The organism is Mucilaginibacter sp., from assembly GCF_025362475.1.
Classification (GTDB): Bacteria; Bacteroidota; Bacteroidia; order Sphingobacteriales; family Sphingobacteriaceae; genus Mucilaginibacter.
The window spans coordinates 1-56,902 of sequence record NZ_JANYGH010000019.1; the positions used below are offsets into that span (position 1 = coordinate 1).

Genomic DNA, 56,902 nt, shown 5'->3' on the forward strand with positions numbered 1-56,902 from the left:
AAGTACTTTTGCTCATGTTGGTTATTAAAGTGTGGTAACTCTAATATCAACACAAAAGGGGTGGCTTTTAGCTACCCCTTACTTTTTTTCAAAAAATTCGTTTACCGGACAACAGTGCACTGCGTTCAGGATGACAAAAAGTTTTTTTAGCAAATGCAGGTGGAATGACAAGCGATAGCGTTTGTTTTATCTCAACTCTAATGCCTTGATTCTAACTTTTCTTCTCCCTGAACCGCTTATAAATCTTCACCGCTATCATCAATATTACTGCGAAAGCCACCAGCCCCACAACGCCAAATATCCAGCTGATTCCGTTTTTGAGAACTGCAAGGAAGACTATCGCGAAGAGAAATATAGTAGCCAGTTCATTCCAAAGGCGTAACTGGGTTGATGTCCATTTAAATACGCCCTTGCGCATTTGCTTCATTTTGTTTTCGCAAATGTGATGGTATACGGCTAAGCCAACTACAAAAACCAATTTAATTTGAAGCCACGCCATGAGTAGCCAACCTTGTTTAAGGTACACCATGGTTAAACCCGCAATAATGGTGATTAACATGGATGGCGTAGCGATGATATACCATAGCTTTCGCTCCATGATCTCGAACTGGGCAGATAGGATACTGCGGTCGGGTTCGGGCTTGTCTTGCGCTTCGGTATGATAAATAAAAAGGCGCACCATGTAAAACAGCCCCGCCATCCAGCAGACTACAAAAATGATATGAATGGCGAGAACGTATTGGTACATGAAGCAGAGCCCCCTAACCCCCTAAAGGGGGAACTTTTTGATTTGCATTATTTATTTTACCCCAACGATAACTCCCCCTTTAGGGGGTCGGGGGGCTTAATTCCTGTATTCCTTTATAATTTCTACCGCGTACTTTACATTATCAAAAGGGATATCGGGCATAATGCCATGACCCAGGTTGAAGATGAAGCCGGGCTCGTCTTTCATACGATCAAACAGGCGGTAGATGCGGTCTTTAATTACTTTTTTATCGGCGTATAATATATGCGGATCAAGGTTGCCCTGTACAGCTATGCCGGCAGGTAAACGCTTTTTAATATCCAGCAGATCAACATTCCAATCAATCGAGATCACATCGGGTTTGGCTTCGGCCATAAGCGGCGCAAAAACCGAGCTGCCTTTGCAGAAGGAGATCACCGGGATATCTTTCCTGTTCAGCTTGCTGATGATCTGTTGAATGTAATAATGACTAAATTCTTTATAATCATCCCATGCCAGGGCCTGTGCCCAGCTATCGAAGATCTGTACGGCATTTACACCGGCTTCAATTTGCAGGTTAAGATAATCTGCCGTAACGGTGGCAATTTTTGATAACAGCTGATGGGCCATTGCAGGCTCATTATGCAGCATCAGTTTGGTGAGTTTAAAATCTTTTGATGATCCGCCTTCAACCAAATAACTCATCACGGTAAATGGCGCGCCTGCAAAACCTATAAGCGGGATGCTGCCATTTAAACGCTGCTGAATTACTTTAATGGCATCGGCCACATATTGCAGCTTGTCGCCCACATCGGTTTGCAGGTTATCGATGTCTTTTTGAGTACGTACCGGGTTGGCAAACTTAGGGCCAACACCCTGGTTAAAGCTCAGATCGCCACCCATGGCTTCGCCTGTAACCAATATATCCGAAAACAGGATAGCGCCATCAATACCCAATAAATTAACCGGCAGCATAGTAACATCAGCAGCAAGCTCTGGTGTTTTGCACATTTCCAAAAAGGAATACTTGTTTTTGATATCCCAATATTCTTTCATGAAACGGCCAGCCTGGCGCATCATCCATACTGGCGGGCGTTCTGTTTTCTCGGAAAAAGCTGCCTTTATTAATAACGAATCTCTCATATTTTTTAAAAGAGAGTCAAGAATTAAGAATCAAGAGTTAAGACTTTTTGTAAGGAGCGATCATGGCCTGAGCCTATCCGCTATACATTTTCCAGTCTTGATTCTTGACTCTTGATTCTTAACCCTTATTTTTTGTTTTAATTTCCTTGTGAAGCTTGCTGATCACATCCTTCATTTTGGCTGTAATTTTATCATCATGCTGCTCGGCCAGTAGCAGGTAGGCATTGGCTTTTTCATAGTCGCCATGCCTTATACTAATATTGGCTACGGTAACCAATGCCGCCACATGATCATTTAATGACTGTAGCGGATATTGTGCCGCTGTTTCATAATGCTTTTCGGCGGCTTCAAAATCCTGTTTATTAATGCAGATGCCACCGTAGATATACTCATAATAACCGCGACGTTTTTTACTAAGCCACCGCGGGTTACTCATCTCCTTTAACAAGGCCTCGGCCCTGTCAAAATCCTTATGGTGAAAAAACTTAGCCGCAACCACCAGGGTGCCTTGCCTAAAGTAATCCCAGATTAATAAAATAATCATCAATACCGCTACCGCGGCCAACTCATAAATACCAAGGTACAGCAGTAAACCCAACGATAACAGGAAAATAAAGGCGATGAATATACGTGTCCTGTTACTGAACATTAATGCTGATTATCTGTAAATTTATAGCCCACACCGCGGATAGAGTGAAAATAAACCGGGTTTTTAGGATCTGGTTCAAAATACTTGCGGAACGTAAGGATAAAGTTATCAATGGTACGTGTTGACGGATAAACATCATAGTTCCAAACAGTTTCCAATATCTGCTCACGAGATACCGCGTCATTCCTGCGCTCAATTAAAAGCTTAAGCAGCATGGTTTCTTTTTTGGTAAGCGGGGTGATTGATTCATCTTCATTAACCAGTTCAAACGAGTTAAAGTGAATGGTTTTTTCACCTATCTTATAGCTGTTAAACTCTTTAAGGTCATCACCTTTCAGGCTGCGTTTTACCAGGTTGTTTACCCTTAGTATCAATTCTTCCAGGTTAAACGGTTTGGTTAAATAATCGTCGGCACCTTTTTTAAGACCGGCAATTTTATCCTCGTTGGTATTTTTAGCAGTTAAAAACATGATAGGCACTTCGGTATTTTCCAGCCTGATAGTTTCAGCCACAACAAAGCCGTCAATCTCGGGCATCATCACATCCAATATCACCAGGTTAAAGCGCTCTTCTTTAAATAACTGTAAAGCTTTTTTACCGTTTTTAGCTGTAGAAACTTTATAACCTTCCAGCTCCAGGTTAAGTTTGATGGCTTCTAACAAATGCTCTTCGTCTTCGGCTAATAAAATTCTCTTCTTGTTTTGCATATACTATAATTTAGGTTAATCCAAAAACAACTTCAAAAACGCTGCCTGCCGGGCGGTTGTCTTTCACTCTGATGCTGGCATGGTGCTTATCAAGCACTTCTTTTACTATATAAAGGCCCAAGCCGGTACCCTTGGTATTGCGGGTATCTTCACTTCCTACACGGTAAAACTTGTCGAAAATACGGGGTTTTTCATCATCTGCTATTCCAATTCCATGATCGGCAACTTCAAGATAAATTTTATCGTCTTTGGAGAAGAGTTTAACTGCAACGGCCGAGCATGGGCTTGAGTATTTAACCGCATTTTCGATTAAATTGGTCACTACCGATGTAAGCGCGAACTTATCGCCGGTGATCTCAATCTTAGGTTCAATTTCGGCATCGATGATCTGCTGGTTGCAATCGCACTTGGTTACCTGCAGGCGGTTTACAATGCTATCTACCAATACCGATAGGTTAAAACTGGCTTTTGGAAAACTATATGAGCGGTTATCAATTTTTGATGCCAGCAGCATATTCTCAACCATATCGTCCAAACGCTCTACGTCATTCAGCGATTTACCAATAAAATCGAGTATTTGCTCCTTGGAGAGATTGCGTTTCTGAATGGTTTGCAGTAATATTTTGATAGATGCCAGCGGCGATTTCAACTCATGCGTTACCGATAACAAAAAGTTCTTTTTTTGCTCGGATAGCTTTTGCTGGCGGTTAAATGATTTGTGCAGGTTATAGGCCCCAATTACAAATACGGTTATAAACATGCAACCTTCGCCCAGTATCATACCGGTACGCTTTGGCTGCAGGGAAACCAGCATATACCCCCACCAAATCAGCTCGGCAACGGCATATATGATAAGCGCATAAAAAATTACAAATGTCCTTTTCATTACTTTGTTTTATTAGTTTTCAGTTTGCAGTGGGCAGTTGGTAGTATTCAGTTGGCAGTTTGAAGTTCTGTTTTTTTTGCGAACTGCGAGCTGCAAACTGAGAACTGCCAACTGAAAACTGCCCACCGGCTTACTTCCCGTTAAATACCAAATCAAGACTATCAAAAATAGCTCTTTTTGTTTTCTCTAAATCAATTTTAGTATGTGCCGATGATATAAAACCAACCTCATAACCCGATGGACCGAGGTAAATACCGCGGTTAATTAATTCACGATGAAACTTTTTAAATTTCTCCATACTGGAGGCATCAATATCTTCGGCTTTACGAATATACTCTTTATCTGTAAAAGCAAACCAGAATATCGAACCGATGCCAAATACCTTGAATTTATAATTGCGGGCGGTAGCAAAACGCTGTATAGCCTCGGTAAATTCTTCGGTTTTGTTGTTAAGGTCGCGGTAAAAACCCATACGTAATAGCTCACTCAACTGCGCAATACCCGCCGCCATAGCCACCGGGTTGCCCGATAGTGTACCAGCCTGGTAAACTGAACCTTCTGGCGATACATTACTCATGATAGCTGCCGATGCGCCATAAGCGCCTACAGGCAAGCCACCACCTATAATTTTACCATAGGTGATAATATCCGGCTTGATCTGGTAATAGCCAGCCGCGCCTTCAAAGCCAACACGGAAACCCGATATCACTTCATCAAATATCAACACGGTGCCGTTTTGGGTACATAGCTCGCGTAAAAATTGCAGGTATTCTTTTTCCTGTAACAGCAAGCCGTTATTAGCCGGTACGGGTTCAATAATTACAGCGGCTATCTGGTCTTTAAAGTCCTCGAAAGCTTTTGTTAGTGCAGCTTTATCATTTAATGCCACTACGATGGTTTCATCGGCAAAGGCTTTTGGTACGCCCGCAGAGGAGGTTTCGCCAAAGGTTACCAGGCCCGAGCCTGCTTTAACCAGCAGCGCATCTACGTGCCCGTGATAGCAGCCTTCAAACTTTAATATCTTATCGCGTTTGGTGTAACCCCTGGCCAACCTGATGGCCGACATTACGGCTTCGGTACCCGAGCTTACAAAACGGATCTTTTCAATAAATTTATTGTTCTTCAGTATCAGCTCGGCCAGTTCATTCTCCAGGGCCGTTGGCGCACCGAAGGACATGCCATGCTGCATCACCTCAATTACCTTTTCCCGTACCTTAGTGTTGTTATGACCAAGGATGAGCGGTCCCCATGAACAGCAAAAATCAATAAACTCGTTACCGTCTGCATCCCAGATATGGCTGCCATCGCCCTTTTGTATAAACAGGGGTGTACCATATACTGATTTAAAAGCCCTTACCGGTGAGTTAACCCCACCAGGGAAATAGGTTTTGGCTTTCGCATACAATTCGGCAGATTTTTCCCTGCTGATATCGGGTTTACCGGTACTGTTTACAGGCTCATTAGTATCACCCGAAAACATCTTTTTTATTGAATCTAACATCTTTTTAAACTCTAAATTCTAATTTCTAAACTCTAATTTTTTAAAATCCTAAAGTTTAAAATTTCCGTCATTGCGAGGTACGAAGCAATCCCCGATTTGCAAATCCGCTCTGCATAGTTTGGGATTGCTTCGTGCCTCGCAATGACGGGTTTATTTAATTTTTTATTTTAACCTTTCACCTTTGGCTTTTTCCCTTTGGCCTTTCACCTTTTGCCTTTCACCTTCAACCTCAATTAAATCCATTTATTCTCCAAAACTTCCTTGGCATGATAAGTCAAAATAGCTGTAGCGCCTGCTCTGCGGATGCTGGTAAGCACCTCGGTTATGGCACGCTGCTCATTAAGCCAGCCGCGTTGTATGGCAGCTTTAATCATGGCATATTCGCCGCTTACGTTATAGGCAGCTACCGGCAATTCGGTATTATCTTTTATTAGTTTTATTACATCCAGGTAGGGCAGTGCCGGTTTTACCATTAAAAAGTCGGCGCCTTCCAGCTCGTCTAAATTGGCTTCTATCAATGCTTCACGCTGGTTGGCAGGATTCATCTGGTAGGTTTTTTTATCGCCAAATTTAGGTGCCGAATTTAATGCATCCCTGAAAGGGCCATAAAACGCGCTTGCATACTTGGCGGAGTAAGACATGATAGAAACGTTTGTAAAGCCGTTTTCGTCCAACACATTGCGAATATATCCTACCCGACCGTCCATCATATCTGATGGGGCAATAATATCCGCGCCGCATTGGGCATGAGCAAGGGCCATTTTACCCAATACTTCCAGCGTTTCGTCATTCTGGATCTCGCCATTTTTAACAATACCATCGTGACCGTCGCTGCTGTAGGGGTCCATCGCTACATCGGTAATTACACAAGCCTCCGGAAAGTTCTTCTTTACCTCGCGGATAGCCCGCAGGTACAAACTTTCTTCGCGGTGACTTTCGGTAGCCATGGTATCTTTTAAAGATTCATCGATATTAGGGAAAAGATCAAACGAATTTAAACCCAGTTTAAGGCAGCTTTCAATCTCGCGCAGCAAATTATCAATAGAATAACGATATATACCCGGCATGGAAGCAACTTCTGTTTTCTGGAATGTACCATCAACAATAAACAGCGGGAAAATCATGTTAGCCGCGCTAACATGCGTTTCCTGCACCATTTGGCGTATTACTTCACTTTTACGGTTTCTACGTGGTCTTTGTAACATTTTTTGGTTCATTAGTTCATTGGTTCATTAGTTTATTGGTCTTTTCAGGCTGATCCTGCATAAACCACTGAACTAAAGAGCCAACGAGCATTATATGATTTTTTGTTCCTTAATTCACGGATCCTAACACATTGGCAAAGCTTCTAAAAGCGATAACAATGAACCAGTGGACCAATGAACGTCTTATAATCCAAACACTGCTTCTGCCAGTCCAACTTCATCGGGTGAGTAGGGCAGCGTGTATTTTACACCCATTTCATCAAACTTTTTGCCGGTTGATTTACCTATCGCCACCACTTTTTGGTATGGATCAAGCAGGTTACCGGCAAAATAAGCCTCTACGTTTGATGGACTGGTAAACACCATTACATCGGCGCCGCTGGCTTCCACATCTTCTTCAAGCACGGTTTCGTAAACCGGCAGATCAATAATCTTTGTATCGGCAGATAAACCCTGCTGGATACTCCTCATCGGGCTTTCGGCGCCGGGGAAAAGTACAATAGAACCATTGGCCAGTTTGGCAAATTCTTCGGCTACGTCGGCAGTATCGGTACCCTCGCCCACATAGTTGGTAAAGTAACCTTTACGGCGCAGCATCTCTTCAGATCCGCTGCCCATAACGCCAAACTTTACCTTTTTAGGAAATTGCGGGTTCAGCTGGAAGAAATACTCCACCGCGTTTTTACTGGAGAAAAACACCCAGTCGATATTTTTTAATATATAGGAGTCGAGTTTGGTCATCACCGGTACGGTGCGGATCAGGGAACGGGCTTCTATCTGAATGCCCCGGTTTTCCATCGACTTTTTAAAATAGCTTTGATCAGATAGTTCTCTCGATATAAAAACTTTAAGCGGAAACTTCCTGTCTTTAGCAAACTTGGCTACTATCTTTTGAGCCAAACCTTCTGTAGTTGCGGCTTCTACAAACAAACGATCGGGAAATTCATCGCCCTCGTTGGCTTTAGATGTAAATACCTGGAACATGCCCTCATCCCTGCGGCAATAAACGCCCAGAGGCAGGTGGCAGCCACCGCCAAATAATTTAAGCACAGTACGTTCAACGGCTAACTCCTCGGCAACATCCGGGTGGTGCAGGGCTTGCAGGGCCTCAAAAAGTTCATGATCTGTTTCGCGGATCTGGATAGCCAAAGCGCCCTGCGCAGGTGCAGGGATCAACTCGGCGGGGGTAAGCTCTTCTACATGAAACTCGCTCAGGTCGATACCTAAACGACTAACACCGGCTTTGGCCAGCATAATGGCATCATATTTTTCATCGCGCAGTTTGCCAATACGGGTAGGCACATTGCCACGCAGCTCCTCTATCTCCAGGTCGGGACGGTAAGCCAGCAGCTGGGCCTTACGCCTGTTGGATGATGTACCCACGGTAGCACCGTATTTAACGGATAGCTTTTGGTGCACATCAACACAATCTTTCAATATCAACAACAGTTCAGAGGGGTCTTCCCGTTCTGAAACTGCTGCGATTATGAGTCCCGGAGGGTTTTCAGTTGGCAGGTCTTTATGCGAGTGAACCGCAAGATCAATAGTGCCAGCCAGTAATTCTTCTTCTAATTCTTTAGTGAAAAAACCCTTGCCTTCCAGCTTATCAAAGCTGAGGTTGAGGATGCGGTCGCCCTGGGTTTTAATGATTTTTAGTTCGGCTGTTATGTTTAAAGCAGCAAGGCTGTCTTTAACAAAATTAGCCTGCCATAGCGCTAAATCGCTACCTCTTGTTCCAATTATCAGTTTTCTGTCCAAAAGAATGTTTGTTTGCAGGTGCAAATTTAATTTTTTATAAGGATGATATAAACATCAATTACACTTATTAGTGGGAATTATAACAATATGACCTTTTTATGTGGTTTTTTGTTAAAGGTTAAAGGGGAAAGGTTAATGGGGGAAGGGAGAAGGGAAATAAAAAAGGGGCTGTCCTGCTGAGCCTGTCGAAGCATGTGGGCAAAGGCCTCTGCGCGCGCCCTTCGACAAGCTCAGGGTGACAAGCCTTTTTAGAATCCATTACATCACGCCCCTCTTACCCCACCAACGGCCTCGTCACTTTTTGCAGGCCGAATATAAATTCTATTTGTTTTTCCAGATGACCGGTTAGTGTTTCCCATTCGCTAAACCGCTCGGGGCCTAATAAAATCTGGTTGGTTTCGGTATTCCAGTAGCCAGCGCTTTGGGGCAGCTGTGCCGATTCGGCAACCTGTATGCTGATCACCTGTTTACTTAACTTATCAAAAAAAGAGATCGTTTGCCGTAACGCCATGGAGTTTTGTGAAGTATGAGCGAAGATAGGGTTTTAGATAGTCTGGTTACTCCCTAAAATCACTAATCCATAAACCAGTTGCATATATTTTAGTAACCATAATTCTAAAAGTAACGTATAATCATCCGAAAAACAAAAAAACCCGAAATATGCTGATGCTTTGCATTCGGCATATTTTACTTCTACTTGAAATTTATAGATGACAAATAAAAACTCCCTGATCCGCATTATAGCCGGTGCACTGGTTTTATCATCCTTCGCGATGTGTACCAAAAGCATTAATAAAATTGATCAACCGCTTAGCCCGGCTCAGGGTGCCGAAGCCTCCAATTTACAAACCCAGGCCCCTGCCATCGCTACATATACTGTTCAGCCTTCTGAATGGATGGTTGATGGCACCAAGATAGCCGCAGGAACCATAGTGTATATCCCCGCAGGGAAAAGGGGTGCCCTGCTGCTTAAAAATTTTAAAGGAACGGCGGCAGCCCCCATTATCGTTGTTAACAAAGGCGGTAAAGTAACTTTTTCTACAGCTATTACTGCTTCGTACGGGTTTAAAACACAAAATTGCCAGTATTTTAAGATCCTCGGAAATGGGGTTTCAACTATTAAGTATGGCTTTGATGTAAACGGCGGCAATATCGGGATGACGATGGACGACCTGAGCACAGATTTTGAGATCGCCAATGTGGAAGTTCGTAATAGTGGATTCGCGGGTATTATGGCCAAAACCGACCCATCGTGCGACCCGGCAACATGGCGCGGTCATTTCACCATGAAAAATGTAATCATCCGCGATAACTACGTACACAAAACAGGTGGCGAAGGCTTGTATATAGGCAATTCCTTTTATGCCGATGGGGTATCGATTTCCTGCGGCAAGGTTTTACCTCATGATGTGGTGAATGCTAAGATCTACAGAAACCTTACCGACTCTACCGGCAGCGAAGGCATTCAGGTTGGCAGCGCGACTTCCGGCTGCGAAATTTATGGTAACTTAGTTAAAACTCCGGGAATAAGTCCTTTTTCGGCCTACCAGGATAACGGCATCCAGATAGGGGAAGGTACCGGCGGCAAATGCTATAATAACCAGATCAGGAATGCGCCCGGTAACGGCATTATCGTTCTCGGCCTTGGCGATAACCTGGTATTTAATAACTATATCATCAATTCAAAAAGCTACGGCATTTTTGCCGATTCAAGGTACACACCCGGGCCACATTTTCAGTTTATTAATAATACCATCGTTGCTTCCGTTTTGGGCGGTATCAAATTAAATTCCGAAACCATCCCAATGAATACCGTTATCAACAACGTTATTATACAGGCAAACACCAGCCTCGCCATCATCAGAAAAAGCACCAGTGTTAAGCTTACAGCCTCCAATAATTATGTAAATGCAAATGTAAGCACCTGTAAATTTGTGAATTACAATGCCGGCGATTTTCATTTGCTATCCTCATCCCCGCTTATCAACAAGGGCGCAAACGTTTTATCATACGGAGTAAGTTTTGATTATTATGGCATCAAACGCCCTAATGGAACTGCTTTTGATATTGGGGCTACGGAGTATTGATATGCAAGGTATATGACACAATTGGCAAAAATATAAAGTCATGCCGGATACTTGTTTCAGCATCCCATAGCACAGCTTACCGTTGTGACTTAGCACTTATGAGTTGTCTCACTCCTTCACCACAACCCCACCCTTCATCACCAGCTTCACCACCTTCAAAACCTTTATATCCTCAACAGGATTACCAACAACAGCAACCAGATCCGCAAGGTAACCAATCTTAATATTTCCAACATCGGTCAACCCAAACACGGCAGCGTTGACCGATGTTGCAGAACGCAGCACATCCAATGGTTTCATGCCATATTCGGCCATTAATATCATTTCCTGTGCGTTATCGCCGTGGCTGAACACACCAACATCGCCACCCATACAAATGGTAACACCGGCCTTTAGCGCTTCGGTAAAAATGTAGTGTTTTTGTTTAACAGCGGAAGGATCAGGGTCGATACCTTTCTTCCAGCCATGGTAACCCAATATTGATTCGGTTGCATTTATGGTTGGACAAAGCGCTATGCATTTTTCCTTCATCAGCTTAAATAGTTCCGGGGTGCCGCCATCGCCGTGTTCAATGGTGGTTACACCTGCAGCTATAGCCCGGCGCATGCCTTCTGTAGTTGATGAATGTACCGCGACTATACGACCGCTGCTTTTGGCTACTTCCACGGCTACTTTCAGTTCATCTTCGGTAAAAGTTGGGGCGGCAGTATCGTTCATTCCCCAATGGTAATCAACGTATATTTTTACCACATCGGCACCATGACCAATTTGCGATCGTACAACTTTGGTAATGCCATCTACCCCATCCGCTTCTTGCGCCCCTTTTATGAGCTCAGCTTCGGCAACTTCGCTTTTAGGACCATAACTACCTGTTGCCACAATAGCCCGGGTAGCCACCAGCATCCGCGGACCAGGGATTATACCTTTATTTATCGCTGACTTTAATCCCACATCATCATAAGCAGCTCCTTCGGTACCCAGATCACGCACCGTGGTAAAGCCGGCCATTAAAGTTGTGCGGGCGTGGTTAACGGCCCTTGCAGTACGCTCGGCCCGGCTTTCGTTAAGCACCTGGTCGTTCCATGGGGTTTCATTATAGGGGTGTAAAAAAAGATGCGAATGACCTTCTATCAACCCCGGCATCAGGGTGGCGCCTGCCAGGTTGATCACCCTGGTATTTGATGGTGCTTTGATAGCAGCGGGCTCACCTACTGCTTCAATATGGTCATCTTTTACCAATACCCACCAACCGGCGTGTATCTGTACACCGTCAAAAACACGGTCGGGTTTAAGGAGGATGTAAGTTTCATTTTTATTAGTTTGTGCGAATAAGGGTAGGTATAGTATGATGAGTACTATTATGTATAGATCGTTTTTAAAAAAGTATATATATTGTAGTTAGAAAGGTATGAATTATAAAAAAGATATAGTAAAACCATGAATGAATTAAAAATTCAAAAACATACTTTTTTAATTACTAAACAATCCTAATAAGTAATTAAAAAGGTATGTTTTAAATATATAAACCTACTCTATTAAAGTTTTATCATTGAACATAGAAAGGTAGTTTTTACTCATTTCATCGCTCTTAATCAATAAGCTATCAGTAGCTAAATTACTGCGGACTGTAACTATATCATTGTAATAAAAGTAACCTATATAAATCGAACAAAAAGCCGCAACCGAATTGCAAATTATTGTTACGGCATTAATACCATTTACATGAAAAGAAAGCCATGCGGAGTAGCCAATTACGCTAACAAAGAGCATAAAAATCACAATTGGTATTAGCAAAAACATGATAGCACCAAATATGCTTTTTTTAGAGATGCTTAGTAATTCAATAAACAATGAAAACGGCAGCATATTGATACTATGAGCATTAAAGGTAAGAGCCTCCAAATCACGGACAGTCGGTTTTATCTTAAATAAAACAAATCCAACCTGCTTTAAAATAACAATTAGATCGCGCCTCCGTGTTGCAATCAAACACCATTCAAGTAAAAAATATGAAATTAACACCGGTGCTACTGTCGTGATCGCTGCTTGGCCATGAATTGAAAAGCCCATTATTGATATATCTTTTATGGACGATGAAAAAAAGCAAAAACCTATCAACAATAATAAAAACAATGATATTTGATTACTACGCTTATTAAGTTCTTTTAAATTATCGTATCCCCTTTTATAGTATTCATTTAGTTTTGCCTCGTCGTTTTCCAAAATCAACGATTGTATATCAATCAATGTCATCATAATAGGGCATTTAAATGTTATTGCTTTAACGGCGGCACGGGAAAGCTAATATTAGCGTCTTTGGTCACTTTGATAAACGGCGTTGCACCTACCCAATTAAACGTTATAAGATCGCCGAAACAATGCTTTTGAGCGGCTACACCTGGCTTTAATTGTACTTCACTGTTCCACTCGGCAGACATAGGCCAATAGTTAATAAACAGATTGGCTAAGTCTGCAAACCTGCCATTTATAACCCCCGATTTAATACGCTCATCTTTATCTATTGCAAATTTTAAAACCATCTTAGGCGGCTTTATTTTACCTATGTAAACTCCTTTTTTAGTTAGTATTTCAGTAAAATATCCTTTGCTATCGGGGGCATCTCCCAATGAATAATCCATATTCATTTGCAAATAGGTTGATAGGTTGTCAGCGTAGTACATTTTAAAACCAACTAAACGGCTTAAAAATCGATTATTTGACTGTCTTGCGATGTCATCTTGATGTGCTTTTTCCGCCGGTGTGCCATACATTTTTTCATCTTGCTTAGCAAAATTTTCATTTTGGGCACTGACGGCAATACTCCAAATTGTGATTAATAAAGTATAAAATATTTTCATAGTTGTAAATGATTCAGGTTAAGCAATAAGGCCGCCATTACAGCGGCCTTATAAATCCTTATGCGGCCCCGGCAGCGGCTAACTCATAGAGCGCCCCACCGGCACATAAATAAATGTTCTCGACGTTAAATGCGTTCCCCTTGACATTCGCAATATAGGAACCCAGGGCATATTTTAACCATCAATACCCAAATATATGAAACTTATTTAAAAACCTCTTAAAGGGCTTTTAACATCTATTTAAAGAACTATATAACCAGCTATCACAGCCAGTTGTAATGAGGTAATTTTTTTTGCAAGTATTTGCTATCTGCCTGATCTGTTTTTAACTTTTCGATGGCATCGCGCTCCCGCATAATTATTTGGGCCGTTGTTGTTTCGCCTAAATAAAACTCCCTGCTTAATGTTTCAATTGCTATATCATATCTCAACCCTTTTAACTTATAATGGTAGTACAAACGGCAAGCTATCGCGTAATCACGCTGCTGTGTAAACACGCCTTTAACATGCTTATTTGTCGTACGCTCTAAAGGGTCGGTAAGTATAGAAGCAACTAACTGCTCACCTAAAGCCATTTATACAAAATATATTGATTGTGATTAGATCGGGAATAGGCGGCTATACGTTACGTACGACCACTAAAAACACATACAGTTTAAAAATACTACCTCGCTTTTTCGGCCTCAAAGGCACGGATAAAATCCAAACTAATAACAAAAGTGCCGTAACTATCCTTTATAGCTGCTGGATACCTGCCAGTGTATCCTACGTCTTTAAAGGCGTGACTATCGGGCTCGTTTAACACAGATGAATGAGCACTATCGAAAGTATTCATAGCGTTGCACACTAATTGTAAATCGGTGGCTAATTGCGCGCTTAAATCTGTTTTAGTGTAATAGGTAAATAGGGCTTCAATTTGAGCGTCCGAATCGGTAACTTTTGAAATAACATCGGCGGTTAAGCCTAAAAGGTTTTTTCTTATTCCTTTAATATTCCCGTTGATGACATTATCTACTTGGTTTAGTGCCGTTTTTATGCCGGTTACGTTTGGTTTGGTGTCCATCAATTCAATGAACTTTGCCCGGTTTAAAGTAATTCCCGCTACCACTAAGGGGCCGGCAGCATCTACAATTTTGTTTATAGCAAAATCTTGAATCCATTCGCCAGTGTTGCGGCCGCTTATAGTCCAGGAAACAAGATTAAATATTTCGTCGAGGGTTACGGTTATACCAATCGCTTTAAATGCATCGTAAATAGATTGATACAGCGGGACTACCTTATTTAATAAATTTTTCTCGATGGTAATGCGCTGCGTGTCTGTAAAAATTAATACTGGTGTCATGTTGTTTATTTATTTAGGGATTATTTTAAAAGTTCGTTAATACGTATAATCAAATTGGTAATTGAAGTAACATCTTTAGGGGCAGCTATGGATAGCAAACCGGCAACCAGGTCTATCAATATTTTATTTAAGGTTTCAGACCCTTTACTCAACAAAATCCCGGTGTTATCTATCTTGTATTCGGTGCTTCCAACTTTTACGCGGTACAAAGCAATTTTATCACAAGCAATTACTATGTAATCATCATCATCAAGCTTACCGACTAAAATTGCCGAACTAACCTCGGGTAATATATCAAGGCTCTGACTATCGCTTACAATAGCGCGTAATCTTACGCCTGCCACAGGGATTTCATCTATTAATATGTCGCAAGTAAAATTATCACTGTCAACATCTGTTACGATGGCATCGTACAAAGTTGCGGGGCCGCCTCTGTGTGCCTCTGCTAAAAAACTCATTCTTAATTTTGCTATATCTTCCATTTGAGTAATTATTTATTGATTGTTTAAATTGTTGGGACATCTAACCTGTAAGTTATTGATACCATTCGTTTGCCTCCCTTTATACCAAATTGCACTTCGGTACCGGCGATAAAGTAAGTTCCCGAACGTGCGCCAGCATATTTATTATCTTTTAAAATCGCTTTCCACCCCGGTTTACAAAAGGGCTGTAAAAAGCTTGTCAACGTTCCCTCGTACCCGTCATATTTTAACTTTTTTAGGTAGGCGGCGGCGGTAAAGTTTAAGTATTCCTGATCGCGGGTATATGGGATAATTTTGTCCATAACCGCACCGCCAACATCGCCAGCTTCGTATAAAGTATGCTTTCCATCTTTTCCACGGGTTTTTAAACGAACACGTATTAAATTATCTTTCCCCAGTCGTCTTTTTAAATTAGGCTGATTTGTTGGGCAATTGTACCCGATGTTATAAATAACTTCGGCAAGGCCGGTAAGGCTTTTATTGGGGCGGGTATCAACCATATTTCTACCCTCTTCAAGCCCAGCATAAAGCACATTGTCATCAAAATAAATTGTAAGCAACTGCTTTTCCTTTAGGTACTCTAGCACTTTTAAACCATTCCAATTAGGTATGTTAAAGCTGTCAAAACTCACCGAAGGTATTTCAGGGCTTAAAACAATATCAGTTCCTTGTATTAGCCTGGACAAAATATCTTTAAGAGTGGTTTTCTTCCAATTAGCTAAAATATTTTGATTGCGTAGTTGCCAGGCATAACCCTCAATTTCAACTTCAAGGGGTACGGTTTGGTTTACCCTTCTAACAAACCCCCTAAATTCATTCCGTAAGTCACCGTTGTACCCTAAATCTATTGATACCTTGTCGCCCTCGTTAAATAGGTCTGCCGTTTCAACTGAACTTTTAGGCTGCTTGTTATCCAACTTAAACCCTGTTAATGCAGTTGTGACAGCAATTGCCTCGCTTATGTTATTTTGGACCTCATCGGTGTAAGTTGTTTTAGTTGGTATACTGGCTAAGGCAGGTATCTTAAGCTTTGCAGTGTCTACAATTACATGTATATTCTTTTTTATAACTAACTCGTTTACCCCTTTAAAATGGTAGTTACCTATCGTAATCACGCTGTTTAATACAAATGCCATATTTTCGAGTGGTTAATTTTGGTAAAGACTAAAAATATTGTCACTTTTCATTTGCATAGCAAAATCACGCACGCCGATTACTTTAGGCTTTTCGGGTATGCTTAATTTGTAAATGAGTACATGGTCGTTAGCGTGCAGAAAGATGTCTGATATCGCCGATTTTAAGCGTACTGTTTGATTGAACGCAAACACATCGTTCAGCGCCTTTAATTTTTCGTCGGGGAACTGGTCATACTGGCCAATTACAAATCCCTTGATGTTAATTACCCAATCCTTATTACCAATAATCTCTTTTACCGAGCCGTTTAACTCTGTCATTTCAGTTTCCACTACGGTTTTCTCCCGGTCAAAGCCAATCACAGCAAATGGGAAGTTATAGTCCACGCCATTTACTTCAATGGTTATCGGGCAAAACACTTCCCGGCCTATCATGTCCGATTGCCCATAAAGCGGCGTGCCGTATAGGTTAGTAGTTTTTTTAGTAATAGGCTGTGGCCTGCCGCCCTCTACCTCAATAGGCGCAGGCGGGAAACCCGGCACGTACGCGGGCTTGTAGCCGTGTATTTGCTGAAACAAATCGGCTATATTAAAAACTGTGTTTAAAGTTGGTTGGCTCATTAGTTTGGATTTACTGCCGCGTTGCCGCTGTTAATTACCTGGTTAAACATTTCAATAAAAATTGCCCGTATATCGGCCGCTCCCTCGGTAACACTGGCGGCATGTAGCGTAATTTCGTCAATACCCATTTTTGCGATATTGATAGTAAGGTTTCGCACACCGCCACCGGAAATACCTTTAGATGAGTCGGCCACACCGGCAGGCGTACCACCTCCCGGTGTGTTTTTAAAGTCCAGCTTGCCGTCCATCCAACTTGGTCTTTTGGGCTTGCCGTCTTCGTCTAACCCCGCCATATCATTGGCGCGGTTCCAAACGTGCATTTTTCTTATGCCATCAAGCCTTTTACCTGCCTCGGTGTCGTCGCCCCATGATGACCACGCTTTCCGGTATTCCCCTTTGTTTTTTAAATCATTATAGCGCTTAAAGCGCTCATAAACATCAGTTATGCCCAACATGGCAGTTTGTGTCCAATAAACAACATCTTCAAAGGTGCGGCGCAATACATTAAATACACCGCTTACGGTTTCCATTGTGTTGGCGGTATTGCTGGCGTAATCTTTATTATATTTATTTAACCCTGCATAGGCATATCCAACAACCCCGATAACTGCCAGCGGCCAGTATGCTGCTGTCTCTAACACACCTGTCCAAATAGCTGCGCGTTCCGTCCATCCGGTGTATAATATCCATGCACCAGTCATAGCGCCAATACCAGCCGCTATACTATACATCAAACTGTCATTCCCAATAATTCCATTTAAAAATGTAGCTATGCCGCCCAGTGCTGGCAATAGGCGCGTACCAATCGTTCCGGCAAGTGTATCTAATGCCCCGGTAAAAGCCATCCATTTACCTGTCGGCGTTTGGCCCATCCGTTCCATACCTTTGTAAAATCTTCCCATCGGCCCGGTTGCATATTCTAATGCACCAGCTACGTCCCTAAAAGATATTTTACCCTTTTCAACATCTTTACTTAGTTGGGCAATACTTTTGCCCGTTTTTTCGCTCAATGCCTGTAGCGGGTTAAAACCTGCATCGGTAAATTGTAACACCTCCTGTCCGCGCAACTTACCGGCTGCGGCTGTTTGAGCATATGCCAGGCTTAAACTTTTCATGTGTTCCACCTTTCCCATTGATATATCACCCAACATCCGTAGCGACGGCATTATATTTTTGGCCGATACGCCAAAACCTAACATAGTTTTAGCCTCGTCAAAAACTTCATTGCCGTAAATGGTATCGGTGGCAAAGCCCATAAGGTTTTTATGAAGTTCATCGCCCTGTTTTTTACCTGCCATAACTTCAAAACTAGTACTGGCCATTTGACGTTCCATACCGGCTTTTAAAGTAGTTACAGCTAACCCAGCCATTGCGCCCAGACCGGCAGTTAACAAACCGGCTCGTAAAAAGCCACCACTGCCAAAACCGCCGCCGCTACTATGGCCTACGCCTGCGTTATGTAAGTGGTCGCGCTGGCGTTCTAAATCGGCTATCTCCCGGTTTGCCCTTCTAATTTGGCTCATATCTAATGATATATTGCGGGTGCGGGTTAAATCATCTATTCGCTGCCCTAACTGGTCGGCAGATCGGCCAACGCGGTTAAAACCCGCATTCATTCGGGTAAATGCGCCTTCGGTATTTGCAGATAATTGCCGCATAGGGCCCGACATATTATCCCTGATCTTTACAAGAAATTCAACTATGTTAGCCATATCTTTTTATTTAGGTCTACAATTGCTTTATCTGTTAATAACTCTGTATCGCCGCCCAACCAGCCAACTTCAATTACTTTTCTTAAATACATTGTTTCGTCAAGCTTTAACTTTCCGCTTTTGGTTAGCTTCTTAACTATCTTAAATACCTCCTTTTCGGTCGGCTCCCTTACATAGGCTTTTTTATTATTGGCCTCTAACACGGTCATTTTACTGCCGTGTTCACTTTGCCACGCTGCCAGCATTTCGGGCGTTACGGCGGTAGTTTTAATTCTTGTTGATATTCCAAACATGCTTGTGGTTGTTGTTTAATGCTTTAATAACCTTATAATAATTTACCGTCCCAAACCGTAGGCAATCGGTCGTGCTTTTCAAAATACTTTGCTTTATAAACTTCGGGCGCAAACTCTCTAAGCAGTTGTATACCGCCTGCCACATGTCGATGTATATCATCGTAGCTTAAATTCAAAGAGAGGCGTAAGCTATTGGGAACATCGCAGGTAAGCAATTGGGGTTTTATTGTGGAATACTTAACAGCATTCATAATAAAATTGAGCGATTCGGTATCGGCACCCAATGCCAATAGGCCGGTAGCATACTGATTATCCATTTTACCAACTGCAATGGCGTTGTTAACTATTGCCAGGGTATCGGCTGTGTGATTTGAATTTGAGAGAATTGTCGGGTGGTGTTGTGTTGCAAGGGCTATTAAAGTATGCGGGTTAAGGTCTGCCAGTTTTATAGGCTCATCGTTGGTATCATATAATTGAACACCTAAAGCCTCGTCATTAGCACCAACATCGCAACATGAAAACTCAACCGCTTTTGTTTTTGTAAAGGTTAACCCCGTTTGTCCCGGTAGCTTATCCTCTTGTCTATCGCTCCATTCCAATGGCAGAGCGCCAAGGCTTAACATATTGAGCGTTCCATCTTCATACATACCATAAACAATCATGGCAAACGGGTTGCTTTCGCTAAATCCCAAAGCACAAGTAATTGCGTCTCCCTCTCTTTTCACATCGACAGCCCGGCCCAATGGGATTTTTTTGTCATACGGCCCCGGCGAATTGTCGTTCTTATGCATCCAAAAAAGAAGTGGATTCTTTAAAAACTGCGTAAGATCAACGCCGCTGGTTAAAACACGGTATAAATAAGAATTGATAGCGCTTGTGGTAACTATATACCGTTTGGATGTTATTTTCATTTGGGAAAAATCAATGTTTAAATTATGGTAGCAAAGCTACCATAATTTAAAACAGATAACCCAAAACAATTAGCGCACATTGGTATTAACTAATTGATATACTGTTAGTTATAAAACGAAATTCGGCTAATATTTTTAGTTTACAATCCACTTAAAAAGTGTAAAAAACTGCATATACCCCCCTTACTTCGAGTGGGTTTTTACACATTTAACGGGGTGTTTAATACAAAACCAAAGCCGGGGCATTTGTTCCATTTTTACAACTACAAACACCTATAACAACAAAAAACCCCTCTGTAAACAGGGGGGTATATGCAATTATTATGGCCATACATTATATAAAAAGTACCTCTACATAGCTTTAAAGGCACTTTTTAGGAAAAATCAAACTAAAACGTCAATCATCAAGCTTAAATTATACAATTCATCTTCGGCGCTATGGCTAATTTGATTAGGATTGCTCACCAAAGCCCCGGCATAATTGATATACGCTTTAATAAGCATCTCGCGTATATTAACCGCTTCCGTCTCTATGGTTATCAGTTTCTTAAACGCGTTTACTCTTTTTGTATCCGCTTCGCTTAGCTGCCTTGGCTGCGTTGGCGGTTTTAGTTGATGTTCCATATCAAACGGTTTGTAATTTTAATTCGTTTAAAAGTTCGTTTACTGCCTTGTCGGCTTCTTTGTTCAGCTTGGTTTTTTTATTGTTTCTCACTATACCCTCAAACTGGCGGTGTACCTTTTTGAGTTCATCTAATGTCATTTCGTTAAGTGGCTTTTTAACCGCTCCGCGCTCTTTAATAAATAGGTTAAGCTTAACGGGATTTAATTTTTTATCCTCGGCGGTATCGCCGTATATAATACCCGCTTTATAACCAAGCGAGAATATAAGCCGCTTTTGCTTTTCCAACGGGTCGTAATTTGCCAGCTTGCCTATAAGGTCGCGCGCTTCGTCTATGTACAGTTCCTTTGCACTGGTAGTACGGCCACCGCTATAGGCCGAAACTATTTTAGCCTTTTCGCTTTTTTCACAAACGCCTATGTTTTGCAACATCACGTTTATTTTTATTATTTGGGCTTTTGTTGCTTTTGTCATGGCTTTAGTTATTTTCAGGAGTGTATATCACTTTTCCGTATTTGTCAAGCTTAACCAGGTTTGCGTTAAGCATTCTTGCCGCGGCTGTATTTTGATTAATCAAAATTGTTTGCAGTAACCTGGTGCCATTGGTGTGGCCGCCGTTTAAAAACAACAATCCGGTAAGCGCGTTGCTGTGTGCCATAATCGGGGCCGATACCGGCGCAGCTTTGGCGTTAATTTTTTTGGCAAGGTCTATTTTCATACCTATGGTATTAACACCTAATTCTTTTAGCTGCTGGTAAACCGATAGGTTTTTGTTATCAAGCATGGCATACAAAAGCACCTCGGTACATACCTCGGGCAATTTGTATTTAATGCTTATTTCCCTTGCTTCGTTCACGTAAGTTTCAACTTCATTAACTATGGTGTCTATTACTATCATTTTGGTGTACTTTTAAATTGTTTTAAATATTGTTCGGAAGGGTTTATAATCTGTTGGGCTATTTCGGGGTAATGGTCGCTTAAGTACGCTTTAAAGTCCTCTACCACTTCAGCACGGCTTACTCCCATTCCTAATATTATTAGTTGCCGTTCCATCCGCTTATCACTTTGCAGGGCTTTCCAATTGTATTTTTTTATCCATCGGCGCACCTGCTTTTCATGTACGCCCGCTTCGGTGGCAGCGGCAAGGGCGGTGTAACCCTTATCTATAAATAACCCCCTTGCCTTGTTGTATTGATCTGTTTTGTACATGGCTAAAGTGTTATAATGCCCCTCTAATGTTTTTTAGCTTTTTTTTGTAATTACTCATGCCGCATCCCTTTCGTTTACAATGGCGTTATAAAGCAACCGGTAGTTTGATAGCTTGCAAAAATCTTTAATGGTATCATCATCGGTTACGCCGTTGGCTTTGCATATGGCGGCTATTTCTGCCTTTGATGGTTTGGTTAATTCATTCCAGTTAACTACCCGGCTATAAAATTCAGGGTACCCTGTTTTATCCTTTTCTACTGCCTTTTCTACATTCTTTTTAAAATATTCACAACCGGCCATTAAAATACCAGCGCTGTAAAGCGTTGCATTGCGGATGTCGTGCAAATCCAATAAAACATTGGTAGACAATTTACCGGCTTCGTCAATTATCAGCAAAGGCGGCTCGCTATGTTGGTTAAGCTGCTTACAAATAAGTTTTACCATTTCGTAAACCGACCCCATAAAGTTGTGGCCCATTTCCGATAGCACTTCATATAAAAATTGCTTCCTGTTCATGCTGTTTTTACACTGCACGTAGTAAACATTTCTTTCCCGGTTGTAATAATCCTTTAGCGCCTCTGTTTTGCCCGCACCAGTAAACCCTATTACAGCATTTAAAAGGCTTTTGCTTTGGGTTTCCCTACAGGTATTTTGTACACTGTTAAAGTTTACCGTGCCCAAAATTTTAAAGTCGGTACCGGCTTTTAGATGGCTTATAATGCCTTTTAATATTTCGTCTGATAATTGGTCGTGTTGGCCGTTTTCTATGAAGCTTAAAACCGCTCCCGATACTTCAAGCTTCTTTGCAAGCTTATTTTTGCTCATTCCTTTTTGCCCGGCAAAATCGTTGATAAGCTGGCGCGCTTCTTTCATTAATTTTTCTTTTTGCATCTTTGGTTTACTTTAGTTTAAATGGTATTTAATTACTGTTTAAATGGCTGTTAGGCTGGCGGGCTTAACAGCTTTTTTTATACTCTTTGCGTTCCTACTACTTCAAGTGTGGCAGCTACTATATTTTTCTTTGCGTGCCTTTCCTGTGCTTTTTTTTTCTGCTTATCAATGATTTTAATATTTGACGCTACAGGCTCGTAAGGCACTACTTTTTGCTGATTGATATTTTTTTGCTGGTAGATATATTCTAAGTCCTTTTGTGTTTCGGCATTGTTATACAATTCCTTATTAACTTTAAAAGGGTCTAATAACTCCGCAAAATCCGCGTCATTTTCGGCAGCTTTAAGCATGATATCATTAGCTTTTCTTTTGGCGGTAGCGGTCATAGCCTCATTGTGGCTACTTTGTTTGATGATGTTTAATACATCACCTTCTGTTTGATTGGCTTTGGCTTGTACAATGTGTATTTTGGGTTTACACTCACATATATAATCGCCGTTCAGATCAAACAGGTGAACGCTTTTAAGATCGTTTTCATCGTAGAATACATTAACCTTTTGATTATTGTACTTTAGTCCTAAATCGTGACTATACAGATCATATATGTGCGTTTGCTTTTTAATATCAAACTGTATTTCGCTTTTAACAACCTTAATTTGTTTGGAGTGCCAAAACATTACTGCTAAATCAGCCTCACATATTGCGGCGATATTGGGCTTTTCGCTCTCGTTAAAGGCATCAAACGGCGCGAGCCTATCATCTACAGGTTTGTTATTGTAAATACTGATTAGTTCAACCATTATCGTTACAATCGATTCATAGTTGTAAAAACCTTTAGCTTTTTTGATGTCGTTAAGATGTTTGGTATCAATGCGCCCATTGTCCCGCCGTGATCTAATCCCCTCGCCAATGTAGCCATCTATCATCCGTTGGCAACTTGATTGTAAGGTATTTATAACGCGTTCTATATTGCCTTTTTGCTGCGGCTCTCCTTTGGTGGTAGTGGTAAGGCGGCAACCTCTAATCTCTAAACGTTCCTTTAACGTTTTATACTCGCTGGTTTTAGTTACACTGGCCTGATCGCACATCAATTCATAAGGCAATAAGCTTTCCCGGTAAAAGGCCATTTTAAAGGCTGCAAACCAGTTAAATCTATCTTCACTTTCTGCGAAATCGTAACCGACAATCTTACCGCTCATTACATCCATTATTAAGAATATATTCAGCTTTATATCTTTCGTTCCAGCTTCATTTCTACTAAAAATTTGAATGGGTGTACCGTCTCCATAATACAAGTCACCGGCGTAAATAGCCTTTTCACGGCGGGTATGCGGTTTTACAGTGCGTTTGAAAAAATCGGGATTGCGGAAAACAGCAAGTGTATTTTTTACCTCTTGGCGCGATAAGTATTTACTTACCGTATCATACTTAACCGGCTTTTGTTTTTTAGCCAGGCATTCGGCAAAAAGCAATTCGTGTATTTGCTTATGGGTGTACTGGTTGCCATCCATATAGTATTTTGTAATGGTGCCTTTATGCCAGTCGGTAAGCTTTACAAGATATTCGCGGGGCTTGCAGGCAAACGCATGTAATAGGTTAAGCCCGTTTTTAGGTATATCGTTTATCTTTTGCCTGAATTTTTCGGGATTTTTTAAAGAGTGTTTTATATCGGCACAATTCAAATAAGCTTCGTGCAGTTCTGATATTTTATAACCAACAACCTGACCGCGACCTGCTTTCAGATCGGCGCAGCAAAGCAAAACGGCATGTGTTTTTGATAACTCAATTACTTTGGCACGTTTTACATTTTCCTTTTTACCGCTGATTTGTTTATTATAAAAAGCGCAATGCTTTGTATAACCATCGGTGGCGGCCCCCTTTATACAGCGGGTTAAAGTATCTTCTTTAAACTCAATTTGCTGTTGTTGGGTGTAGGACTTTTCTAATGCAGCATCGTGCTTTATTTGATCGATTAAAGTGGCGACCGGTGGCAACGCATACTTTAAAATTGTTTGTTTTGGAATAGTAGAATACAGAATATTAATTTTCCTACCGTCCAAAGGGTCCGGCTGATTTATCCATGATATCGACTTTTCTGTAGCGTTTGACCGCATACAGTTTGCTAAAATACTTTTGGACGTAATTTTATCACCAGTTAGTTTTATTAGTTCGCTAACAGAAATTAATACTTCTTTATAACCTTGCCTTTTCATTAATTAGGGATTTAAAGTAAAAGGTTTATCCAATTCGTTTTAATAGACTATTTTTCTTTTCAGATAGGTCGGCCACAATTTCTAATACTGCTAATTCGACTAAAGGATTATCGGATTTATCATTTAACCAGTTAGATACTGTAATTCTGTTAACACCTGCTTTTTCGGCTATTATTTTAGCGTAACCGTGAGGTATTTTAGACTTTAATTCTTTGCGTGTCATAACTTTTATTAGTTTTGTTATTGAATAATGAACAAATATTGACATTAATAATAACAATTACAACATTTAAATAATATTTGTTATTTAAAATATCATTTATGGGAAATCCGGGTTTACAAATTAAGAAGCTAAGGCAGTATTTTAATTTAACGCAAGATCAATTCGCTGTCATTTCGGGAACTAAGCGTAATAGCATAGCTATGATTGAATCCGGCAGGAATAAGCCAACTTTTGAACTTATAGCAGATATTTCGACCGTTTTTAATCTTAGTGCTGACTTTTTTTTAAGCGATGACAACCCAGCCGCTTTTGAATCTGCATTTGAATTTATCACAATCAAGAAAAAAGGCATTGAAAATAACAAATCAGAAGACATTTTAAATGTTACAGTAAAGCATAGTAATGATGTTACAGTAAACCGTAAAAAGGATAAAAAGAATAAAGAATTAAGCTTACTAATCGACGATATGAGCACCGACGATATAAACCAATCCTTAGTGAAAGTGGCTCAATCAAATCTATTATATATCGAATTTCATTTGATGGATATTGAACTAAACTTAAAGTTGCTGCGTGAAAAATTAACCGGTGATAAGTTTGATAGAAAACAATATGATGAATCGCTTAAAAAGATTACAAATGCCTGTAAGACACTAAAAAATGTAATCAAAAGCGGTTACACAAGTAACGCCGCTATAGTAGGCTTTTTACTCAACCAAGACGAACTAATGCGGGGATTACTTGATAATATTCGCGAATTATCGAAAGATTTGTACCTAAATAATTAGGCAAATGGTACACATGCCGCTTTCCTACCTTTTTAATTACTTTATTATGGTAGTGAAATTGAACCAAATAGTAGATAACCTACTTTTTTAACTACCACTTTATTTTACTCCTCAAAAATAAAAAACCGCTCTGATTATCTCAAAACGGCCTTTTTCGTACAGATTTCGGACTTTTTTATATTCTCTTTATTCCTACTTTTTAAAATACCCCCTATATATGGTTAGTATTTTCTTCATTATAAATAAAGATAGCTTACTTTATAGGATTAAAAACAGCGCCCAACAATTAAAAAATATTTCATACCCCATGCAACCATTTAGCCTCTGCTTCCATCTTAATTTTAAATGATGTTTTTGGAACCTAAATATACTCTTGAACAATTGGTGGACCGCTGCAAAACCGGCGACCGCAAAGCACAGGAATTGTTGTATAAACAATTGGCTGGCAAAATGCTGGCTGTGTGCATGCGCTACGCTACCGACAGAATGGAGGCCGAAGACATGTTGCAGAATGGGTTTATAAAGGTATTTCAAAAAATGGTTGACTATAGAGGGGAAGGTTCGTTTGAAGGCTGGGTAAGGCGCATTATGGTACACAGCTCCATTGAATACTATCGCAAGCATCATAAAATGATGCAGATGGTTGATATGGGCGATGCAGATACAGAGCCTTCAGTTAACCCGATAGCCGCTGCAAACCTGGATGCCAGGGTGCTGATGGAACTGATACAACAACTGGCGCCGGGTTACCGCATTGTATTTAACCTGTACGCGTTGGAAGGTTATTCGCACAAGGAAATTGCCGATATCATAGGCATTACAGAAGGAGCTTCAAAATCGCAGCTATCAAGGGCGCGCACAATATTAAAAGAACAAATTGCAAAAATGGAGGGTAAAAGTTATGGATATGCAGGATAAGGATCTGGATAAATTGTTTCAATCGGCATTGGACGGTTATGAGATAGAGCCATCTGCAAAAGTGTGGAGCGGCATTACCGAAGAATTAAATGCAGGTAAACGTAAAAGATCACTGGCACCTTTCCTGAGCGTTGCCGCGGGTGTAATATTATTAGCAACCGCCGGGCTGCTATTTATCCCGAAGGAAGTTAAGGTAACCAAATCAAAAGCTGATGGAGTGGCTGCTATTAAACAATCATTAAAACCCGCTGCCCCGGTTGCTGCAACTGTTGCTGATGCACAGCCTGCTAATCAGCCAAACAAAAAGAACGTGATTGCAGTTATAGCCCCGGCAAATAGTTTAGCAGGCATCAAAATATATAAAGCACGCAGGAAACCGGTTATCGAAAAAACAATTATCGCCGGGCCGGCGCAAACACAGGATATAGTTAAGCAGAATGATCAGCCGGTGTTAGCTTCGGCTACGCATAAGCAGGAAGTAATAAAGCCCGTTGTACCGGATACGGCAACCAAAATAATGGCAAAACATATTGAGGAGGTCCCGGTTTTTGCAAGTACACCGCAGGTAATACCAACACAGGTTGCTACTGCCAATAAACAAGCGCCTGCCAAAAAACACAAAATCCGCAGTTTGGGCGATGTGTTTAATGTAATGATAGCGGCTGTTGATAAACGCAAAGACAAGATTATTGAATTTAGCAATACCGATGGTGACGATGCTACCATAACAGGCGTAAACCTGGGCATCATTAAAGTGAAGAAAGAAAAATAAAATCTAAAGAAAAATATATACACAAATAATATGAAACGCCTTATTTTCACAGCAATGCTATGCATTGCCGCAAGCTATAGCTTTGCCCAAACCACCCCAACCGACTCAACTAAAAGCACCACAGATACCGTTGTTACAAAAAAAGGATTAAAAGTAAAATTTGGTGTTGGCCAGGATGTGCCTTATGTATCGGTAAATGACAATGATACTACCTACCACCAGCACTCAAAAGCACCCGGCTTTTCCTTTGGTATTACCTTTTCAAGGATCGATCTTGGTTTTGCCACCTTGATTGATAACGGCAGCTTTACGTTATCTGATAAAAACAAGTTCCTGAGTTATCGCCAGGCCAAAACCGCCAACTTTGGTTTTGATGTGGTACAGTTCGGCTATCGTTTCAACAGTGCCTTTAAAATCTATGTTTCCGGCGGGTTCGACTGGACCAACATCCGCCTGCGCCAGGATATTACCATACAACGCAACGCGCCGGTTTTAACCTTCGTGCCGGATAGCATCCACTTCAGCAAAAACCGCTTTTCATCAAGCTACTTGCGCATACCACTGTCGTTTTACTACCGCAGTCATGAGGATAGCCGGGGCAACTATTTCCGCCTGGTGGCCGGGCCAGAGGTTGGCATCTTGCTGAACGGTCGGGTAAAACAGATAAGTGATGAACGTGGCAAGCAAAAGTTTGATGATGATTATCACTTTGCCAAACTGCGTAAAGGAGTGTTCGTCCGCATGGGTTATGGCATCATGGGTATTTACGCCAAATACTACTTTAACGATATGTTTGAGAACAGCCCCGATCAGCAAGGCTTAAAGAACTTCTCATTTGGATTGACGCTGGGATTCTAATACACACGAATTTCACGAATTAGGTCGAATGTTCACAAATCCGCTTGTAGCAAAAATTTGTGAAATTCGCTTTGGTTCGTGAAATTCGTGTGTATTAAATTCGTGTCAATCAAATTTGTGTAATTCGCCTCAATTCGTGCCATTAGTGTTTACTATCTTTGCCTACGATGTCAGACACTCCTTTTTTGCAGGCAATTGCGGTAAGTAAAATATATCCCGGTAAACAGATGGCCGGTGTTAAAACCACGGATATAACTATTGAGCCGGGCAAAATAACGGCTATTATAGGCGAAAGCGGCAGCGGAAAAAGCACTTTATTACGGTTACTTTACGGCTTGCTTTCCCCGGATCAAGGCACGGTTCTGTTTAAAGGTGAACGCATCTGGGGGCCCGAAGAAAAACTGATCCCCGGTCATGACGCCATGAAAATGGTTACCCAGCATACCGATGATTTGAACTTGTTTGCCAAAGTTTGGGATAACGTTGCCGCTATGTTGCCGGCAACCGATCTGAAAGCCAAACAGCAAAAAACCGAACATGTATTAAAGCAGCTTAATATGGCCCACATGGCCGATAAGCGCGTGGCCGACTTAAGTGGCGGCGAGAAGCAAAGGGTGGCCATTGCAAGGGCTATAATTACCCGTCCGCAGGTGTTATTGCTTGATGAGCCCTTTAACCAGGTGGATACTTCATTTCGCGAGGGATTGCAGCATGATATCAGGCAGATAGTAAAGGAAATTGGCCTAACTGTAATCATGGTATCGCATGACCCGGCAGAAGTGCTCTCCATGGCTGATAAGTTGGTGGTCATCAAAAACGGGCAGATTGTAGAGCAGGGTCCTCCTAAAACACTCTACCAAACTCCACAGAACTTGTATACTGCGCAACTGCTTAGCAACTGCAATATACTTACTGCCCCCGAAGCCAAAAGCTGCGACATTAAAGCCACTAAAGATTATGTGGTGGTTTACCCTGAATGGATTAAAATAAAGCTCATCACCAAAACAAAAAACTGGACCATTAAGGAGGTGCTCTTTAAAGGTTCTTACGAAGATCTGATCCTCCAAAATGGCGACATTCTGCTGCGCGTTATAAACGACGTGCCTGGTGGTTATAACGAAGGGGATCTGGTATCTGTACGGGTTGGAAAATGGCTGGAATATTAGGAAGATTGACCACGGGCACTACTTTTTTCACTACGCCCGCGATAAATTAGTTTTAGGAATAGCCAATACATCTGCTGATAATCTCAGCACACACATTTAATTTGAGCAAAAGCTTGCCTTAAAAAATCGGTTATAAAAGGTAAGGGTAACCTATCAATTTTCGTTGATCAATATATCCTTAGCCATAATCATAGGCACACTGATATATTTTTTCTCCATGTAATTGATCACCTTCTCCAGTATCTCGCGCGATTGCTGATCCATACCCTGTACCTCATCGGCAAATACGGAATTGATGGCGGTGTTGCGGATCTCCTTGATTTTTTCGGGTACCTGGCGCATGGCTACTTCAATACGGCGTTGTTTTAACTGGGTTAAAAACTCGGCAATATTTTGTTCAATAATACCTTCGGCGTGTACCAGTTCATGGTAACGTTCCTGCAGGTTGTGTTTGGCAACCTCGTTTAATGAATGTACCTCGATAAAGTTAACGGGAAATTGCTCCAGCACTTCGGGCGCGGTATCGTTAGGAATGGCAAGGTCAACTATCGTTTTTTTGCCTGCTTCACCGTTTAACAGTGTTTTGTATATTTCGGTAGTAATGATAGGCTCAACAGCCGATGTGCAGGTAATAATGGCATCAAAGCCTTTACTATATGTTTTTAAAGCTTCTAAATCAAAAGCTTCGCCGTTCAAATCATCAGCCAGTTGCTGTGCTTTTGATACCGTACGGTTAAAAACAGCAAAGTTGCTGAATTTATGCTTTTGCAGGTATTTTGAAATATTGCGGTTGGTTTCGCCGGCACCTATGATAAGTACACGGGCATTGGAGCAAAGATTAAGATCTTTAAGCTTGCGGTAAGCTAACGAAACAACCGAAATTGGATTTTTTGAAATATTAGTGTGGGTATAAACCTCTTTTGCCGTTTTTACCACACAATTCATGATCATGCGCATGCCATCACCGGTTAAACCAGCCTCTTTGCAATGCTCATAAGCTTTACGCAACTGAGCAAGTATCTCCTTTTCGCCAACTATCAAACTCTCCAATGAGCATGAAGTGCGCAAAAGGTGAACCATGGCTTCCTGGTCTTCATAAATAGAAGCGCCATCCATAAACGTACTTAACGAACTTTCACACAGCTCGGTATTAAAGGCTTCAATAAACCGTTTAGCAAAATCCTTATCAACCACCTGTGGGGTAGTCATAACAAATTCCACACGGTTACATGTAGCCAGATAAAAGATTTCTGGTATCCCAAATTGAGTTTTAACCTGTTGAAGTTTTTCCGTCAGATTTTCCTGGCATACCACCAATCTACCTATTTCCTTCAGTTCAATCTGTTTGTGTGTAAAAGCAATAACCTTTAAATACTTCAAAGCAGTTTTAAATTTGACCGAACAAAAATATCACTATAAAAGCGGAGCAATGTCAACACTTTGTCAAAGAGGAGTATTTAGAATTGTTATAAATTAGGAGAAATGACCCGAAAACAACATTAAAACTGCTTAAAACAATATTTAACAAAATATTGTATATTGAGTAATGCGTTTGATAAAAAATATGAGCCTTTTGATATTGATAATTGGCTATACTTTTACAGGCGTTAATCATTTCAGAAATCCGGCTTCTTATTATCCAATTATTCCGCATTATTTGCCCTACCCCGTATTGATAAACATACTGGCAGGTGTATTTGAAATAGTATTTGCCATGATGCTGATATCACACAAAACAAGGCCATGGGCTGTTTATGGTACTATATTAATGCTGGCAGCTTTTTTGCCGGTTCATATTGGGATGGTAGCTAATGCGCCTTTTAAATTAGGTAACATAACCGTAACACCATTTATTGCCTGGGCACGTTTAACTTTACAACCGGTATTGATGTTGTGGGTTGCGTGGCATACAAAAACATCATTAAACTAAATAATTAACATATGATTTCCCGCACATACGCTTGCTGATTTTCATTGAATCTTCTCGCCCTTACGGAAAAATCAAGATATATATACTATTATGGATCTGCAAAGTGTTGAAATGCGTAACCTGGAAGTACAGGATTACCAGGAATTAAAAAAATCGATGAAGTCGGCCTATATAGATATGGATGAGGACTATTGGGACGCCAATTCCATAAAAAAGCTCATCAGGATATTTCCCGAAGGGCAGATCTGTGTAACGGTTAACGGGGTGGTGGTAGGTTGCGCGCTTGCCATTATGGTTGATTACCAAAAGTTTGGCGATAACCATACCTACAAACAAATCACCGGGGATAGTACTTTTAAAACCCATACCGATAAGGGCGATGTATTATATGGTATTGATATATTTATACATCCCAATTATCGCGGCCTGCGTTTAGCCCGCCGCCTTTATGATGCCCGCAAGGCCCTGTGCGAAAAGCTGAACCTGAAAAGTATCATTGCCGGCGGCCGCATCCCCAATTATCAAAAATTCCAGAACGACCTTACGCCGCGCCAATACATTGATAAGGTAAAGTATAAAGAGATCTATGATCCCACCCTTTCTTTTCAGCTGGCGAATGATTTCCATGTACGTAAGGTATTGAAGAACTATTTACCAGAGGATAGCCGGTCAAAAGGTTTTGCTACGCTGATAGAGTGGAACAATGTGTATTATGAGGAAATCAGCTCGGCCATTAATCAAAAAACAGTAGTACGCATTGGCCTGGTACAATGGCAGATGCGCCCCTATAGCAACATCAGCGAATTGCTGAAACATGCCGAATACTTTGTTGACGCCGTGAGCGATTACCAGGCAGATTTTATACTATTCCCCGAATTGTTTGGCACACCACTAATGGCCGATTACAACCACATGGATTCGGCAAAGGCCATGCGCGAGCTGGCCAAGTACACCCAGCCCATTATAGAGGAGTTTTCAAAATTGGCGGTATCCTACAACGTGAACATTATAGCGGGCAGCATGCCTACAATTTTCGAGGAATCGTTGTACAATGTATCCTATCTTTTCAGGCGCAATGGTAGCATGGAAGAGGTTTACAAGATTCACCCTACCCCGGCCGAGATCAGCTCATGGGGTATCCGGGGTGGCGATGAAGTGAGGGTTTTTGAAACCGATGCCGGTAAAATAGGTATCCTGATTTGTTATGATGTGGAGTTTCCCGAATTATCACGCATATTGGCCAGCCAGGATATGCAGATCCTGTTTGTTCCGTTTTTAACCGATACGCAGAACGGCTATAACCGGGTTAAATTTTGCTCGCAGGCCCGCGCTGTTGAAAATGAATGTTATGTAGCCATTGCCGGCTGTGTAGGTAACCTGCCCAATGTAAACAACATGGGTATCAGCTACGCGCAATCGGCAGTATTTACACCATCTGATTTTGGTTTCCCTACCAACGGCATCCAATCAGAAGCCACACCCAACAGCGAAATGATTGTAATTGCCGATGTGGACCTATCCTTACTGGATGAGCTTCATGAGTACGGCAGCGTACAAAATTTAAAAGACAGGCGCACCGATCTTTATAATATTACTTTTAATGGAAAAAAGGTGTAATAACATGTTGTGATTGGCTGTTAACTTAGCGTAATTATTATACTTCCACAGCCATTTTAGCCTTCTTTTTGTGATGCCTGTAAACACGTTTAAACCTTGGAGTCTTCGCTTCAACTTTGGAATATGATGTTAAAACCCCGCCTTTTGAGGTGACACTAATTAATAATCCACCCGATAAAAGCACTATGTTTTTTATAATATACTGACCAAGTAAAGTTGGCACAAAAATATGGGTAAAGGTTTCGTGGGGAAAAAACACCAATGGTAAAAAGGTACCCATCATCTGGAAATACAGCAAAACCAATGTTAAGCTTAGCCACCTTTTTAAAATAAAGCCCAAGCCTATGGTACATTCCCAAACAGCTAATAGGGGTAATGCGGCTGCCGGCTTCACCAAACCCAGGGTAAGCGTTTCAATAGTTCTGCCTGCAATGTCTTCAGCCGGACTTAGCCCCGGGAAAAACTTAAGCACACCAAACCATATAAATACCAGGCCCAATGAAACCCTGAGGATGGTTAATCCATTCCTGGCTTTCCAATCTGCCATTTTTATTTCTGCCTTAACAAAAAAATGTATCAGCTTCTTTATCATCTTACTTAATCTCGGGGTACAACTTCATTTAGGCTGACGGCATTTGTAACAAAAATGTTCAGTTGTTAAATATAGTTTAAAACCTCAGATTTTATAAAAATAATACAATTGTCTAAACCAGCCCTTATCGTCCGGTTACATCATAAATATCTTTATGGCTTCAGAGTCTCCGCGGACTTCTTGGAAAGAAGATCTTTTTGCTTAAAATACAGTTTCAGCAAGTCATCAAGATCGCCATATTTATATTCCTTGTTTTTTATCTTCTCTGACAGGTCCGGGCGATCATCAAGTAAGGGACTTAATACCTCAGCAAAGTTCTTTCGGTCCAAATTGGTTATATGGTCAGGATCGGGTCCATAATAATAATCGATATCATAACGGTTAGCCATGTAAACACCGGCAGGTCCGTTAAAATTTGTAGTCCGGTACCGGGCGTAAAGTTTTACAGCTTTATCAAAAACAACTTTCAGAATAGGATACTGCTCTGTTTCCTTTGCGTGAGAAACAACAAAACTGTCAGCTTTCATCACAAAAGAACTGAACTGCGCGGTCTTTACCTTTTGTCGCTGATCGTCGGGTGTTAACTTAAAAAAAACATGATCTCCAACGGTGGTGAACGGGCTTATGGTTGGCGGCGTCCATTTAATTAAGCCTATCGATTTCACATTTTGCAGGTCGTAAATACAACCGGGAATATAATCGCCATATTTTTGGCCGTACGTAGTAAGCGTTATTGTGCAAAGTAAAATGGTGTATATGATATAACGACGCATAAAGTTAGGGTTGTTTAAACTTGATAAGATGAAGATATTATTATTTATCAATAAATAAACATACCTGCCATACATTCTGTAAATCATTATAGGCTATTACAGTAACACATGCATTTGCTTATCAATTCACTATCTTTGCGGCATAATGCAATTAACAGGAGAAACAACATCAACGTGGGAGAAGGGCTATAACAACTATGGCCCGTGGCTTAAGGAGAAATATAAGGGCCATCGTGTATTTAAGGTAATTGTTGATGGCGGCTTTACCTGCCCCAACCGCGATGGCAGCAAAGGCTATGGTGGTTGTACGTATTGCAACGTAGATTCTTTTACCCCATCGGTTAGCCGTAATGCCCCTACTGTGCGCGAGCAGGTGATACAAGGGATGGAGCGCGCCCGTACGGGTAATAAGGCCGATAAATTTATTATATACTTTCAGCCCAATACCAATACCTATGCGCCAACGCATTATTTAAAAATGATGTATGACGAGGCCCTGAGCTATGGCACCGAAGATATTGTTGGCCTGAGCATTGGCACCCGCCCGGATTGTATTGACGCGGAAAAAATAGCCCTGCTGGAAAGCTATACCGACAGGTTTGATGTCGACCTGGAAATGGGTATGGAATCTATTTATGACGAAACCCTGGGCCAGATTAACCGTGGATGCAACCACGAGGAATTAGTGAAAGCCCTAAAACTGGTTGAGAACAGTAAACTTGATGTGTGTGTACATACCATTTTTGGTTTCCCATGGGAAACGCATGAAATGATGCTGAAATACGCCGACGAGATTAACCGTTTCCCGCAGATAAAATTTGTAAAATTCCATCACCTGCATATTGTAGAAGGCTCGGTAATGGGTGTTAAATATAAGCGTGAACCTTTTAAGGTATTCACCATTGATGAATATGCCGACTTTTTGTGCGAGTTATTACCACGCGTTCGCCCGGATATCGTGATCCAAAGGCTCTTCGGCCTTAGCGACCGTGAACTGCTGATAGCCCCCAACTGGGGATTAAAAAAATCAGAGATCCAATACTATATCGACCAAAGGATATTGAGCCGCGGTGTGGTGCAGGGAAGTGCATTATAATAAATAGCTGCCGGAGTTTAGCGCAGCGTAACTCGTGGCCAACCTAATTTAAGCTTTCATTGATTATACTTGAGTTAAGCATTTGCAAATTAAGCTGAAAGCTTAGTTGTAAATACCACGGATAACAATTACTTATGGTAGTAGTATCTATACATTTTCTCCATTTTTTTATTGACATAAAAAATAGAAGTGTACAGGGTGCCGTCAGTATTATAAATTAATTTGTCTGTGTATTGAGTTTTCTGAAATCCAACCGTTTCAAATCCAATGATTTCAACACATTGATTGTACCAGTTGAATTTATAGGTGCACCAATATTCTTCCTCCTGCCTCGGTTTTAATTTGCTGATATTGATGATTTTATCGCCATTGGCTGTACTGTCTGTCTGCATGTTAAAGCTGTAGTCGGGAGTATCCTTTTTATAAAAATAATCTATAGTTTCCAGCTTGTTTTCATCATTATACCTTGCCATATTGGCAACATAAGGAAGCTGATTACCGGTTGTTTTAGTGATACGATATAATCTTCCTATGGCGTCGTATTCTCTTTTCTCTTTGTTAACAAATAAGGTGTCTGTGTTGTAGTTTACGTGGTTTTCTAACCTTCCTACCGTATCATAGGTATATTCATGAATAAGGTTAAAGCCTTTGCGATAAAACTTATTCTTCGAGTAAAAATATTCTACTTTTTTATTTATCAAGCCGAAATCATAATAGGTGTACACATTTTTCTTATCTAAAAAATTCTCGTTGTCAAAATGCACCTGATCTGTTAATTGGCCTTCTTTGTTATAGTTAAAATTTACTGCGCCTATATAGGTTGAGTCGGCGATGCCTTTGCGGTTCAGCCTATACTCGTAACTTTCCCTGCGTACAATTTTGTTTGCTATTATAAATTTATCAGGAAACTGGTCTATCCCCAGAAATTGTTCAATGATTTCCTGCGCCTGCAGGTTATTAAATAAAATAATGAAAAACAGCGAGAGTAAAGTTTGGCGCATAAAGTTTGGTATGCGGCAAAATAATGAAATTTCAAGTAGTTAACCAAAGTCATTTGACAAACTTATTCCCCGCTTAGTACGTTTAAGGGCATTGTAACCTTTGGTATTAGTTTTGTTAACTTATGGTTGAAAAAACTGATTGAATTTTCTAATTTATAATTGTTTTGTCACAAAGAGCGCAACAAAATTATATTCCGGCCTTAACTGGCGTACGTGCAATGGCTGCCTACCTGGTGTTCATATCGCACTTTGCTTACGTTTTTGATGAAAAATTTCCTCACTCTGTGCAACGCTTTTTTAATGAGTTCCACATCGGGGTTACTATTTTCTTTGTGCTTTCGGGCTTTTTAATCGCTTTCCGTTATTTCGATAGTTTCAAACTTACTAAAAACTGGTTTAAGCAATACCTAAAAAACCGGGTGGCCCGTATTTACCCCATGTACGCTATTTTAACCATTGGGGCTTTTGTCGCCTATTACTTTACCAATAACCAAATAGTTACCGCCGGGCACAACCCTATTGTGATGTTTTTGATGAACATCGTTTTTTTGCGGGGCTTTTTTGATCAGTTTAAATTTACGGGAATTGCACAGGGCTGGTCGCTCACAGTAGAGGAATGTTTTTACTTTTCGGCACCGTTTATTTTCCTGGTAGCCACCAAATACAAAAAGTTTTATATCCAACCCATCGCGGTTACCGCTTTAGGTGCGGTACTGGTATTGATATGCAGTCATGTAAACTGGTATGGCTTTTTCGGCAACTTTACATTTATGATGCTTTACACCTTTTTGGGCCGGTGTTTTGAGTTTTTTGCCGGGATACAGCTGGCGCTCATTGTGCGCAAGCAAAAACTGGACGGGAGCAGCAAGAAGAAATTTACCTACCTGGGTTTTTTTATGATCTTCTTCTGCGTTTGGATCATGTCTACCCTACCCATCCCTGCCGGGCAGGAAGCAGGTTTACATAACCCTTTTGGTATCATCACCAATAATTACTTGCTGGCTTTATCAATTGCGCTGTTCTTTTACGGCATACTTACCGAAACCACGGTGCTTAAAAAAATACTGGCCAACCCGTTTGTGGAGTTACTGGGCAAAAGCTCATACATATTTTACCTGGTACACCTGGGTTACATGTATAACTTTTTGCATTATAGTTTTAACTGGCTAAATGATTACACATTTGAGCTTTATGATAAGTGGGGACTTAACTGGCACTCACCCTTTGAGTACGATAGTTTAAACCTTCTTTACGCTTTTCTCGTTTTAAATGTAATATCAATCACTTTGTTTAAACTTATTGAGGAACCGCTCAACCATTATATTCGCAGATCAGATTTCCTGATCAGGAATAAGCGGTATAATCCCGAAAATGAGTCGGCAAAGATCAGTGCATAATCATTATTTATGGCGATCAATTTAAAAAAATACATACTCGTTGCTTTGGCAATAACCACCTTTCAGCATGCTTTTGCTCAGCATGATTCTCCGAAGGGAAAAACCCCGGCAGTAGTTAAAGAAGATGAGGGAACTGTATCAACCGTATTAAACATCAATAATAAAGAAGGCATTTTTAGTTCAACCGCATCATTTACTTTTGATGTTAAAAACACTTATGATACCGAGCAGACGGGCACCATATCATACGTGCTTACCGACGAAAAAGGCGTAAAAGTTAAAGCCCTGAATAAAACGGTAAAAATTGGCAAGAATAGCGATGAGCGCTACAATTTTGAGATACCAACATTAAAAACCGGGTTTTACAAACTGAATATGATGATCAACGTATCTGATTATGATGATACTACCCGCCGCGCTTTTGGTATCAGGGCCGATGATATTAAGTCGGCTTACCCAAAACCAGCAGATTTTGACAGCTTTTGGAAAACGGCCAAGGCCGAACTGGCCAAGGTAAAACCTCAGTTTAAAGTAACCGAACAGCCATCGCAAAACACCGATAACCGCCGGGTTTTCCTTATCGAGATGAAATCATTAGACAACCTCACCATCCGCGGATGGATGACCTTGCCTAAAACAAGCAACAAAAGCAAAAAATTTTCGGTACTATTGGGTTTGCCGGGTTACCAGGTGGTGCTTAAGCCCATTGTTGGTAAAGATGATGACCTGGCTATCATCACCCTCAATACCCGCGGCCAGGGTAACAGCCGCGATGTGATCCATACCGAACGCGATGCCTTTATCTCCTACAACATTGAGGATAAAAACAAATATGTGATGCGTGGCGTAATTATGGATTGCGTACGTGCCGTTGATTTTATTTACTCGCGCCCCGAGCTACGGCATGACCAAATCCTGGCTACAGGTGGTAGTATGGGCGGATATTTGGCCATAGCGCTTGCAGGTTTAGATAACAGGATAACTATTTGCTCGGCACAAAACCCCATTTTAAGCGATGTTCACAACCTGGTGGGCACAACTGAATGGCCCATGAATGATATCAGAAAATATGTTGCCGGAAAGCCCGATGTAACATTCGACCAGGTTTTACACAACATGGAATATTACGATACCAAAAACTTTGCTACAGATGTTAAATGCCCTACACTGCTGGGTTTAGGCCTGCTTGATCCATATGTACCGCCCAGCAATGGTTACGCTGTTTATAACTCTTTAAATACCGATAAAAAAGTGATGGTTTATAAAGACCTGGGGCACGAGGTGAGTCAGAAATATAAAGATTATGAAGGCAGCTGGATGCGCGACACCTTTGGCTTATTTTAACCTACACCTATGAATAAAACTATGACCATTAATAAAACCTTATCCAAATACCTGTTTGCCGCTGTTATACTGCTAACGTTAACGCATAACAACAGTTTTGCCGATGGCTTCCCCGTTAGACCGGGCAGGTTCTCTTTATCACCATCGGTAAGTTACTTTTTTGCCAACAAGCAATGGGATAGCGTAAGCCATAAAAAAGCTTTTGATGATGGAGGTCGTTTCCAATCATTCAGCTATTCACTATACTCAGAATATGGCTTGAGCCGTAAGTTTACGCTTTCGGCATTGGTGCCCTTTATTATGAACGATTTTAGGACCAATACCAATGGCAGCTTTAAAAGTTCGGGGTTCCAGGATATAGAAATTGGTGTAAAATACTACCTGGCCAATATTAATTACAAATACTATTTCAGCATAAAAGCATCGGGTATTATACCGGCATACACCAATACAAAGCTTGGCTATCAACAAGCCGGTGCCGAACTTAAGCTGGCCTTTGCAGGCAGCGGGCATTTATTTGGCAAGCAAAGTTATTTTGTTTTAGAAAACGGCGTACGTGAATATTTTGGAACCGAATCTGTTTTTCAGGATAGATATAATGCAACCTACGGTTTAACACTGGATAAAAACTTTCATGAGCAGGTATCAGTTAGTGTTGGTGGTTTTTATGCAACCAGCCAAAACAAGCAGTTTGATTTAACAAACCCCAATAACAGTAAAAACTTTGCCTTTAACCAGGTATCGTTAAGTTACGGGCATGCATTCAGTAAAAGCTTATCGCTATTTTTAACCGGAGGTACTTTTATCACCGGCCGTAATACTGGCGCGGGCAGCAGTGCCTCCGTATCACTAAACTACCGTATTGATACCAGGTAAGCTGGTATTGATTACCTATCACAATAAAATATCATGACCAGCCTAAAACCTTACATTGCTGTACTTGGCTTAACCTGCCTTTTAATTATCAACCGGGCCAACGGCAAAACTCCCGTTCACAAGATTGATGACGAAGTTTCAACCACGCTTATTGCAGGCAGTAAAGATGCCATTTTCAGCAACCGGGCCAGCTATACATTTAACGTAAAAAATGCAACGGATGCCCCGCAAACTGGCACGGTATCATATATTGCTACCACCCCTGCCGGCGTTACTGTGGCCAAAGAAACAAGGCAGGTAAAATTATCAAAGCACAGCAGCGCGGGTTATGATTTTACAATACCAGCTCAAAAACCAGGATTTTATAAAATAAATTTCATGGTGAACGTATCTGATTATGACGATACTACCCGCCGCGTTTTTGGCATCCGGCCAGATGAGATCCAATCGGAGCACGGTCGCCCGGCTGATTTTGACAGCTTTTGGCAAAGCACTAAAGCCGAATTAGCAGCGGTTAAGCCCGATTTTAAAATGATCGAAAAGACCGATCAATCGACAGAGAACCGCAAGGTATACCTCATCGAGATGAAATCATTGGATAATATTACTGTTCGCGGTTGGCTTACTATCCCTAAAACAACGGTTAAAAATAAAAGGTTCACCACGTTTTTAGCTTTGCCCGGTTACCAAGTTGATTTAAAGCCCATGCTGGGTCAGGATGATGACATTGCCATACTTGCCCTTAACGTACGCGGGCAAGGCAACAGCCGCGACGTGATACACCCTAAAAGACTGGAATTTATCAGTCTTAACGTAGAGGACAAAAATAAATATGTGCTTCGCGGCGCCATTATGGATTGTATCCGTGCGATTGATTTCATCAACTCGCGCCCGGAGCTTGATCCCAAACGCGTTGAAGTATCAGGTGGCAGTATGGGTGGTTTCCTGGCGGCGGCCGTAGCCGGCTTGGATAGCCGCGCCCAACTCATCTCCTCACAAAACCCTATCCTCAGCGATATCCGTAACCTTACCGACCAGGACGACTGGCCCATGTACGACCTGCGGAAGTACGCCGGCGAAAAGGGATATAAATTTGATAAGATCCTGGACAACCTGGATTACTTCGATATCAAGAACTTTGCCCAGAATATACAAACCCCGATCCTTTTAGGCATCGGCCTGCTTGATCACCTGGCGCCTCCCAACAACGAGTACGCCTTCTACAACCTCATCAACAAAAAATACCGCGACATCATGGTTTTTAAAGACCTTGGCCACGAAGTACCCATGGTTTATGTTCTTGAAGAAGGACATAGGATGAGGGATAAGTTTGGGCTGTTTTAGGAAAACCAGAAGTAAATAAAAAAGAGGCCTGTCATCCTGAGCCTGTCGAAGGATGCGCGCAGAGGCTTTTGACTACATGCTTAACATCGGCTGTTATTTAGATCATTATCATATGAACCATTATCATGTCTATATTTTGCTTTGCAGCGATGGCTCATATTATACGGGCATTACCAATAATATGGAGAGAAGGCTTATCGAACATCAATCGGGAGAAAATAAAGACTGCTATACTTTTAAGCGGAGACCTGTAAAGCTGGTCTTTAATGAAGTATTTAACGATGTTAATCACGCAATTGCATTTGAAAAACAAGTTAAAGGTTGGCGGCGAGCAAAAAAAGAGGCCATTATAAACGGGAACTGGGATTTATTACCGGAATTATCAAAGGCAAAAGGCCTGTAACCCTGACTTTGAAGGGCGTGCGTGGAGGTCTTTGCGCACATGTTTTGACGAATTATTGTATAGCGTAAAAAGCCTGTCACCCTGAGCCTGTCGAAGGGCGCGCGTAGAGGCCTTAGCCTACATGCTTCGACAAGCTCAGCAGGACAGCCCTTTTTTTTATTATCATTTTATTCTTCAATATATATCGAAATTTTAAAACTCCTCATATAGTGTTTGTAAACGTAAGCACATTCTAAAAAGGCCTGTCCTCTTTTTAAATCATCATTTCATCTTCATGTTTGTAAACGTAAGTACATTTTAAAAGGGCCTGTCACCCTGAGCCTGTCGAAGGGCGCGCGCAGAGGCCTTTGCCCACATGCTTCGACAAGCTCAGCAGGACAGCCCTCTTTTAACCTTCCCCCTCCTACAACAAATCCTTTAGGTGTTTATAATTAGCTTTAACGGTATCTAACACCTCGTCCATATGTCCGTTGAGCATGAGTTTGGTCATTGATACGGCCATGCCTGCTACTTGTTTAAGTTCTATTTTGGGAGGCATGGCCAGCGCGTTAGGATCTGTGAATATGTTGAGCAATGCGGGGCCGTTAAAGGCCAGGGCATCGCTGATAGCCTGCTTTACCTGGCTGGGTTCTGTAACGTTGATGCCTTTAATACCCATGGCCTGGGCAACCAGTGCGAAATCGGGATTGTACATGTCTGTTTGCCAATCGGGCAAACCGGCCACTTCCATTTCCAATTTTACCATTCCTAATGAGCGGTTATTAAAAACGACGATCTTAACAGGTAATTTGTATTGAACGATAGTTGCCAGGTCGCCCAGCATCATTGATAAACCTCCATCCCCACAAAGCGCGATAACCTGCTGACCGGGGCGTGCCAGGGCTGCGCCAATAGCCTGCGGCATGGCATTAGCCATAGAGCCATGATTAAAAGAACCTATCATTTTGCGCTTACCTGTAGCGTTAATATAGCGGGATCCCCACACACATGACATACCTGTATCCACCGTAAAAATCGCATTATCAGTGGCAAACTTATCCAATATGCTGGCCACATACTCGGGATGGATCTTGTCGGTTTCCCCGCTATCGCTAACATAGGTTTGCATTTTATCCTTTACATCAGCGTAAATTTTTAATTGCGCCTTAAGAAAGCTGTCATCTTTTTTTTGGCTAACCAATGGCAGCAGCGCCGTAAGGGTATCTTTTATGGTTCCGCATAAACCTACATCAACTTTGGCCCTGCGCCCAATACGCTCTGGTTTGGTATCAACCTGCACAATTTTGCAATCGCCGGGCATAAATGGCGTATATGGAAAATCGGTACCCAAAAGAATCAGCAGGTCCGACTCATGCATACTATGATAGGCCGATGGCAGACCCAATAAGCCGGTCATGCCCACTTCGTTGGGGTTGTCATACTGAATATCCATCTTAGCCCTAAAAGAGTAAGCTACCGTTGCCTGCAGCTTTTGCGATAGCGCGACTACTTCGTCATGGGCATCGGCCGCGCCAATACCACAAAATATAGTGATCTTATGAAACTGGTTAAACATTGCGGCCAGTTGCTGCAGATCTGCATCATTTGGCCTGATAACCGGGATAGGATTAAAGTTTTGAGTGGCAGAATCTATTTCAACGGCATCCATGCTCGTTACATCTCCCGGCAAGCCAATTACCGCAACACCCTTTTGATGTATCGCGCTTTGTATCGCAGCCTGCAGCATCCGCGGCAATTGCCGGGGCGTAGTAGCTACCTGATTATAGTAACTGCAATCTTCAAATAGCTTAATGGTATTGGTTTCCTGGAAATAGTCGGTACCAAACTCAAAGCTGGCTATAGTTGAGGCGATAGCAATAACCGGCGCACCTGAACGATATGCATCATACAAACCATTAACGAGATGTACATGACCCGGCCCGCTGCTGCCAGCACAACAGGCAAGACCGTTCAGCTGTGCCTCGGCACCTGCGGCATAGGCCCCGGCTTCCTCGTGCCTCACGTGAATCCATTGAATACTTTCTTCGCGCCTTACCGCATCATTTACCTCGTTCAGGCTGTCGCCCGTAACCGCGTATATTCTTTTAATACCGGCATTTACCAGCATCTCTACCAGTTGGTCTGCAACTTTCTTTGCCATGTTGTTTTGGTTATTGTTATAAACCAAACCCGTTATTGCTATAAGAGTTTTTAAAATTGTAAATTGCTTCGTCAAATAATCAAACCCATGGGACGCATAGTAATAGTAGCTTACAAACCCAAACCCGGCAAAGGCGAAGCGCTAAAGGAATTGACCAAAACGCATGTACCCCGCCTAAAGGCAGAAGGGCTGGTGACTGACCGCGAAGCGGTAATTATGGAAGCTACCGATGGCACCATAGTAGAAGTCTTTGAGTGGCTATCTGCCGAAGCTATACAACAGGCTCACCAAAACAAAGTAGTGCATCAGCTATGGGCCGAATACGCCGAAGTATGTGATTATGTAAACCTTAGCAGCCTCGCCGAAGCCGGTAATATGTTTGCAGAGTTTAATAGTGTGGATTAACCTATCTATTAAAATGCATCATGCTTTTATTAACATACGGCACAACAAAGCTGCTATCTCGTTGTTATTGGGTTTCGGTATTTACAAACAACATCGATATCATCAAACAAATATTACATACCATGAAATTTAAACTTGTACTAATTGGGGTAATTTTCACCTTTTGCGGGTCGGAACTGCGGGCGCTGGTCCAAACAAAAAAAGATACGGCCAACACAGCGGTTGCTGCGCCGCGTAATGAAGTATTACCGGAGTTTCCGGGAGGGCAGGGAAAACTTGCTGAGTTTATCAAATCAAAACTGCACCCGGTAAAAGGATTAGCAGGAAAAAAAGTAGTCGTTTATTTTGTGGTGGAAAAGAGCGGCAAACTAAACCATGTTAAAGTTATAAAAGGACTTACTCCCGAGGCGAATAAAGAAGCGGTACGGGTTATTAAGCTTTCGCCAAAGTGGAAACCTGGTTCGTTAAATGGTGTTATCCGCAGAGCATCCTTCAGCGCACCGGTTGTTTTTATTTAGCGAAGTATGGAAAGCTAAAAAGGCAAACTTGTAGTAAGTCTGCCTTTTTTTCATATGTCCATATATAGCGAAGCCTGCAAAGGCTGGTAGTTTTTGTATTAAATTAACCGCTGAAAGAATAAATATTTTCTTGGGGTCAACAAAATCCTGGTGTTTCCGATGGGTGCAAAATAACTATGCATTTGCGATTGTAACCTGCCCCAAAGTAATCCATTACTTCATAGTATTTGTTTAAATATATAATTTGCGTTTAGTCGAATCCTTAAATTAATTACCTGTAAATGATGGTCAAAATTTGATAGGTTTCGAAGTAAATTTGTAGTAACCTACTTTTTATTAATTCGATGCTTTGCTTTTTCATGTCCCTTGTGTTGATTTGATACATCAAAGGTACGGTCGATATGGAGGCCCATCAATCTCAATAAATCGGTTTTAACAACCAATTTTTCCGAATGCATATTATTACCGTCAGGCAATAGTCATAACGGGGGTTTTGAACTTCAAAACAGGAATATTTTTATTGAAGTTGCTTAAACTCCGAAGGGTTATTACCGGCAAAGCGTTTGAAAAAACGACTGAAGTGCGAGCTATTGTCGAAGTTTAATCGCTCGGCAATTTCCTTAATACTCAGGCCCGATGACGATAACAGGTATTGTGCTTCCAGGTACAGACGGTTATGGATCACATGCAGGGCATTTTGTCCGGTTTCTCCCTTTACTATCTCGGTTAAATATTTAGCAGATATGAATAAGGCATCCGCGTACTCCTGTACCGTTTTAAGGGTTAAAAACTGATCTTCAACTAATTTTCTAAACTTATAAACCAATTGATACTGCTTACTCAGGTGGCGGGTAGAGTGCAGCAAACAATTTTCGCAGGCACGGTTCATTTCATACAGCAGATCTGTGAGTAGCAGCCTGAGTATCTGCAAATGGAAAGCACCTTTTTCCCGGCTCTCATCGCTCATTTTTTCGTAAAGCGATTTTAAGGATGCACAACTTTTTTGTGACAGACCATATATTGGCGGATACTCAGGATTTACCTCCAACAGATTATTCAGAATGTTTTCTTTAAGAAGATTATTGAGCAGGAACTCCTTTTTAAACATTACCTGGTACAAAAGCAGATCGGCAGAAGCATCTTCAAAAGAAGTGATAAATGCAGGCGACACCAAATGAATAGAATTTGGATAAACCTCAAATACAAAATGCCCGATTGTTTTTTTACAACTGCCCCTAAGGCACAAAATAACCGAGTAGTAATCTGTTTTAATAGGTAAGCCGTATGTTAAACCCGGCTCGTTGCTTACTATAGCAAAGTCATCCTGGTTCCAGCCATCATTAACAATTCCAAAATCAGTGTTGTTATTATTAACCAATTCCAGGTGCCGCTTAAGCGTTAAGGGGATGGTTGAAACAGTGATCTTGTCGCTCATAAATTATGGTTTGCCCAATTATTCCTGCTCTATCCAGTTACCATCTTCTTTAATGATACCAATCAGCTCATCAAGCGCGTTGGCCGCGCTAATGTTTTTCTTCACTGCTTCTTTACCACGGTAAAGGGTGATCTTATCCGTACCAGAGCCTACGTAACCATAATCAGCATCGGCCATTTCGCCGGGACCATTTACGATACAGCCCATAATACCAATCTTCAAACCCTTTAAGTGACTTGTACGGCTGCGGATCATCTGCGTAGTGATCATCAGATCAAACAAAGTACGCCCACAACTTGGGCAGCTGATATATTCTGTTTTGGAAATGCGCGAACGGGTAGCCTGCAAAATACCAAAAGCGGTAGAGGTAATGATGTTGGATGGAAGTTCGGGCGCATCAATCCAGATGCCATCACCAAAACCATCAACCAGCAAAGCACCTAAATCGGTAGCTGCGTACAGTTGTAGTTTAGTAGTGAGGTCCGTTGTGTTTTCTCCATGATCCATAGTCGATGGACCATGGTCGCTTTCAAACTTATAGCTTCTTTTCACTATCACCGGTACATCCAGCCCCAGCTCTTCCAGTTTAAAGAAAAATGCACGCTGATCGGCCATACCATTAAGCGCGTTTGTTTCCAGTACAAATACCAGCGACTTATCAAAAGGCAATGCGCCAAACTCGTCCGAATCAATATCGGCAGGTAAAATCCTAACCAGGTTTAATGTGGATGTATGATCTGTTGCCTCAATATATTCCTTTAGCGTAAATAGCGGATGGCAGTTGGTTTTATCGGCCAGCTTTTGCCAGGTATTAAAATTATAAAGCTGCTTTAAGTTACCGGGTAGGTTAAACGATGGCAATTCATCGGCCAGGTAAACAAAATCAACCGACTGCTCGGCCATGTTGTATTTATCCAGCAATGGAGAATACAGGTATCCGGCATCAGCCAAAATAGATGGGGCCTTCAGGTTCTTTTCCGATAGATCGATCACTACCCTGGGTACCATATGGCCGCCAATAAAAGCATTAGCCTCGTAAGTATGGCGCTTTTTGTATTCGTAAGGGTTGTGGGTTGCGGGTTGCGAGGTGCTGGGCTCGGGTGTGCTTTGCCCATAGTTCATGGTCAATCCCGCAAGCTCTTCTTGACTCTTGATTCTTGACTCCTGATTCTTTCTTTCCGTGTAACGGCGAACTAATTCAATAGCCACCGGTGCTTCCGCTTCGGGCTCTTCGGTTAAAGAAACGCGAACTGTATCGCCAAGGCCATCTTCTAACAAAGTACCTATGCCTACTGCCGATTTGATGCGACCATCCTCGCCGTCGCCGGCTTCGGTTACGCCAAGGTGCAGCGGGTAGTTCATACCTTCGGCAACCATGGTTTCAACCAGTAAACGGTATGCCTGAACCATTACCTGCGGATTGCTCGATTTCATGCTGATCACCAGGTTATAGTAGTTCAGCGCCTCGCACATCCGCATAAATTCCATAGCCGATTCAACCATACCTTGCGGGGTATCGCCATAGCGGCTCATGATCCTGTCGCTCAGCGAACCGTGGTTGGTACCTATGCGCATAGCGGTACCATATTCTTTACAGATGTTTACTAATGGCGCAAATTTCTGGTAAATGCGGTCCAGTTCGCCCTGGTATTCCAGGTCAGTATAATCTATCTGGTCAAATTTCTTTTTATCGGCATAGTTGCCGGGGTTTACACGTACCTTTTCAACAATACGGGCGGCCACTTCGGCAGCGTTTGGGGTAAAGTGGATATCGGCAACCAGGGGTACATTATATCCACGGGCACGAAGCTGCTTTTTAATTTCGGCCAGGTTTTTGGCTTCCTTAATGCTGGGCGCGGTAATGCGCACATACTCGCAACCGGCATCAACCATCCGGATAGATTGCTCCACTGTACCCATGGTATCCATAGTATCGGTAGTAGTCATGCTTTGTATGCGGATGGGATTATTACCCCCCATAGGCACATCGCCAATGTTCACCTCGCGGGTAACAAAACGCGAATATTCGGTTAACGAATTACAATAACGGCCTTGCAGTAATTTAACAGCATCAGTATTCATGCAGCGGATAATTAATAAGCTGCAAATTTAATGATTATGTTGGGGATTAAGTTGTTTGGATGTAAATCATCAATTAATAGGCGGTTAAGTTATCATATGATTTAAATATATATTTTAGAGGCATAATTACCTACACTATTCACAATGAAAAAAAGTCTTTTTCCTGTTTTGGTATTAGCGCTGCTTGTTGCCTGTAAAAGTAGCACCAAACAATCAACAAAAGATTCTACAACTACTCCACTTGAGGTCGCCCCCAAAATAGATATCGAAAATATTAAGTCGAAAATACAAGGCACGTGGGTAAAGAAGGCTTATATTGATAAGGTTATAGAAACAAAATCGCCGTTAGCTGCCGTAGATGAAGCATCAGATCTAACAACCTTTGTTATTAATACCGATGACATAAAGGGAGATAGTCTTAAAGTGCTTGCCGGATGGGGGAATCACGATGGCAGCGAATTGACACTCAAATTTAAAGCAGGTAAACAACCTTCTTCAATCATTTTTGGAGCCGGTGAATTAGGTTTATCATCGGTAAATGGCGCGAATATTTTAACCTATTACCGCCTAGATGAAAAAAGTAAAAAAACAATTGCCACCCAATATATTAAAGCACTATCTCAAAAACCGAATGAATTGGGAGAAGGCACTTACTATCTCGTCAACAAAGGACTTATTGCCGGCGATTATACCATGACCGATAGTTTGGGCGTAATTTCAAAAATCAATTTTGATCCTCATGGAAAAGTAAGTAGCTTTTTGGGTTATAAAACTTACAACATTAATATAGATCTTAACTCTGATGTGATGGACAACCTGGACGAAATAGGATTCGACTCATTCAGCAAAGATCCTAAATCGTACTCCTTTAAAATAGATGCTGATACCTTAAAGCTTTACGATACCCGGCCAAATGCCGATTCCACAGAATTGGTTTTGGATAAGTTGAAGTATAGGTTGGTGAGGGTGAGATAATAGTTATTTAGCAAGCTGCTCAACATTTACTTTATCACCTTATCATTAAACACAATTGTAATGATTAAATAAAATTCTTTAAATTTGATTAATGACAACTCAATTCATTACTAACGATAAAGGCGAGAAAACCGCAGTCATTATTCCAATAAGCGAATATGAAGATTTGTTGCATCAGCATCATTTAAACCTCGAATTAACCGATGAGTATAAAACAATGATGGATAGAATGCTCGATGAGGAAGATAGCGGAAAAGCCGAATATATTTCGTTTCAGAATATTAAAAATCGGTTTCTCCCCAAATGAGCTATGAGATTATTTTCAGGCTTAAATAGGAAATTTTCAACCTCCCTCAAAACAACCGTTCCTTAATTACCACCGTACCCGCCATCATATCATGCAGGCATTGCTGCTGCTTGTTAAAAAAGGCTAACAGGTAACCGATAAAAAACGTCATTACCGAAAATATTTTGCAAAGGTTACGGGCTATGGCCTTGCCTGCGCTGATGCGATCGCCATGCATATCCACTACTTTTATTTTAAGCATCTGCTTGCCAAAAGTGGCCTGGCTTGCCGAGCTTTCCATTACAACATGGTAAATGAATTTGGCGACGGGCACACAGGCCAGCAAGCTAAGGCTAACTACAATACGGTTCTCTTTATCCTGCATAAATACAATCACTACCACAAAAATAATGATCACAAATACGCCGAAAACAATAAACCAATCTAAAAAAGAAGCCAGCAACCGCTGATCAAAACTGCCAAAGTATTGCATTAGCAAGGGTGGTTTGGCAAAGCCTAAAAGCTCCCTTAGTTCGGCAATTTCCTGGGCTTCTTTATAATCATCCATTTCGGGAGTTTTCACAAAGTCGCCCGGCTTTATTTTTTTAGCCTTGAGCTCATCCATGCTGAATGGGCCTTCGGGTTTGCCATTAATAACTAAAATATAGGACTGGGGCATATTAAAGGGCTTTTTTTATTGGAATAAGAAAAAGAGGAAATGTTACACGCCCCCTCTAAATCTCCCCCGGTTGGGGAGACTTTTTAGTCCTCCTTTCAGGGGAAAGTTGTAATGCTGTTAAGTTAAGGTTTTTACCTGCTCCAGGGGAGCAAAAGCTTTGTAGAAAAACATAAATAATAATTAGCGTGCCAGAGGTACGCTACATAATGGGCCGCACCTCTGGAGCGGAAAATATCCTATTTGATTTTTCTACAAAGCTTAAACCTCTCTGAGGTCTTGTCTCCTCAACTTAATAGCTTTAAGGAGGTTTTGGCGCGAGCCTACATAAACCTCTTCCACCACTCAGAATTGTACTCTCCCTTAACCTCGGCAGGTTTGCCAGGCTCAGGTACAAAAAGCTTGATGTTTTTATCTTTGGCTAACTTCTCCAGTCGTTCGGCCGGTTCATACCAGGCATGGGGCGCCAGGTTAAAAGTGCCGTAATGTATGGGCATCATCAGTTTGCCTTTTAGGGCGATATGGGCGTTTGAAGCATGATCTGGCCCCATGTGAATATCCGGCCAGAATTTTCCGTAGGCGCCAACTTCAAGCATAGTCAAATCAAACGGACCAAAGGCATCACCAATCTCCGCAAAACTTGGCGACCAGCCAGAATCGGCACCAAAGTAGATATTATGCCTTGGCCCTTTTATTACAAAACTCGCCCATAGGGTTTCATTGCGGTTAACCACCCCCCTGCCCGAAAAATGCCTTGCCGGAACCGAGGTTACTACAATATCGTTATCAATCATCACGCTATCGCCCCAATCCATCTCAGTTATAAAATTTTTAACAATCCCCCATTGTTCAAGGTATGTACTTACGCCTACAGAGCAATAGAATGGTATGGTTCTGCCGGCAAAGAATTTTATAGTTTCCTTATCCAGGTGATCATAATGATCATGTGACAGAATAACCGCATCCAAGTGCGGCAGATCATTTAACGCGATGGGCGGTTTAAAAAAGCGCTTAGGCCCGAAGAATTTGGAGAAAGATGCCCTATCACCCCAAACAGGATCCGTAAGGATCCGTTTACCATCAATTTCAATTAATATACTGGAATGGCCTACCCATGTAATGCGCAGGCCGCTTGCAGGCCGTGTATTATAAACGTTCACATCGGTTTTAAAAGGCCCTATTTGATTCTTGGGCGAGTTCTCGGCCTTGTTGCCCATGTACTCCCTCAAAATAGGAATCAGCTTGCCAAAACCGGCTTCATCCGTAGGGATAACGTTGATATATTTTCCAGCCTTTTTGTTTGATCCATCTAAACTCATAAAACAATTATAGTACTAATCTTTATTACGATGTAATTAACGCAATAAAGTTACGTTTGGTTGGACCCATGCTGTTTTTATTTACGCAGGAATGATATTTATTTCGATATAAAGGAATTTATCAGCAATCATTTCAAATGGATACCATAGTAATAATTAGCCCTATATTTAATAACCAAGCACCCGCCCGATGGCAAGGATGACCATGCCCCCTTGGTAATGGGTCATGAGACATAAGATGGTACGAGCATACAATTACATGCCCGGTTTTTTTGCAGAACTAATTAGATTTACATCAATAAGTTCTAAAGATTTAACCATGTATTGAACTGTCTCTTTGTATTTCTTAAAATGAGGGGTTTCTATATGTATTTTGTATGCGGCGGTGTCGGCATATATTTCAAGGATGGTGATATGCGAGGGATTGCTTTTGTCAGCAACAGCGTAATACGTTAGCACACCAGGCTCAACACGTACAGCCGTAGCCATTTGTTCTTTTAACGCAGTGTTATATTGTTCCAGCTGCGATGGATCAACTTGAATTTTCGCCAATCTAACCATTTGATTTTTTTGTTGGGCCATAGCTTTTATACTAAAAGAAAGCGTGACTATACAGATGGTAACAATCCAAATTAGTCCAATTTTACTATTTAACCGCATTTTAATAATGTTTTTAAACGCTTTAATATTATGGAGCGCATTTTCTTTTATAAATATAATCATAAAAATTAAGCTGAGGCAAACCACTTTATGTTATAAATCAAACCATCAAAAGCCGAGGTACGAGCAAGGTTTATAAAATCTTTTTTTTGATCGGCCCATAAAATGCCCCGATCTTATAGATTTGCAAAATGCAACACATCGAGGACGAAACTTTTACCAAAACCCCGGCTACACAGCTCACTGGCCGTAACCGCACCTATGAAAACTGTAAATTCATTTCCTGCGATCTCTCCCATGCCAACCTCAATGGTGTAATTTTTATTGATTGCGTGTTTGACGGCTGCAACCTGGCCCTTGCCGATGCAGGCGATACCGGTTTTCAGAACATCCAATTTAAGCACTGCAAACTCGTTGGATTGAACTTTGGCAAGGCCCGCGATTTTTTGTTTGAGGTGAATTTTGAAGGTTGCATTCTTGATAATGCCATCTTTTATAAAAAGAAGAACAAAAAGGCTCTTTTTAAAGATTGCTCCATGACCGAAACAGACCTCACCGAAGCCGACCTCACCGAAGTCAAATTCATCAACTGCAACCTTAACCGGGCGTTTTTTAGCCGCACCGTATTGAAAGCTGCCGATCTGCGCAGCTCCTACAATTACACTATCGATCCGGATGATAATATGATCAAAAAAGCCATGTTCTCTATCCACGGTTTGCCTGGCCTGCTGGCTAAATACGATATTAAAATTGAGGGATAATATTCTGAAGTATATTTAGTTATATTTATTCTTCAGGATAAACCTTATGCGAAAAATTGTACTGCTTGTTGCGATGTTAATTGGTGTGCGTGCGGCCCACGCTCAAGACGATAAAGCCATTTGTAATCACATCAACCAACTTAATACTGCTGTACTAAACGGATCAATTAAAAGGCCAGATGCTGCTAAACAATTTAAATTACTAATCCGGCAACTTACTCAAAACAGGCATGTACCAGAGGCGTTGGATAACTGGGCATTTCCGCTCCGCGGTTATAACTATCATGCCATAGGAGGCAATGGAAGCGGCTATTCCGATAAGGGTTATAATTACCTGGATGGAAACAAACATGCGGCACACCCGGCCCATGACATATTTATTAACGATAAAAACCAGGATTGCATAGACGATAAAACCGGCAAAACTGTTGATGTAGTAGCTGTTGATTATGGCATTGTGATAGCTTGCAGCGATACCTGGCAAACCAACAGCAGCTTACGTGGCGGAAAATATATTTGGATATACGATAATTACGGTGACATTACCTATTACGCACACAACAACAACATTTTTGTAAAGCCCGGCGACGAAATTAAAGCAGGTCAAAAAATTGCCGAAGTCGGCCGTACCGGCTACAACGCTTATAAAAAACGGTCTCCTACGCATTTGCATTTTTCAGCCTTTAAACTGGTGAATGACTTACCAGTCCCTTTCAATCCCTATCAGCAACTAAAAAAAGCCAAAACGTTATGAAAGTTTTTTTAATGCTGATACTGTTTGGGTTGGTAACAGGCCCGGTAAAAACGGATAACGTGGTAACCCGTTTTAAAACGCCTGCCGGTTACCGGCAAAGCCCGGCAGCACTTGGTAGTTTTGGTGCATGGTTACAGGCTTTGCCCCTTAAGCCCTATGGCTCGCAATGTTTAACCTACCAGGGTAAAGTGGCGCGTACAGAAGCCTACACCGCCGGCATTGTGGATATAAGTGTGGGCAAATACGACCTGCAGCAATGTGCCGACGCTGTAATGCGCCTGCGTGGCGAATACCTGTTTAGCCAAAAGAAATACAAAGATATCTCCTTCAATTTTACCAGTGGTTTCCGTTGCGATTTTGTGCATTATGCCGATGGGTATCGTTATAGTAAAGACCGCTGGGTACTAAAAGCAAAAAAGGATTACAGCTACCCTAACTTTTTGAATTATATGACTTTGGTTTTCAGTTATGCAAGTACGCTCTCCCTGCAAAAGGAACTAAAAACTGTTCAAAACCCCAACAACGTTAAAACCGGCGATGTATTTATAAAAGGAGGCTCGCCGGGGCATTGCTTTATGGTGATGAATGTGGTGGAGAATGCCGCTCATCATAAAAAATTCCTGCTGGCCCAAAGCTATATGCCCGCCCAAAGCATCCAGTTGCTGCAATACCAGGAAGATCCCTGGTTTAGCCTTGATGAGCCTGCTTATATCCTGTATGGCGCACTTGTTAGCCCCACTTATTTGAAACAATTTTAGTAAGCCTGCTCATTTATTGCTTTGCATTTTGGGTAGTTTTACCAGGGAGCCGGTTATCCTGATAAAACATTAAAATCCACTTATCCACGGCCGTAGCTAAAACGGCATAAAGATTGCCGTTGTGAATACATTATATTTATTGATATCTATCATGATAGAATTCCTGACCGACGGCCTCCATATTTTTGTTATTGTAATGATTGCGGGCTTCATTATATTTGGCACAATGGCCCTAAACGGAAAGTTTGACCATTGGGATTCCCGCTTTATTCAGAAAGCCCAACACATTTTTAACCGGGTAGGCCGGTATTTTTACAGAAACCGTAAAAGGGAAAAGCTCCACAAAAAGGATGATTACGAAGACCGCCGCCATGAGCACCACAGAACGAAGAAAATTGGATGATAAAATAACCAGGTAAATTATAATTATCCAGTTTAAAGGCTACATCTATACTATCCGGGCGAATGCATCAATATTGTTCTCAACATACCCTCTGATGATTTTGGTTTCGTCGTCCATTATTTCATAAAACTCGTTGTCGATACTTTCAAACTCAGGGTACTGTTTATACATATTTGAGAAATCTTCATTAGTATTCAGTTTAAGTAATTCATCCTTTTTAAGCAAAAAAAAGTGCATGGCTTTATCAACGGTTGCAGCAAGCTTCTCGGCACCCCAAAGCCGGATGTTATTACTAAATGCTTTATTTAAAATATAACTATGACCATTAAATATCAACTGCAAAAAGCCTCCGTTAACTACCTGCCCATATAAATTGTTAAATAAGATTAGCGTTTGTTGTTTTAGATAAAAAAATCCGGCAATTTCCGAAACATCTCCGGTTTGCATTAAATCATAATACTTGTCAATAAAAAGGAACAAGAAATCCCAGGCATCGTCGCCAGCATTTTCAAGTTCGGCTTTTGTAACAACAGGTAATATTTTTTTAACCATAATTTTATGCTTACCTTTTTTCTACCCTATCATAAAACCCACCAAAGGAGTTATTTTTAACTGCATCTTCATTAAAAAAGTCGCCCGGAAAACCAAGTTCAATAGCACTGGCGTCACTCAGGCGTTTCATTTGTTCGGCGCTTAGGGTAACATCAACAGCTTTCAGGTTATCCAGCAATTGATTCACTTTGGTAGCACCCACAATCGGGATACATGAAAAATATTGCTGGCGGGTCCAGTTTAGGGCTACATGGCTTTCGGATACTCCCAACTCTCTAGCAATATCCATTCCAACTTTGGTGATCGCTTCACTGCGGGCATCCAGTCTTTTACTTTCGGGCTTTATGCGGCCTTTATCGCCTTTTAAGTATTTACCTGTTAATGCTCCACCGGCCAAAGGAGCCCATGGTGTAACCGTCATCCCAAAATGTTTAGCCATCGGGATCAGTTCACGCTCGGCCGTACGGGCCAGCAGGCTGTACTCTACCTGTAAAGCTATGAACTGGCTCCAGCCCATCAGTTCGGCCATGGTATTGCCTTTGGCTACTACCCAGGCGGGGGTATCACTTATGGCAGCATAGGTCACCTTGCCTTGCTTTATCAAATCATCCAGGGCACGCAATACTTCATCAATGGGTGTAATGTTATCCCAGATGTGGAGGTACAAAACATCAATAAAATCAGTTTTAAGGCGTTTAAGGCTTTCCTCCACGCTGCGCATCATGTTTTTACGGTTATTGCCGGATGCATTGGGATTAGTTATGTTATCCTTTAGGGTATACTTGGTAGCGAGTACAAAATAATCCCGGTCGTGGTTACTCATATAGTCGCCAATGATCTTCTCGCTGGTACCCAGTTTATACATATTGGCGGTATCCAGGAAATTGCCACCCGCATTGGCGTAGGCATCCATAATATCAAAGCTGGTTGCCGCATCGGCACCCCAGCCGGCTTCGGTACCGAAACCCATGGTACCAAGACATAGTTCAGAAACTTTAAGGCCCGAGCGGCCGAGTAATTTGTAGTTCATAGATGATGATTTTAATAAGTAAGTACAACATATGTCATTGCGGAAGAGGAGCGCAGCATGGCATACCTATTTGAAACAATAACAAAAGTGCTTTGTAATA

At 41.6% G+C, this 56,902-nt stretch carries 61 protein-coding genes; 22 read left to right on the forward strand and 39 right to left on the reverse strand.

The window, feature by feature from the left end; all coding sequences use genetic code 11:
- Nucleotides 1–211: 211 nt before the first annotated feature.
- The 9 genes from Q0R88_RS07180 to Q0R88_RS07220 form a co-directional block, all read right to left on the reverse strand.
- The gene (locus Q0R88_RS07180) at nucleotides 212–748 is read right to left on the reverse strand and encodes a CopD family protein (RefSeq protein ID WP_295714315.1); all 537 of its coding nucleotides are present in this window, start codon (nucleotides 746–748) and stop codon (nucleotides 212–214) included.
- A gap of 96 nt (nucleotides 749–844) precedes the next feature.
- The gene (gene hemE / locus Q0R88_RS07185; RefSeq protein ID WP_295714318.1) at nucleotides 845–1,870 is read right to left on the reverse strand and encodes a uroporphyrinogen decarboxylase; all 1,026 of its coding nucleotides are present in this window, start codon (nucleotides 1,868–1,870) and stop codon (nucleotides 845–847) included.
- A 118-nt stretch (nucleotides 1,871–1,988) separates the two neighbouring features.
- On the reverse strand, nucleotides 1,989–2,519 hold the full coding sequence (locus Q0R88_RS07190) for a hypothetical protein (protein WP_295714321.1): 531 nt from the start codon (nucleotides 2,517–2,519) through the stop codon (nucleotides 1,989–1,991).
- A complete protein-coding gene (locus Q0R88_RS07195) occupies nucleotides 2,519–3,226 on the reverse strand; it encodes a response regulator transcription factor (protein ID WP_295714324.1) in 708 nt (235 codons plus the stop codon). Before Q0R88_RS07195 ends, Q0R88_RS07190 begins: the two co-directional genes overlap by 1 nt.
- A gap of 10 nt (nucleotides 3,227–3,236) precedes the next feature.
- On the reverse strand, nucleotides 3,237–4,112 hold the full coding sequence (locus Q0R88_RS07200; protein ID WP_295714327.1) for a HAMP domain-containing sensor histidine kinase: 876 nt from the start codon (nucleotides 4,110–4,112) through the stop codon (nucleotides 3,237–3,239).
- A 130-nt stretch (nucleotides 4,113–4,242) separates the two neighbouring features.
- Nucleotides 4,243–5,613: a glutamate-1-semialdehyde 2,1-aminomutase gene (gene hemL, locus Q0R88_RS07205; RefSeq protein WP_295714330.1), complete on the reverse strand. Its 1,371-nt coding sequence runs from the start codon at nucleotides 5,611–5,613 to the stop codon at nucleotides 4,243–4,245.
- 233 nt (nucleotides 5,614–5,846) lie between these two features.
- The gene (hemB, locus tag Q0R88_RS07210) at nucleotides 5,847–6,818 is read right to left on the reverse strand and encodes a porphobilinogen synthase (RefSeq protein WP_295714333.1); all 972 of its coding nucleotides are present in this window, start codon (nucleotides 6,816–6,818) and stop codon (nucleotides 5,847–5,849) included.
- A 183-nt stretch (nucleotides 6,819–7,001) separates the two neighbouring features.
- The gene (hemC, locus tag Q0R88_RS07215) at nucleotides 7,002–8,576 is read right to left on the reverse strand and encodes a hydroxymethylbilane synthase (protein ID WP_295714336.1); all 1,575 of its coding nucleotides are present in this window, start codon (nucleotides 8,574–8,576) and stop codon (nucleotides 7,002–7,004) included.
- A gap of 274 nt (nucleotides 8,577–8,850) precedes the next feature.
- Complete coding sequence (locus Q0R88_RS07220) at nucleotides 8,851–9,087, reverse strand: hypothetical protein (protein ID WP_295714340.1); 237 nt, start codon at nucleotides 9,085–9,087, stop codon at nucleotides 8,851–8,853.
- Nucleotides 9,088–9,286: 199 nt separating this feature from the next.
- Here Q0R88_RS07220 and Q0R88_RS07225 point away from each other — a divergent pair, with 199 nt between their 5' ends.
- Nucleotides 9,287–10,663, forward strand: a complete 1,377-nt coding sequence (locus Q0R88_RS07225; protein WP_295714343.1) for a right-handed parallel beta-helix repeat-containing protein — start codon at nucleotides 9,287–9,289, stop codon at nucleotides 10,661–10,663.
- A gap of 108 nt (nucleotides 10,664–10,771) precedes the next feature.
- On the opposite strand, the gene Q0R88_RS07230 is transcribed toward Q0R88_RS07225, so the two are convergent.
- From Q0R88_RS07230 to Q0R88_RS07315, 18 genes are all read right to left on the reverse strand, one after another.
- On the reverse strand, nucleotides 10,772–11,902 hold the full coding sequence (locus Q0R88_RS07230) for an amidohydrolase family protein (protein WP_295714346.1): 1,131 nt from the start codon (nucleotides 11,900–11,902) through the stop codon (nucleotides 10,772–10,774).
- A 288-nt stretch (nucleotides 11,903–12,190) separates the two neighbouring features.
- Complete coding sequence (locus tag Q0R88_RS07235; protein WP_295714348.1) at nucleotides 12,191–12,919, reverse strand: hypothetical protein; 729 nt, start codon at nucleotides 12,917–12,919, stop codon at nucleotides 12,191–12,193.
- A gap of 17 nt (nucleotides 12,920–12,936) precedes the next feature.
- A complete protein-coding gene (locus tag Q0R88_RS07240) occupies nucleotides 12,937–13,521 on the reverse strand; it encodes a hypothetical protein (RefSeq protein ID WP_295714350.1) in 585 nt (194 codons plus the stop codon).
- Nucleotides 13,522–13,784: 263 nt separating this feature from the next.
- Complete coding sequence (locus tag Q0R88_RS07245; protein WP_295714353.1) at nucleotides 13,785–14,096, reverse strand: hypothetical protein; 312 nt, start codon at nucleotides 14,094–14,096, stop codon at nucleotides 13,785–13,787.
- Nucleotides 14,097–14,185: 89 nt separating this feature from the next.
- A complete protein-coding gene (locus Q0R88_RS07250) occupies nucleotides 14,186–14,863 on the reverse strand; it encodes a hypothetical protein (protein WP_295714357.1) in 678 nt (225 codons plus the stop codon).
- 20 nt (nucleotides 14,864–14,883) lie between these two features.
- Nucleotides 14,884–15,345 (reverse strand): hypothetical protein, encoded by a 462-nt coding sequence (locus Q0R88_RS07255; RefSeq protein WP_295714360.1) that lies wholly within the window; start codon nucleotides 15,343–15,345, stop codon nucleotides 14,884–14,886.
- 23 nt (nucleotides 15,346–15,368) lie between these two features.
- On the reverse strand, nucleotides 15,369–16,481 hold the full coding sequence (locus Q0R88_RS07260) for a hypothetical protein (RefSeq protein WP_295714363.1): 1,113 nt from the start codon (nucleotides 16,479–16,481) through the stop codon (nucleotides 15,369–15,371).
- 12 nt (nucleotides 16,482–16,493) lie between these two features.
- On the reverse strand, nucleotides 16,494–17,099 hold the full coding sequence (locus Q0R88_RS07265) for a DUF6046 domain-containing protein (protein ID WP_295714366.1): 606 nt from the start codon (nucleotides 17,097–17,099) through the stop codon (nucleotides 16,494–16,496).
- Nucleotides 17,099–18,811: a tape measure protein gene (locus Q0R88_RS07270; RefSeq protein ID WP_295714369.1), complete on the reverse strand. Its 1,713-nt coding sequence runs from the start codon at nucleotides 18,809–18,811 to the stop codon at nucleotides 17,099–17,101. Before Q0R88_RS07270 ends, Q0R88_RS07265 begins: the two co-directional genes overlap by 1 nt.
- A complete protein-coding gene (locus Q0R88_RS07275) occupies nucleotides 18,799–19,104 on the reverse strand; it encodes a hypothetical protein (protein ID WP_295714372.1) in 306 nt (101 codons plus the stop codon). The genes Q0R88_RS07270 and Q0R88_RS07275 overlap by 13 nt, the downstream gene beginning before the upstream one ends.
- A gap of 32 nt (nucleotides 19,105–19,136) precedes the next feature.
- The gene (locus Q0R88_RS07280; protein ID WP_295714375.1) at nucleotides 19,137–20,015 is read right to left on the reverse strand and encodes a hypothetical protein; all 879 of its coding nucleotides are present in this window, start codon (nucleotides 20,013–20,015) and stop codon (nucleotides 19,137–19,139) included.
- Nucleotides 20,016–20,399: 384 nt separating this feature from the next.
- On the reverse strand, nucleotides 20,400–20,639 hold the full coding sequence (locus tag Q0R88_RS07285) for a hypothetical protein (protein WP_295714378.1): 240 nt from the start codon (nucleotides 20,637–20,639) through the stop codon (nucleotides 20,400–20,402).
- Between the two features lies 1 nt (nucleotide 20,640).
- The gene (locus Q0R88_RS07290) at nucleotides 20,641–21,111 is read right to left on the reverse strand and encodes a hypothetical protein (RefSeq protein ID WP_295714381.1); all 471 of its coding nucleotides are present in this window, start codon (nucleotides 21,109–21,111) and stop codon (nucleotides 20,641–20,643) included.
- Between the two features lie 4 nt (nucleotides 21,112–21,115).
- Nucleotides 21,116–21,535 carry a hypothetical protein gene (locus tag Q0R88_RS07295; RefSeq protein WP_295714384.1) on the reverse strand — a complete coding sequence of 140 codons (420 nt, stop codon included), beginning with the start codon at nucleotides 21,533–21,535 and terminating at the stop codon, nucleotides 21,116–21,118.
- Nucleotides 21,532–21,846: a helix-turn-helix domain-containing protein gene (locus Q0R88_RS07300; protein ID WP_295714387.1), complete on the reverse strand. Its 315-nt coding sequence runs from the start codon at nucleotides 21,844–21,846 to the stop codon at nucleotides 21,532–21,534. The genes Q0R88_RS07295 and Q0R88_RS07300 overlap by 4 nt, the downstream gene beginning before the upstream one ends.
- A 54-nt stretch (nucleotides 21,847–21,900) precedes the next feature.
- Nucleotides 21,901–22,737 carry an AAA family ATPase gene (locus Q0R88_RS07305; protein ID WP_295714390.1) on the reverse strand — a complete coding sequence of 279 codons (837 nt, stop codon included), beginning with the start codon at nucleotides 22,735–22,737 and terminating at the stop codon, nucleotides 21,901–21,903.
- A 77-nt stretch (nucleotides 22,738–22,814) separates the two neighbouring features.
- Complete coding sequence (locus Q0R88_RS07310) at nucleotides 22,815–24,950, reverse strand: transposase family protein (protein ID WP_295714393.1); 2,136 nt, start codon at nucleotides 24,948–24,950, stop codon at nucleotides 22,815–22,817.
- A gap of 25 nt (nucleotides 24,951–24,975) precedes the next feature.
- Nucleotides 24,976–25,173: a hypothetical protein gene (locus Q0R88_RS07315; RefSeq protein WP_295714396.1), complete on the reverse strand. Its 198-nt coding sequence runs from the start codon at nucleotides 25,171–25,173 to the stop codon at nucleotides 24,976–24,978.
- 98 nt (nucleotides 25,174–25,271) lie between these two features.
- On the opposite strand from Q0R88_RS07315, the gene Q0R88_RS07320 reads away from it, so the two are divergent.
- The 5 genes from Q0R88_RS07320 (at nucleotide 25,272) to Q0R88_RS07340 (ending at nucleotide 29,675) form a co-directional block, all read left to right on the forward strand.
- Nucleotides 25,272–25,961, forward strand: a complete 690-nt coding sequence (locus tag Q0R88_RS07320; protein ID WP_295714399.1) for a helix-turn-helix transcriptional regulator — start codon at nucleotides 25,272–25,274, stop codon at nucleotides 25,959–25,961.
- Nucleotides 25,962–26,309: 348 nt separating this feature from the next.
- Nucleotides 26,310–26,879 (forward strand): RNA polymerase sigma factor, encoded by a 570-nt coding sequence (locus tag Q0R88_RS07325; RefSeq protein WP_295714527.1) that lies wholly within the window; start codon nucleotides 26,310–26,312, stop codon nucleotides 26,877–26,879.
- Nucleotides 26,839–27,651: a hypothetical protein gene (locus Q0R88_RS07330; RefSeq protein ID WP_295714403.1), complete on the forward strand. Its 813-nt coding sequence runs from the start codon at nucleotides 26,839–26,841 to the stop codon at nucleotides 27,649–27,651. Before Q0R88_RS07325 ends, Q0R88_RS07330 begins: the two co-directional genes overlap by 41 nt.
- A gap of 30 nt (nucleotides 27,652–27,681) precedes the next feature.
- Nucleotides 27,682–28,509: an outer membrane beta-barrel protein gene (locus Q0R88_RS07335; protein WP_295714404.1), complete on the forward strand. Its 828-nt coding sequence runs from the start codon at nucleotides 27,682–27,684 to the stop codon at nucleotides 28,507–28,509.
- A gap of 167 nt (nucleotides 28,510–28,676) precedes the next feature.
- Entirely contained in the window at nucleotides 28,677–29,675 is a 999-nt protein-coding gene (locus tag Q0R88_RS07340; protein ID WP_295714407.1) for an ABC transporter ATP-binding protein, read from the forward strand.
- 153 nt (nucleotides 29,676–29,828) lie between these two features.
- Here the strand turns inward: Q0R88_RS07340 and hemA are convergent, their stop codons facing one another.
- Nucleotides 29,829–31,055 carry a glutamyl-tRNA reductase gene (gene hemA, locus Q0R88_RS07345; RefSeq protein WP_295714410.1) on the reverse strand — a complete coding sequence of 409 codons (1,227 nt, stop codon included), beginning with the start codon at nucleotides 31,053–31,055 and terminating at the stop codon, nucleotides 29,829–29,831.
- A 166-nt stretch (nucleotides 31,056–31,221) separates the two neighbouring features.
- On the opposite strand from hemA, the gene Q0R88_RS07350 reads away from it, so the two are divergent.
- The gene (locus tag Q0R88_RS07350; RefSeq protein ID WP_295714413.1) at nucleotides 31,222–31,605 is read left to right on the forward strand and encodes a MauE/DoxX family redox-associated membrane protein; all 384 of its coding nucleotides are present in this window, start codon (nucleotides 31,222–31,224) and stop codon (nucleotides 31,603–31,605) included.
- Nucleotides 31,606–31,695: 90 nt separating this feature from the next.
- Complete coding sequence (locus Q0R88_RS07355; protein WP_295714416.1) at nucleotides 31,696–33,222, forward strand: bifunctional GNAT family N-acetyltransferase/carbon-nitrogen hydrolase family protein; 1,527 nt, start codon at nucleotides 31,696–31,698, stop codon at nucleotides 33,220–33,222.
- Between the two features lie 37 nt (nucleotides 33,223–33,259).
- On the opposite strand, the gene Q0R88_RS07360 is transcribed toward Q0R88_RS07355, so the two are convergent.
- Nucleotides 33,260–33,814, reverse strand: coding sequence for a hypothetical protein (locus Q0R88_RS07360; RefSeq protein WP_295714419.1), 555 nt, complete (start codon nucleotides 33,812–33,814; stop codon nucleotides 33,260–33,262).
- 152 nt (nucleotides 33,815–33,966) lie between these two features.
- A complete protein-coding gene (locus tag Q0R88_RS07365; protein ID WP_295714422.1) occupies nucleotides 33,967–34,587 on the reverse strand; it encodes a hypothetical protein in 621 nt (206 codons plus the stop codon).
- A 145-nt stretch (nucleotides 34,588–34,732) separates the two neighbouring features.
- Between Q0R88_RS07365 and Q0R88_RS07370 the strand changes: the two genes are divergently transcribed.
- On the forward strand, nucleotides 34,733–35,683 hold the full coding sequence (locus Q0R88_RS07370) for a TIGR01212 family radical SAM protein (RefSeq protein WP_295714425.1): 951 nt from the start codon (nucleotides 34,733–34,735) through the stop codon (nucleotides 35,681–35,683).
- Between the two features lie 128 nt (nucleotides 35,684–35,811).
- On the opposite strand, the gene Q0R88_RS07375 is transcribed toward Q0R88_RS07370, so the two are convergent.
- Nucleotides 35,812–36,684, reverse strand: a complete 873-nt coding sequence (locus tag Q0R88_RS07375; protein ID WP_295714427.1) for a hypothetical protein — start codon at nucleotides 36,682–36,684, stop codon at nucleotides 35,812–35,814.
- A 164-nt stretch (nucleotides 36,685–36,848) separates the two neighbouring features.
- On the opposite strand from Q0R88_RS07375, the gene Q0R88_RS07380 reads away from it, so the two are divergent.
- The 5 genes from Q0R88_RS07380 (at nucleotide 36,849) to Q0R88_RS07400 (ending at nucleotide 42,048) form a co-directional block, all read left to right on the forward strand.
- Nucleotides 36,849–38,081 (forward strand): acyltransferase, encoded by a 1,233-nt coding sequence (locus tag Q0R88_RS07380; protein ID WP_295714429.1) that lies wholly within the window; start codon nucleotides 36,849–36,851, stop codon nucleotides 38,079–38,081.
- Between the two features lie 9 nt (nucleotides 38,082–38,090).
- A complete protein-coding gene (locus Q0R88_RS07385) occupies nucleotides 38,091–39,425 on the forward strand; it encodes an acetylxylan esterase (protein WP_295714431.1) in 1,335 nt (444 codons plus the stop codon).
- Between the two features lie 9 nt (nucleotides 39,426–39,434).
- On the forward strand, nucleotides 39,435–40,301 hold the full coding sequence (locus Q0R88_RS07390; protein ID WP_295714433.1) for a hypothetical protein: 867 nt from the start codon (nucleotides 39,435–39,437) through the stop codon (nucleotides 40,299–40,301).
- A gap of 33 nt (nucleotides 40,302–40,334) precedes the next feature.
- Entirely contained in the window at nucleotides 40,335–41,645 is a 1,311-nt protein-coding gene (locus Q0R88_RS07395; RefSeq protein WP_295714435.1) for an acetylxylan esterase, read from the forward strand.
- A 112-nt stretch (nucleotides 41,646–41,757) separates the two neighbouring features.
- Nucleotides 41,758–42,048 (forward strand): GIY-YIG nuclease family protein, encoded by a 291-nt coding sequence (locus Q0R88_RS07400; protein ID WP_295714437.1) that lies wholly within the window; start codon nucleotides 41,758–41,760, stop codon nucleotides 42,046–42,048.
- Between the two features lie 403 nt (nucleotides 42,049–42,451).
- On the opposite strand, the gene Q0R88_RS07405 is transcribed toward Q0R88_RS07400, so the two are convergent.
- The gene (locus Q0R88_RS07405) at nucleotides 42,452–44,188 is read right to left on the reverse strand and encodes a thiamine pyrophosphate-dependent enzyme (protein ID WP_295714440.1); all 1,737 of its coding nucleotides are present in this window, start codon (nucleotides 44,186–44,188) and stop codon (nucleotides 42,452–42,454) included.
- 87 nt (nucleotides 44,189–44,275) lie between these two features.
- Between Q0R88_RS07405 and Q0R88_RS07410 the strand changes: the two genes are divergently transcribed.
- Nucleotides 44,276–44,593, forward strand: coding sequence for a hypothetical protein (locus tag Q0R88_RS07410; protein ID WP_295714443.1), 318 nt, complete (start codon nucleotides 44,276–44,278; stop codon nucleotides 44,591–44,593).
- Between the two features lie 122 nt (nucleotides 44,594–44,715).
- A complete protein-coding gene (locus Q0R88_RS07415; RefSeq protein WP_295714445.1) occupies nucleotides 44,716–45,111 on the forward strand; it encodes an energy transducer TonB in 396 nt (131 codons plus the stop codon).
- Nucleotides 45,112–45,628: 517 nt separating this feature from the next.
- Here the strand turns inward: Q0R88_RS07415 and Q0R88_RS07420 are convergent.
- Entirely contained in the window at nucleotides 45,629–46,546 is a 918-nt protein-coding gene (locus tag Q0R88_RS07420) for a helix-turn-helix domain-containing protein (protein WP_295714450.1), read from the reverse strand.
- An 18-nt stretch (nucleotides 46,547–46,564) separates the two neighbouring features.
- Nucleotides 46,565–48,628 (reverse strand): (E)-4-hydroxy-3-methylbut-2-enyl-diphosphate synthase, encoded by a 2,064-nt coding sequence (ispG, locus tag Q0R88_RS07425; protein ID WP_295714453.1) that lies wholly within the window; start codon nucleotides 48,626–48,628, stop codon nucleotides 46,565–46,567.
- Between the two features lie 144 nt (nucleotides 48,629–48,772).
- Here ispG and Q0R88_RS07430 point away from each other — a divergent pair, with 144 nt between their 5' ends.
- Together Q0R88_RS07430 and Q0R88_RS07435 are read left to right on the forward strand one after the other, a co-directional pair.
- Nucleotides 48,773–49,603 carry a hypothetical protein gene (locus tag Q0R88_RS07430; RefSeq protein WP_295714456.1) on the forward strand — a complete coding sequence of 277 codons (831 nt, stop codon included), beginning with the start codon at nucleotides 48,773–48,775 and terminating at the stop codon, nucleotides 49,601–49,603.
- A gap of 91 nt (nucleotides 49,604–49,694) precedes the next feature.
- A complete protein-coding gene (locus tag Q0R88_RS07435; RefSeq protein ID WP_295714459.1) occupies nucleotides 49,695–49,910 on the forward strand; it encodes a hypothetical protein in 216 nt (71 codons plus the stop codon).
- 46 nt (nucleotides 49,911–49,956) lie between these two features.
- Here Q0R88_RS07435 and Q0R88_RS07440 read toward each other — a convergent pair whose 3' ends face one another.
- The 3 genes from Q0R88_RS07440 to Q0R88_RS07450 form a co-directional block, all read right to left on the reverse strand.
- A complete protein-coding gene (locus Q0R88_RS07440) occupies nucleotides 49,957–50,568 on the reverse strand; it encodes an RDD family protein (protein ID WP_295714463.1) in 612 nt (203 codons plus the stop codon).
- A gap of 320 nt (nucleotides 50,569–50,888) precedes the next feature.
- Nucleotides 50,889–51,884, reverse strand: a complete 996-nt coding sequence (locus Q0R88_RS07445; protein WP_295714466.1) for an MBL fold metallo-hydrolase — start codon at nucleotides 51,882–51,884, stop codon at nucleotides 50,889–50,891.
- A 255-nt stretch (nucleotides 51,885–52,139) separates the two neighbouring features.
- Entirely contained in the window at nucleotides 52,140–52,607 is a 468-nt protein-coding gene (locus Q0R88_RS07450; RefSeq protein WP_295714469.1) for a putative quinol monooxygenase, read from the reverse strand.
- Between the two features lie 128 nt (nucleotides 52,608–52,735).
- Here Q0R88_RS07450 and Q0R88_RS07455 point away from each other — a divergent pair, with 128 nt between their 5' ends.
- The 4 genes from Q0R88_RS07455 (at nucleotide 52,736) to Q0R88_RS07470 (ending at nucleotide 55,220) form a co-directional block, all read left to right on the forward strand.
- Nucleotides 52,736–53,305 carry a pentapeptide repeat-containing protein gene (locus tag Q0R88_RS07455; RefSeq protein WP_295714472.1) on the forward strand — a complete coding sequence of 190 codons (570 nt, stop codon included), beginning with the start codon at nucleotides 52,736–52,738 and terminating at the stop codon, nucleotides 53,303–53,305.
- Nucleotides 53,306–53,351: 46 nt separating this feature from the next.
- Complete coding sequence (locus Q0R88_RS07460; RefSeq protein WP_295714475.1) at nucleotides 53,352–54,059, forward strand: M23 family metallopeptidase; 708 nt, start codon at nucleotides 53,352–53,354, stop codon at nucleotides 54,057–54,059.
- Nucleotides 54,056–54,817, forward strand: a complete 762-nt coding sequence (locus Q0R88_RS07465) for a DUF4846 domain-containing protein (protein ID WP_295714479.1) — start codon at nucleotides 54,056–54,058, stop codon at nucleotides 54,815–54,817. Before Q0R88_RS07460 ends, Q0R88_RS07465 begins: the two co-directional genes overlap by 4 nt.
- Before the next feature lie 151 nt (nucleotides 54,818–54,968).
- A complete protein-coding gene (locus Q0R88_RS07470) occupies nucleotides 54,969–55,220 on the forward strand; it encodes a hypothetical protein (protein WP_295714480.1) in 252 nt (83 codons plus the stop codon).
- Between the two features lie 45 nt (nucleotides 55,221–55,265).
- Here Q0R88_RS07470 and Q0R88_RS07475 read toward each other — a convergent pair whose 3' ends face one another.
- Both Q0R88_RS07475 and Q0R88_RS07480 read right to left on the reverse strand, forming a co-directional pair.
- Nucleotides 55,266–55,772 carry a DUF4375 domain-containing protein gene (locus Q0R88_RS07475; protein ID WP_295714482.1) on the reverse strand — a complete coding sequence of 169 codons (507 nt, stop codon included), beginning with the start codon at nucleotides 55,770–55,772 and terminating at the stop codon, nucleotides 55,266–55,268.
- Nucleotides 55,773–55,782: 10 nt separating this feature from the next.
- On the reverse strand, nucleotides 55,783–56,802 hold the full coding sequence (locus tag Q0R88_RS07480) for an aldo/keto reductase (protein WP_295714485.1): 1,020 nt from the start codon (nucleotides 56,800–56,802) through the stop codon (nucleotides 55,783–55,785).
- Between the last annotated feature and the right edge of the window lie 100 nt (nucleotides 56,803–56,902).

Excerpts from the sequence above, each read along its gene's own strand:
- Q0R88_RS07180 (WP_295714315.1), bottom strand. The coding sequence starts at position 748 with ATGTACCAATACGTTCTCGCCATTCATATCATTTTTGTAGTCTGCTGG.
- hemE (WP_295714318.1), bottom strand. The coding sequence starts at position 1,870 with ATGAGAGATTCGTTATTAATAAAGGCAGCTTTTTCCGAGAAAACAGAA.
- Q0R88_RS07190 (WP_295714321.1), bottom strand. The coding sequence starts at position 2,519 with ATGTTCAGTAACAGGACACGTATATTCATCGCCTTTATTTTCCTGTTA.
- Q0R88_RS07195 (WP_295714324.1), bottom strand. The coding sequence starts at position 3,226 with ATGCAAAACAAGAAGAGAATTTTATTAGCCGAAGACGAAGAGCATTTG.
- Q0R88_RS07200 (WP_295714327.1), bottom strand. The coding sequence starts at position 4,112 with ATGAAAAGGACATTTGTAATTTTTTATGCGCTTATCATATATGCCGTT.
- hemL (WP_295714330.1), bottom strand. The coding sequence starts at position 5,613 with ATGTTAGATTCAATAAAAAAGATGTTTTCGGGTGATACTAATGAGCCT.
- hemB (WP_295714333.1), bottom strand. The coding sequence starts at position 6,818 with ATGTTACAAAGACCACGTAGAAACCGTAAAAGTGAAGTAATACGCCAA.
- Q0R88_RS07220 (WP_295714340.1), bottom strand. The coding sequence starts at position 9,087 with ATGGCGTTACGGCAAACGATCTCTTTTTTTGATAAGTTAAGTAAACAG.
- Q0R88_RS07225 (WP_295714343.1), top strand. The coding sequence starts at position 9,287 with ATGACAAATAAAAACTCCCTGATCCGCATTATAGCCGGTGCACTGGTT.
- Q0R88_RS07235 (WP_295714348.1), bottom strand. The coding sequence starts at position 12,919 with ATGATGACATTGATTGATATACAATCGTTGATTTTGGAAAACGACGAG.
- Q0R88_RS07240 (WP_295714350.1), bottom strand. The coding sequence starts at position 13,521 with ATGAAAATATTTTATACTTTATTAATCACAATTTGGAGTATTGCCGTC.
- Q0R88_RS07245 (WP_295714353.1), bottom strand. The coding sequence starts at position 14,096 with ATGGCTTTAGGTGAGCAGTTAGTTGCTTCTATACTTACCGACCCTTTA.
- Q0R88_RS07250 (WP_295714357.1), bottom strand. The coding sequence starts at position 14,863 with ATGACACCAGTATTAATTTTTACAGACACGCAGCGCATTACCATCGAG.
- Q0R88_RS07255 (WP_295714360.1), bottom strand. The coding sequence starts at position 15,345 with ATGGAAGATATAGCAAAATTAAGAATGAGTTTTTTAGCAGAGGCACAC.
- Q0R88_RS07260 (WP_295714363.1), bottom strand. The coding sequence starts at position 16,481 with ATGGCATTTGTATTAAACAGCGTGATTACGATAGGTAACTACCATTTT.
- Q0R88_RS07265 (WP_295714366.1), bottom strand. The coding sequence starts at position 17,099 with ATGAGCCAACCAACTTTAAACACAGTTTTTAATATAGCCGATTTGTTT.
- Q0R88_RS07270 (WP_295714369.1), bottom strand. The coding sequence starts at position 18,811 with ATGGCTAACATAGTTGAATTTCTTGTAAAGATCAGGGATAATATGTCG.
- Q0R88_RS07275 (WP_295714372.1), bottom strand. The coding sequence starts at position 19,104 with ATGTTTGGAATATCAACAAGAATTAAAACTACCGCCGTAACGCCCGAA.
- Q0R88_RS07280 (WP_295714375.1), bottom strand. The coding sequence starts at position 20,015 with ATGAAAATAACATCCAAACGGTATATAGTTACCACAAGCGCTATCAAT.
- Q0R88_RS07285 (WP_295714378.1), bottom strand. The coding sequence starts at position 20,639 with ATGGAACATCAACTAAAACCGCCAACGCAGCCAAGGCAGCTAAGCGAA.
- Q0R88_RS07290 (WP_295714381.1), bottom strand. The coding sequence starts at position 21,111 with ATGACAAAAGCAACAAAAGCCCAAATAATAAAAATAAACGTGATGTTG.
- Q0R88_RS07295 (WP_295714384.1), bottom strand. The coding sequence starts at position 21,535 with ATGATAGTAATAGACACCATAGTTAATGAAGTTGAAACTTACGTGAAC.
- Q0R88_RS07300 (WP_295714387.1), bottom strand. The coding sequence starts at position 21,846 with ATGTACAAAACAGATCAATACAACAAGGCAAGGGGGTTATTTATAGAT.
- Q0R88_RS07305 (WP_295714390.1), bottom strand. The coding sequence starts at position 22,737 with ATGCAAAAAGAAAAATTAATGAAAGAAGCGCGCCAGCTTATCAACGAT.
- Q0R88_RS07310 (WP_295714393.1), bottom strand. The coding sequence starts at position 24,950 with ATGAAAAGGCAAGGTTATAAAGAAGTATTAATTTCTGTTAGCGAACTA.
- Q0R88_RS07315 (WP_295714396.1), bottom strand. The coding sequence starts at position 25,173 with ATGACACGCAAAGAATTAAAGTCTAAAATACCTCACGGTTACGCTAAA.
- Q0R88_RS07320 (WP_295714399.1), top strand. The coding sequence starts at position 25,272 with ATGGGAAATCCGGGTTTACAAATTAAGAAGCTAAGGCAGTATTTTAAT.
- Q0R88_RS07325 (WP_295714527.1), top strand. The coding sequence starts at position 26,310 with ATGTTTTTGGAACCTAAATATACTCTTGAACAATTGGTGGACCGCTGC.
- Q0R88_RS07335 (WP_295714404.1), top strand. The coding sequence starts at position 27,682 with ATGAAACGCCTTATTTTCACAGCAATGCTATGCATTGCCGCAAGCTAT.
- Q0R88_RS07340 (WP_295714407.1), top strand. The coding sequence starts at position 28,677 with ATGTCAGACACTCCTTTTTTGCAGGCAATTGCGGTAAGTAAAATATAT.
- Q0R88_RS07350 (WP_295714413.1), top strand. The coding sequence starts at position 31,222 with ATGCGTTTGATAAAAAATATGAGCCTTTTGATATTGATAATTGGCTAT.
- Q0R88_RS07355 (WP_295714416.1), top strand. The coding sequence starts at position 31,696 with ATGGATCTGCAAAGTGTTGAAATGCGTAACCTGGAAGTACAGGATTAC.
- Q0R88_RS07360 (WP_295714419.1), bottom strand. The coding sequence starts at position 33,814 with ATGATAAAGAAGCTGATACATTTTTTTGTTAAGGCAGAAATAAAAATG.
- Q0R88_RS07365 (WP_295714422.1), bottom strand. The coding sequence starts at position 34,587 with ATGCGTCGTTATATCATATACACCATTTTACTTTGCACAATAACGCTT.
- Q0R88_RS07370 (WP_295714425.1), top strand. The coding sequence starts at position 34,733 with ATGCAATTAACAGGAGAAACAACATCAACGTGGGAGAAGGGCTATAAC.
- Q0R88_RS07375 (WP_295714427.1), bottom strand. The coding sequence starts at position 36,684 with ATGCGCCAAACTTTACTCTCGCTGTTTTTCATTATTTTATTTAATAAC.
- Q0R88_RS07385 (WP_295714431.1), top strand. The coding sequence starts at position 38,091 with ATGGCGATCAATTTAAAAAAATACATACTCGTTGCTTTGGCAATAACC.
- Q0R88_RS07390 (WP_295714433.1), top strand. The coding sequence starts at position 39,435 with ATGAATAAAACTATGACCATTAATAAAACCTTATCCAAATACCTGTTT.
- Q0R88_RS07395 (WP_295714435.1), top strand. The coding sequence starts at position 40,335 with ATGACCAGCCTAAAACCTTACATTGCTGTACTTGGCTTAACCTGCCTT.
- Q0R88_RS07400 (WP_295714437.1), top strand. The coding sequence starts at position 41,758 with ATGAACCATTATCATGTCTATATTTTGCTTTGCAGCGATGGCTCATAT.
- Q0R88_RS07405 (WP_295714440.1), bottom strand. The coding sequence starts at position 44,188 with ATGGCAAAGAAAGTTGCAGACCAACTGGTAGAGATGCTGGTAAATGCC.
- Q0R88_RS07410 (WP_295714443.1), top strand. The coding sequence starts at position 44,276 with ATGGGACGCATAGTAATAGTAGCTTACAAACCCAAACCCGGCAAAGGC.
- Q0R88_RS07415 (WP_295714445.1), top strand. The coding sequence starts at position 44,716 with ATGAAATTTAAACTTGTACTAATTGGGGTAATTTTCACCTTTTGCGGG.
- Q0R88_RS07420 (WP_295714450.1), bottom strand. The coding sequence starts at position 46,546 with ATGAGCGACAAGATCACTGTTTCAACCATCCCCTTAACGCTTAAGCGG.
- ispG (WP_295714453.1), bottom strand. The coding sequence starts at position 48,628 with ATGAATACTGATGCTGTTAAATTACTGCAAGGCCGTTATTGTAATTCG.
- Q0R88_RS07430 (WP_295714456.1), top strand. The coding sequence starts at position 48,773 with ATGAAAAAAAGTCTTTTTCCTGTTTTGGTATTAGCGCTGCTTGTTGCC.
- Q0R88_RS07435 (WP_295714459.1), top strand. The coding sequence starts at position 49,695 with ATGACAACTCAATTCATTACTAACGATAAAGGCGAGAAAACCGCAGTC.
- Q0R88_RS07440 (WP_295714463.1), bottom strand. The coding sequence starts at position 50,568 with ATGCCCCAGTCCTATATTTTAGTTATTAATGGCAAACCCGAAGGCCCA.
- Q0R88_RS07445 (WP_295714466.1), bottom strand. The coding sequence starts at position 51,884 with ATGAGTTTAGATGGATCAAACAAAAAGGCTGGAAAATATATCAACGTT.
- Q0R88_RS07450 (WP_295714469.1), bottom strand. The coding sequence starts at position 52,607 with ATGATTATATTTATAAAAGAAAATGCGCTCCATAATATTAAAGCGTTT.
- Q0R88_RS07455 (WP_295714472.1), top strand. The coding sequence starts at position 52,736 with ATGCAACACATCGAGGACGAAACTTTTACCAAAACCCCGGCTACACAG.
- Q0R88_RS07460 (WP_295714475.1), top strand. The coding sequence starts at position 53,352 with ATGCGAAAAATTGTACTGCTTGTTGCGATGTTAATTGGTGTGCGTGCG.
- Q0R88_RS07465 (WP_295714479.1), top strand. The coding sequence starts at position 54,056 with ATGAAAGTTTTTTTAATGCTGATACTGTTTGGGTTGGTAACAGGCCCG.
- Q0R88_RS07470 (WP_295714480.1), top strand. The coding sequence starts at position 54,969 with ATGATAGAATTCCTGACCGACGGCCTCCATATTTTTGTTATTGTAATG.
- Q0R88_RS07475 (WP_295714482.1), bottom strand. The coding sequence starts at position 55,772 with ATGGTTAAAAAAATATTACCTGTTGTTACAAAAGCCGAACTTGAAAAT.
- Q0R88_RS07480 (WP_295714485.1), bottom strand. The coding sequence starts at position 56,802 with ATGAACTACAAATTACTCGGCCGCTCGGGCCTTAAAGTTTCTGAACTA.